Here is a 54,575-nt window from a genome sequence, read left to right on the forward strand (position 1 = left end):
GCGCGCGGATTGGGACAAGTCAAAAGTGGCGATCATCTCCGGCGGCGGCGCCGGCCATGAGCCCTCCCATGCCGGCTTTGTCGGCAAGGGCATGCTGACGGCAGCCGTATCCGGCGAAATCTTCGCCTCGCCGAGCGTCGATGCGGTGCTGACAGCGATCCGCGCCGTTGCCGGCCCGAAGGGCGCCCTGCTGATCGTCAAGAACTACACCGGCGACCGGCTGAATTTCGGCCTTGCCGCCGAAAAAGCGCGCGCCGAGGGCTTCGACGTCGAGATGGTCATCGTCGCCGACGATATCGCCATCCCCGGCATCAACCAGCCGCGCGGCGTCGCCGGCACGCTGTTCGTTCACAAGATCGCTGGTTATCACGCCGAGAGGGGCGAGGATCTGAAGACGGTCGCAGCCCATGCCGCGGCAGCAGCCGGCGACATCGTCTCGCTCGGCATGTCGCTCTCCACCTGCAGCGTGCCCGGCCAGGCGCATGAGAGCCGCCTCGGCGAGAACGAGGGCGAACTCGGCCTCGGCATTCATGGCGAGCCGGGCGTCGAGCGCATCGCTTTGCAGCCGGTCGCCGATATCGTCGCCACCATGGTGGCGCGCCTCACTCCGACGCTGCGCGAAGGCAGAAACCACGCGCTCCTCATCAACAATCTCGGCGCCGTGCCGCCGCTCGAAATGACCGTCATCGCCAATGCCGTATTGTCCTCGCCGCTTGCCGATCGCATCCGGCTGATCATCGGCCCGGCGCCGATGATGACGGCGCTCAACATGAATGGCTTCTCGCTGTCGCTGATCCGACTGGATGCCGTTCGCGAGGCGGCACTGACGGCGATGGTCGAGTCGCATGCCTGGATGCCGGCCGTCGAACGCCACGAGATCCAGATCATCGCCGCACCGAGAACATCAGCCGGACTGAATGGCGCGAACGGCAAGGCCGGGGAAAATGACCGCAACCGGCGCCTGATCACGGCGCTCTGCGAGCATCTGATTTCGCAGGAAAGCGAACTCAACCGGCTGGACGGCCGCGTCGGCGACGGCGATACCGGCTCGACGGTGGCGTCTGGCGCCCGCAGTGTGCTTGCCCGCCTCGACACGCTGCCGCTCGACCGGCCGGCGGCAACGCTTGCCTCGCTCGGCGATATCCTCGGCACCAGCATGGGCGGATCGAGCGGCGTACTGCTGTCGATCTTCTTCACCGCAGCGGCAAAGGCGATGGCTGACAAAGCCGATATCGCCGCAGCCCTTCTTGCCGGGCTCGACAGGATGACGTTCTATGGCGGAGCCGGAGTCGGCGACCGGACGATGGTCGATGCGTTGTCGCCTGCCCTGCAGGCGCTTGCATCCGGCGATGTCGCCGCCGCGGCAAGGGCTGCGGCAGTGGGTGCGGAGTCGACGAAGATGATGATGAAGGCGAGAGCCGGACGCGCCTCCTATGTCGGCGAAAGGGATCTGGCGGGTGTCGCCGATCCCGGCGCCGTGGCGGTTGCCGGCGCGTTCGGCGTGGCGGCAAGCCTCGCCTGACGAAAGAGACGTTTGATAGCCCGCGGGAGGCGCGGCGACAGGGAGGATGGCAGTGCAGGCGGAACCGGTGCTTGTGGCAGGATTGATCGAGGTGTGCCGCGCGACCATCGCGGCAAACAGCGATCATCTCTGCGCGCTCGATCGCGCCATCGGCGATGGCGATCACGGAACCAATATGCGGCGCGGCTGCGAGGCAGTGAGCGCCGAAGGCGAGAGCCTCTCCAGCCTGCCCTTCCCCGACGCCGTGGAAAAAATCGGCCTGACCCTGGTGATGAATGTCGGCGGTGCGGCCGGGCCGCTCTACGGCACGCTGCTGATGGAGATCGGCCGCGAGCTTCGCAAAAGTGATGAAAAGGCCGATTTTTCGCAGGTGCTGAAACAGGCGATCGATGCCGTGGCCAGACGCGGTCGCGCGCATGCCGGCGACAAAACCCTGCTCGACGTACTCTATCCCGTGCATGCGGCACTCGCTAGCCGCTCGCCGCTCGGCGCCATCGCCCGCAGGGCCGAGCGCTCCGCCAACCGCACTGCTGAGATGAAGGCAATGCGTGGGCGCGCGGCCTATCTCGGCGACCGCTCCATCGGTCATGTCGATCCCGGCGCGTCGAGCTGCGCGCTGCTGACCACGGCGATCTGCCGCTATCTCGGGGAGCACCGTCCGCAATGAGTGGAAAGACCGCAAATGTGGGTATCGTGATCGTCTCTCACTCGCCGTTGGTGGCAAAGGGGATCGCCGACATGGTGCGGCAGATGGTCGGCGACTGCGTGCCGCTCGCTTGGTCGGGCGGTAACATCCATGGCGAGCTCGGTACCGATGCCGACGGCATTCTGAGGGCGATCGAGGCTGCCTGGTCCGATGCCGGCGTCGCCGTCTTCGTCGATCTCGGCGGCGCCGAAACCAACAGCGAGATGGCGATCGAAATGCTGGGCCTTCCCCGCGCGGCCCTCGTCTCCATCTGCAACGCGCCTTTGGTTGAAGGCGCCGTCATCGCCGCCGCCGAGGCGTCGGGGGGCGCGTCGCTGGCCAAGGTCGTCGCCACAGCCGAGGAACTGTCCCCCTGATGACGAGCGGATTGCGTAGCGAAAAACAGGAGCCCGATCCATTGCACGTGAATTGCCAGACGGAGGTGGAAGTCAAGCACGGTGTCGGGCTGCATGCCCGCCCCTCCGTCACCTTCACGCGGCTTGCCAAGTCCTTCCCCTGTTCGATCGAGATCGCTGTCAACGGCAGCGACGTCTGGCTGAACGGCAAGAGCATCATCAAGATCATGGGCGCGAGAATCCGAAAAGGGTCGATCCTCAGGATCCGCGCCGACGGCATTCTCGCCGAAGAGGCGATCCGCGCCCTGAAGGAACTCATCGAGCGCAACTTCGATGAGGAAAAGAAACATGGCCGAACCGCTTAGGCTGAAAGCAAAGAGCGCATCCCCGGGCATCGCATCCGGCCCGGCCTTTCTGGCCGAGCGGCCGGACGCCGCCCCCGCGCCTCGAACGGTCGGTGGATTCGGCGCGCTGGAGAAGGCGATCGACATCTCGATCGGCGAACTCGAGCACCTTGCCGAGGGCGCCGACGCCGAAAGCCGCGATATCATCGATTTCCAGATCGAGGTGCTGCGCGATCCGACGATTGCGGAAGCAACAGGCGCGCGCATGGAAGAGGACCACAACGTCGTCTTTGCCTGGGTCGCCACCCTCGACGCCTATATCGGTGAACTCGAAGCGGCCGACGAGGAGCAGATGCGAGCGCGCGCCGTCGATATTCTCGACATCAAGAACCGCGTGCTCGGAGCGCTCGCCGGCACCCCGATCGCCGATTTCCCGCCCGGCTCGGTCTTCGTTGGCAAGGATATGGAGCCGAGCCGCTTTCTTGCCCATGACTGGTCGAAAGGCGGCGGCATCGCGCTGTTTGCAGGCAGCACCGCCGGCCACGTCGCCCTGCTTGCCCGGGCGAAATCTGTGCCGATGGTGGTCGGCACGGGCCGCTTTTCGGCAGCAGATGGAGATCCCGTTCGCGTGGATGGCGACGCCGGTGCGGTCGTCCTGAAGGCGGGCGGCATGCTGATTCCGGCACCGGCACAAGGACCTGCCGGCGACACGCAGACTGCCGGCGGCGAACTGCGCACGGCGGATGGCGTGCCGATCCAGCTTTCCATCAACATCAACGATCCCGCCGAGATCGACGCGCTCGATCCGGCAACGGCCGGCGTCGGCCTGATGCGCTCGGAATTTTCAGTCACCTCGATCGCCGATGCCGCCAACGAGGAACGGCAGCTGGCGATCTATCGCCGCGTGCTGGAACAGGCGGGCGAGAAGCCGGTGATCATAAGAATGCTCGATATTGGCGGCGACAAGCCGGTCGCCGGCCTGGATGACCTGCCGGCTCTCGCTGCCTCGGGCCTGCGCGGCATTCGGCTGCTGCTTGCCCGGCCGGAGATCGCCCGCGTCCAGGCCCGCGCCCTGCTGCGCGCCGCCGTCTTCGGCAGGCTTTCGGTGATGCTGCCGATGGTGACCTTTCCCGACGAGATCGACAGGATGCGCGAGTTGTTCCGCGAAGAAGCCGAAAAACTCGGCCGCCGTTCTCTGCTCCACCGAATGCCGCCGATCGGCATGATGGTGGAGGTACCCTCAGCCGCATTGATGCTCGACACCTTTGGATCTGCGGCTTTCTTCTCGTTCGGAACCAACGACCTCACCCAATATCTTGCCGCCTCCGCCCGCGACGATATCGACGCCGATGCCGGCAAGGCCGCACCCGCCGTGCTCCGGCTGATTGCCCAGGCGGTGAAGCTGACCGCCGGCAAGCCCACCAGCATCTGCGGCGACATGGCCGGCAATCCCAGCTATCTGCCGGGGCTGCTCGCCGCCGGCCTGCGGCATTTTTCCGTGGCGCCGGCCCGGCGTCCCGCGATAAGATCGGCGATCATCGGCCTCAACGCCGATGGCACAAGGGCAGCCGGAGAATAGGATGGCGCGCGAAGACACCGAAGACGCCATTATCGCCTACAAGTCCATTCTGGCGCAGATCATCGACAACAGGCCATCGGGCACGCGCCAGCGCCTGGCGACGGCGCTTGGAAAACATCGCAGCTTCGTCACCCAGATCACCAGTCCGACCTATGCAACGCCGCTGCCTGCGCGCCATCTGGCCACCATCGTCCGCGTCTGCCATTTCAGTGCCGCCGAACAGGAGCGCTTTCTCGAAGCCTATCAGGCCGCCCATCCCGGCAAGCTGCCGGACCTCGGCCATTCCGAGAAATTGCGGCACTTGTCGCTGATGGTGCCCGACTTCGGCGACGACAGGAAAAACCGCCTGCTGGAAGAGGCGATCTCAGATCTGGTGCAGAAAATCGTCGCGATATCGGGTGCGGAATGACGCGTGCGCTGATTGACGTAACATAATGCTTTTGGCCTTGGGAGGGGCTTGATGAAGAAGTTCATGAACACTGCGGAAACCATGGTCGCCGAAAGCGTCGAAGGCTTCGTGCGCGCCCATGAGACCTTCGTGGTGTTCGGAGCCGAGCGCAAATGCATCCGCCGCCGCCATCTCACGCCTGAAAAGGTGGCGCTCATCTCCGGCGGCGGCGCCGGCCATGAACCGATGCATATCGGCTTCGTCGGCCACGGCATGCTGGATGCCGCCTGCGTCGGCCATATCTTCACTTCGCCGACGCCGAGCCAGATCATTGCCGCCATCGAGGAGGCCGATACCGGCGCCGGCTGCCTGCTCGTGGTCAAGAATTACGACGGCGACCTGATGAATTTCGAAATGGCGATCGAGATGGCCGGCGACCGCCACAGCCTCGACATGGTCGTCGTCAGCGACGATATCGAAACGTCGAGAACAGGCGAAGACCGTGGCCGGCGTGGCGTCGCCGGAACGCTCATCGTCGAAAAGCTCCTGGGTGCTGCTGCCGAACGCGGCATGTCGCTTGCCGAGTTGAAACAGCTCGGCGAAGGATTGAACACACGCATCCGCTCGATGGGTGTGGCGCTGAACGGCGTGACGGTGCCGCAGACCGAGCGCACGACATTTGCGCTCGAACCCGGCGAAATGGAAATGGGCGTCGGCATCCATGGCGAGCCCGGCCATGCCAGGCAGCCTTTCGCCGCCTCCGACGCCATTATCGGCCATCTCTGCGAGACCATCGCCGGCGACATCGCGGCAACGCCTGATACCAAGGCGTTGCTCTTCGTCAACGGCCTCGGCGGCACGCCGCCCGCCGAACTTTACCTCGCCTATAATGGCGCCCGCCGCTTCATCGAGGAAAGAGGCATCGCGATCGAGCGCTCACTGGTCGGAACCTACGTCACCTCGCTCGACATGCAGGGACTGTCGGTCACCCTCGCCCTGCTGACCGACGAGGAGATCGCACTCTGGGACGCGCCGGTGGCGACGGCCGCGCTGCATTGGCCGTGACAACTCCCAAGGGCGTCAGATGTAAAGTGGTGCCATCTTCCGCCAGGCGCCGGCGCGGTGGGCGCGTCCATCCCAGACATGCAACTGATGACCGACATTCTTGTCGGCGAGCAGCCGGCTGAGATAGCGGTTGTTGTCGAGGAAAGGGTCGGCGTCGCCGATGGTGAGAACGATCTCTAGCTGACGCAGCCTGTCGAGCCGCCAGTCGTCACCAAGCCCCGGCAGGAAATGCGCCGGCGTATGGAAATAGACGCTGTCGTCGTAATAGCCGTCGAACAGGTCGCCGAAGGATTCCACCCTCATCGTCAGGTCGTAGCGGCCGGAAAAGGCGACGAGCTTGCGGAAGAGATGCGGATGGCGGAAGACGAGGCTCGCCGCCTGGAAGGCGCCGAGGCTGCATCCGTGCACGATGGTGCAGTCGTGCGAGTTCTTCGCCGCCATCAGCGGCAGCACCTCGTTGAGGATATACTCTTCCAGAGCGGCATGCCGGCGGATGCGTTCGGCCGGATGGCGATGGAAGCCATAGAGGCTCTCGGCCGCCAGGCCCTCGATGCAATAGAGTTGAAGTTGCCCGGCCTGCAGCTTGTCGGCAAGGCTTCCGACCAGGCCGAGCTGCTCATATTCGAAGAAGCGCCCTTCCCGCGTCGGGAAAACCAGAACCTTGGCGCCGGCATGGCCGAACACCAGCATCTCCATGTCTCGATGCAGCCGCTGACTGTACCAGCGCAGATATTCGCGGTTCATGGCACCCTGAAAAACTGTCCCACCTTGTCGCGGAGAACCGCCTCTTGCTCAGCGCTGCCAGGATAGTCGAAGTGCCCCGCATCCAGGATGAAGATTTCATTAAATTTGGGTATCGCATTTGCGACGGCGAACTGACAGGGCGGCGCCACCGAAGGATCGAACAGCGCAACGGCAACCAGCATCGGCACCTTGATCCGCGAAGCGGCTGTTGCAGCATCGTATAGGCGAAGCGTCCCCAACACATCCGCGTGTTTCTTATAATACTCCTGCACCGACTGCGCACTGCCGACGCTCGGTAACATCAGCCGCAGCGGCTGATGCCCGAAACTCGGCAGCGCCAGATGGCCGCGATCGATGCGCTCGTCGTAGGCGATCGCCATCGCCCCGACGCCGCCGCCGAAGCTGATGCCGCTATAGCCGATGTGCCCTGAAAGCCAGGGATAGAGTGACGTAAGCGTCGAGACGGCAAGCCAGATATCCTCGACGCAGCCGCCGATGATATAGGATTTCGGCTTGTCGATATCGTGCAGCACATGCCAGGACGGGTTCTCGGAGATCGGCGGATGCGCGCTGAGCGACAGCCCCCGGCAGCAGGGAAAGATGAGTGCCGTTTCCCTGACCGGCAGATCGAAATCAGGATGATCCCGCCCGCCGTAACCGTGCCCGACAACGAGGCCGCGCCGCACCTGCCCTTCCCGCGGCAGGAGCAGCCAGCCGCCGATCCGAAACTCGCCGGTCGAGAGATAGACGAGGTCGAGCACATGCCAGTCAGCATGGGTGATCCGACTGCGGGAAAGCACCGGCTGCGGATCGACCGTCAGCGCCGCGAGATAACGCGCCTTCCAGAATGCATCGAAGCAATCAGGCGCCTCGGGCGGCTCGACCGCAAGAAGCTCTTCGAGCTGCACGCCGTAGGTCGGATCGAAGTCGAAGGGATGTGTCGTCGGAATACTCATCCAAGGCTTGTCTCGTGAAAAGGCCGGCGGCGCAAGACTCTGCCTTAGCCAGCCGATAAACCTTACCGGTACTCGGACACCTTTACGCGGCGTCAGTCGCCTCGTGTCGCCCGGATGTGACGAAGAGCCTGCGGCCAACGGCGCGCGCAGTCTCCAGATGGGCGGCCGCATGGTCCAGTCCAGCTTCGAGCAACAGCTCCGATGTCACGACGCGGGCGCCGCAATAGTCGAAGATCCCGTGATCGATCTGCGTCTTCATGGCGCCGAGATAGCCGTGCCGCATATAGGTCCCGGCATCGGCGCCGCCGAGGCCGACCAGATGCACCGGCAGGCGGCTAAGCAGCTTCACCAGCCCGGTATCCGGGCGATCGTCGTAAGCCCAGCCATTGGTGAACACCCGGTCGATCCATCCCTTGATAAGCCCCGGCATCGACCACCAGTAGACGGGATAGACGAGCACCAGCGCATCGGCACGGTCGATCCTTGCCTGCTCGGCGGCAACGTCGGCGGGCAGCACCCCTTTCCTCAGATGCAGAGCGATATCGGCGGCGGTGAACCGGGGATCGAAGCCCTCGGCCGCGAGATCGGCAAACTCGACGGAATGGCCTGCATCGGAAAGTGTGACACCTTCGGCAAGATGGGCGGCCACGCCGTGGGTGAGCGACTGGGGATCGGGATTCGCGACGACGATGAGCGCGTGCATGCAGAAAACTCCTGTTGAGTGATTGCGGACGGAAGTCGCGGGCTGTATACCTTTGGTAAGCTACTTTCAGTAAGTTACCTTTGGTATATAGTGATGTCAAGCGCCGAAACAACAGGTCAGCCGACCGATCCGCAACCGCGCCGCCGACTGTCGCGGCAGGATCGGCATCGCCAGTTGCTCGACGTCGCTTGGCAGATCGCCCGTGACGAGGGAACGGAAGCGCTGACCCTCGGCCGGCTTTCCGAGCGGGCGGGCGTAACGAAACCCGTGGTCTATGATCATTTCGAAACCCGCCCCGGCCTGCTCGCAGCGCTCTACCGCGAATTCGACGCCCGCCAGACGGCTGTGATGGACGCAGCCCTTGCGGCAAGCCAGCCGTCGCTCGCCGACCGGGCCACAGTCATCGCCACCTCCTATGTCGACTGCGTGCTTCTTCAGGGCCGCGAAATCCCCGGTGTGATCGCAGCACTTGCCGGCTCGCCGGAACTCGAAAGGATCAAGCGCGAATATGAAGCCGCCTTCATCGAGAAATGCCGCATCGCGCTTTCGCCCTTTACCGGTGCCGGCACGATCGCCGCAGCCGGCCTCTGGGCCATGCTCGGCGCCGCCGAAGCCCTCTCTTATGCCGCCGCGTCGGGCGACATCACCGCCGTCGAGGCAAAGAACGAACTCTTCGAAACCATCGTCGGGATGGTGGCGAGAAGTATGGGCGGCGGCACGCATCCCGATCACCTGCGCAATACGGCTGGCCTCGCATCGAGATGATCCGGCGGGAATACCTGTATCGAATCCACCGCCCGCTTCGCCATGGAACTCGGTTATTTCGCGACCCTGGTGAGCGACGCGACGGCCGCCTTCTCGCACCTAATGAGGCATGCTGCGCACAAGCTGAACGGCCCGACCTACGCCCATGCTATTCTGACGACGGCCGAACTCATCGAAGTCTTGCCCAAGGCGTCTGCTTCAAAGGACAATGCCATGACCATGCTCTTCAAAATGCTCACAAGTGCCGGCTCGGAATCCCTGAACCGCGACCGGCGCAGGTTCCTGACCACCGCGGCGATCGGGATCGCCGCCGCGGGCGCGACCAGCCTGTTTCCGTCCTATCCGGCATCGGCTGCCACGGGAGATGCGATCCGCCCGTTTCGCGTCGACACTCCCGAGGCGGACCTCCTCGACCTTCGCCGGCGCGTGCTGGCAACACGCTGGCCCGAACGCGAGACGGTCGACGACCAGTCGCAGGGCATACAGCTCGAAAAGATCAAGCCGCTCGTCGATTATTGGGGCACCGGCTACGACTGGCGAAAGGCGGAAGCGAAGCTGAACGCGCTGCCGCAATTCATCACCGAGATCGACGGCCTAGACATCCACTTCATTCACGTCCACTCGAAACATCCGAATGCCCTGCCCGTCATCATCACCCATGGCTGGCCGGCATCGGTATTCGAGAGCCTCAAGATCATCGGCCCGCTCACCGATCCGACCGCTCATGGCGGACGCGCCGAAGATGCGTTCGACGTGGTCATTCCGTCGATGCCGGGCTACGGCTTCTCCGGCAAGCCGACCGGCACCGGCTGGGGACCGGACCGCATCGCGCGCGCCTGGGCGGAACTGATGAAGCGCCTCGCTTACAGCAGCTACGTCGCCCAGGGCGGCGACTGGGGCTCGCCGGTCTCCGGCGCGATGGCACGGCTCGCGCCACAAGGTCTGCTCGGCATCCACATTAACCTGCCGGCTGTCGTGCCGCCCGAAGTTGCCGCAGTGCTCGCCGCGGGCGGGCCGGCGCCGCAGCGACTCTCCACCGAGGAACGCGCGGCGTTCGATGCCCTCAGCGCCGCAGCCAAGATGGGAAACAGGTCCTATGCCACGATGATGGGCACGAGGCCGCAGACGATCGGCTACGCCATATCGGATTCGCCGGCCGGCCTTGCGGCATGGACGCTCGGTCATCCAGGCTTCACGCACTGGACCTACGACAGCAGCGATCCCGAAAAGTCTCCCGATGAGGTGCTCGACGACATCACGCTTTACTGGTTGACCAACAGCGCCGCTTCCTCGGCCCGGATCTACTGGGAATATGGCGGCGGGCGCAGTCCCGTCCTTGCGGCCGGCGAGAAGACCTCCAAGATCGCGCTTCCGGTCGCCATCACCGTCTTTCCTGGGGAGAGCTATCAGGCCCCGGAGACATGGGCCCGTCGCGCCTATCGCAACCTTATCTATTTCCACAAGGTCGACAAGGGCGGCCACTTCGCCGCCTGGGAGCAGCCGGAGCTCTTCTCCGCCGAGCTTCGAGCAGCGTTCAGGCCGCTGCGCCGACCGATATGAGAGGAGCGGCGGCCCCTCGCCACTCAGGGATGCTGCCGCCTGGTATGAATGTCCATGATCGGCACCGGGGTCGCCTCCCTTGGCGCCAAGCTCACGGATTCCAGCCGCCGCTGCCATAGGGGCGCGTGATGATTTCAACCAGATGGCCGTTCGGATCTTCGAAATAGACCCCGCGCCCGCTGTCGTGGTCATTGGTCTCGCTCGGCTTCCGCTGGCCGGGGTCAGCCCAGTAGCGCAGGTTCCGCTCGCGAATTCGATTGAATATCGCCTCGAATTCACCGTCTCCGACCAGGAAGGCATAGTGTTGGCGGACGATCTCGCCTTCCGTATCCATATAATCGAGATTGGCGTCATTGTCGGTCGTGACCATGTAGAACGGCCCCCAGCGCCGCGGCGCCGGCAGCCCCAACATGTCGGCCAGAAAATCTGCTGAGGCCTTGCTGTCGCGAGCCAAGAGGATTGTATGATTGAAGTGGATGGCCATAGCGGTCTCTCGCAAACGAGGTGAACTGCAACCTCGATGGAGGCTTAGCTCGGTTAAACACCCTCGGCCGCCTCTTGTTCCGAACCTCGGCCAAACTTGACGCGACCGTCGCGGCATCATGGCCCATCACCAAAGCAAGCCGGTGACCAGCGGGCGAACGGCCTGCCGCTTCCCGGCCTCGGCATCAGTCCGTATTCTGCCCCGCCGCCTTGAGGATCAGCTTTGTGATCTCGTCCGGGTGGGAGATCAACGACAGATGGCTGGCCTGGATTTCAATGGTCTTTGCTCCCATGCGTTTGGCCATGAAGCGTTCGAGATCGGGATTGATCGTCCGGTCCTCGGTCGAGACGGCATACCAGCTCGGCTTCGAACGCCAGGCGGCCTGTGTCGTCTTGCCGGTCAGCAGCGCCTTTTGGAACGGTTGCTGCACAGCATAGAGAACTTTCGCTTTCGCCTCCGGCAGGTCGCCGGCGAAATCACGCAGGAAGGCTTCCTCGCTGAGGCGTCCCTCGTCGCCGTCGAAGACGATGCCGGCCGAAGCCGGTGGAGTCGGGAAGGTCTTGGCGAGAGCAGTATAATCCTCGCCTGCATCCGGCGCCCGCGCCGCGACATAGACGAGCGCCGAAACATCCGGGTGCACGCCGGCCTCCGTGACCATCATGCCGGAAAACGAATGCCCAACCAGAACCGTCGGACCGTCCTGCCGGTCGAGCACCCGCTTCACGGCAGCGACGGCCTCGGGCAACGTCGTCAGCGGGTTCTGCACCGCCGTGGCATTGAGCCCGCCCGCCTGCAGGCGGGCGATCACCTCGGTCCAGCACGAGCCGTCGGCAAACAGCCCGTGCGCCAGCACGACGTTGCGCGCCTTCACAGGAACAGATGTCGCGGCCATGCCGCGGGTGGCAAGCAGAGAAGCGGCGGCGCCGGCAACAAGGGCGGCCGAGAAAGTCCGTCTGTTCATCATCATGATCTGGTTCCTTGTGCGTCCAGGAATTGAAGGATCGAAAGCATGTCGGCTCGGGACCGAGGAACGGAAGCCAAGTCAAAATCGGTTGGTCTGATGCCATGTCGGAACGGTTCGCTTTGCCCGGCTCCAGGCGCTGGCCTTCGTAGCGTTGCGAGTTCCCGTCGTATTCAAATTCGGTATTTGAAGCGGTTTTGCGTATGCAAAAGCCCGCTTACTGGAGATTTATGTATTCCCATCTGACATAAAGTCAATTATTGAATACGTAACACCTTCGTGATGCCGCACATGTATACGCCGAACGGTCAAGCAATCGCATTTGCATACACGGGCGCTTGGGGACGATGCCTGAAACAGATTGGAGACAACGGAATGGCAAATGGTTTCGAAACCGGGGATGACGGCGATGATCGCGGATTGCTCTCCGACCGCATTCGCAACGCCCTGACCGATGAGATCGCCGCCGGCACGCTGGCGGCGGGCGCAGCGTTGGACGAACAGCAGCTTGCCGATCGTTTCGGCGCCTCCCGCACACCGGTTCGCGAAGCGCTGCGTCAGCTGGCTGCGGGCGGCCTCGTCGAGCTTCGCGCCCGGCGCGGCGGCGTCGTCGCCCGTATGACGCCGGAACGCATCATGGAGATGTTCGAGACGGTGGCCGAGATCGAGGCGGTATGTGTCAGGCTCGCCACCTACCGCATGACGCCGCTGGAGCGGAGCCACCTGATCGAACTGCACGACCTCTCAGAGCCGATTGTCGAAGCCGGAAATTTCGACGCCTATGACAGCTTCAATCGCCAATTCCATGAAGCCATCTATCACGCCACCCACAATGGCTTCCTTGCCGAACAGGCGATCGCCGTGCGCAACCGCCTGAACGCCTTCCGGCGCACGCAATTGCGCCAGGGCGAACGGCTGCGCCGATCCCGGGACGAACACGAGGCGATCATGCAGGCGATCGCCGAAGGCGATGGCGAAATGGCATCGCGACGCATGCGCGCCCACATGCTGAATGCCGCCACGTCGCTGCGCCGTTTCATCGAAGCCAACAAGCCGGCGTAAGTTCGACGCCCTACGGCGCGGGGCAGCGGTATTTGTAGGCGATCAACGTCGTCATCAGCTCGTCGCCCGTGGCCTCGCGTATGCCGGGATTCTCTTCCAGGAATGTACACAACGTATTGCTGATTGCTTCCGCCGTCGTTCCCACCGGCACACAGACGTTTACCCCAACGGAGTTGGCAAAATACGCCGAGTTCACCATTGCTTTCGGCGCGGGAACGACTTCGGTGAAAATTCGGCGGGCCAGATACTCGTCCCGGTTCCACTTGTCCAACCAACCCGCGACATATCCAACGACAAACTGCCGTGAGCCGCCGCAATCAGAATAAAGGAGGTCACCGCTGGAAAATCCGGCGGGAATCTTTGCAGAAACCGTTGCCAAAAGGGTGGCGATAAGAATGCCCGACATCACATCTCCAAAGCTCGCAATAACGCAGAGCTTTGATCGGAACCGTGTCGGACATTAGCTTAAAACGTGTCTTCTTTTTTGCTGCAACTAAAAACAAAATGGCCGCTAATCTCACCTCAGCCTCAATCGAACCGACTGACCTCAAGCCCGCTGCCGACTGGCAGCAGCACGCTTGATATCCCGGGCCTGGCACGGACTGCCTCACCGTAGCGTTTGAGATCGTCGCCTCCCGGGCGCAGCATATTGTCGGCGACGATGATCGCGCCCGGATTGAGCCTGGGATAGAAAGCCTCGAGGCAGGGAACGTAGAGATCCTTCCACAGATCCACCAGCACGAAGTCGATGCCGGAGGAAAGCGCGCCGATCATCTGGACGGCATCCCCAACCTTGAATTCCACATACTCTGCGAGCCCTGCCTTGACCGCCATGTCGCGTGCGTAGGCCGATTTGTAACCGTGCATTTCCATGGTGATAAGCCGCCCGCCGGAAGCGCGCGCGGCTTCCGCCAGCCATATCCCGGAATAACCGAAGGAGGTGCCGAGTTCGAGAATGGTCGGGCTCTTGAGGCTCTTGGCGAGGATATTAATGAACTGCCCGGTCGCAGGCCCGACCGCGCGCAGCCGCTGATCCTCCCCTCCATCGCGGCCGCCCGGAGGCAGTTCGCGCGGGCTGTTATGCTCCGTCTCGATCATCGCGTGATAGATGTCGAGCACGTCCTGGATTCTGCTGTCCATTGTCTTCTCCATGACCGCCTGCGCGTTGAGCAGCTGATCATTGCCCGACCGAAATACCGCCGGAAAGTTAAACTTTGGCAATCATCGCCATTGCTAGGGCCCTTGCGGTTGCACATGCCGCCGTCGTCGGCTACATCATGCCGTCAATGGTCGGGTCACCCGGCCACGTAAGCGTTAACGTCACTCAACGCGTATGATCGAACGGCTTTGCGGCTTCGATCTGCGCGACTGTGTCCTGCGGATCGAGCTCAAAAGCTCCTGAGGACACATGGATAACAATCAACTCGAAGATCAGATTTCACCGGCCCCCGGCATCGAACGGGTCCGCCACGACACGCGACGGCGCACCCTGGCGGTCGAAAGCATTGTCGACATCACCCCCGGCATGCGCCGCATCACATTAACCGGCGATGATCTTGCCGATTTCATCAGCCTTGCGCCCGACGACCACATCAAGATTTTCGTACCGGCCGCAGATGGCGGCGAAGAACGCCGTGACTACACGCCGCGCCGCTACGATAACACCGAACGAAAACTGACCATCGACTTCGCCTTGCATGAGGCAGGTCCAGTGACCCAATGGGCGATCGACGCGCGCGCCGGTGACAGGCTCGAGATCGGCGGACCAAGGGGCTCTGCCGTGGTTTCCAACACGGTAAAGCGGTGGCTGCTGATCGGCGACGAAACGGCACTGCCGGCGATCGGCCGCCGGATCGAGGAGAGCAGCGCCGGAACCGTCATTACCACAATTGCAGCCGTCACCGGCCCGTTCGAAGAACAAGTCTTCGAGACATCAGCCGAACTGCACGTCCGCTGGGCGCATCGGCCTCTTTCTCGGGCAACCGATGCCGCTGCACTGCTGAAACTGTTGAGCACGGTCGATATCCAGCCGGAAACCTTCATCTGGGTTGCGGCGGAAGCCTCGGTGACACGCGATATCCGCGCCTACCTGCTGGAACGAGGTTGCCCGCTCGGCTGGATCAAGGCATCCGGCTACTGGGTGTTCGGCAAGGCCGATACGACCGAGAAATTCGGCTAGGACCAACCCGCATTCCGGATTCCCTTTGGTCATGAGTCCTGAGTCACTTCGTTCCGGATTTTATGATCCGGAACGATCAGATGGATGTAAAGAGGTATGAATTGAGCGAAGTCTCGGCGGTCTCTGCCGGAACGCTGCGGCAGGTGGAAGAGCGTCAGCAACTGTAAGCACCAGGCGCCAGCCACCGACTTATCGAACGAGATCGACCACGCGGCGGGCAGAGCCTAATGCAAGCGTCCATCCCAACATGCCGTGACCGGCATTGATGTAGAGACCTTTGATGCGTCGGGAGGCGGCGATAATAGGCTTGGAGGTCGGAGTCATAGGCCTCTCGCCCGACCATCTCATCAGTTCGTCCGATCGCTCGAAAAGGTCGGGCAGCACAGCAGACGCGGCCAGCTTGAGCGTGTCGAAACGTCTGGCATCAAAACCGGCCCCGGGACGCTCGATGTCTGCCAGTCCGGCGACACGAAAACGGTCGCCGATGGCTGCAAAGGCAAGCTTTCGCTTGGCGTCTGTCAGGCTGATGCTTGGTGCAAGGCCAGTTCTTGGAATGGTGAGCGAGTAGCCTCTGACGGGGCGTATGTCCCGGACTTCAGGCAAATCGGATATGAGGGAACAGATCTGCGGTCCTGCCGCAACGATGGCCGCATCGACGCGAAGCTCGTCGCGGTCCTCGAACCTCAATCCTGTCAGCACGCCTCCCGTTTGGACGAAGCTCGAGATCCTCCTGCCGAAAAGCACCGACACCTGCCGGCGCTTGATCATCCAGGCGGTGAGCTGGCGGCAAAATCCGGCCGCATCGCCGAGGGCATCACCTGGAGTGTAAACGGCCCCGGCAATCTCTCCCTGATACGCGACGAGTGCAGGTTCGATGTTTTCCGCCTCCATTCGCGTCAGCAGGCGCTGTTCGAAGCCAAGGGCGTTCTTGCGCGCGACACTGGAATCCGCGGCAGCAAAACTTTGCCGATCGGCGTAGAGATGCAGTTTTCCGGCGACACGATAGTCGAATTCAATATCTGTTTCCTTAAGCAGGATTGCGAGCTCGTGACGGGATTGTTCGGCAAGGCGCAGGATGTCCTGCGTATTGTTCCACCAACATCTGAACGGGGTATTGGCAATAAATTTCAGGCCCCAGCAGAGAAAGTCCCGGTCGAGTTGCCACTGGATCCGGAAGGCCGGATCGCGGCCCATCGCAATGGCTGGCAGATGTTTCAGCAGGGCTGGTGATGCCATTGCGTCACCATAGGCCCAGGACAGCTGCGCGGCGTTGCCGGCACTCGCCCCCATGCCCGGCTCGCTTGCCGCATCGATAAGTGTCACATCATGCCCCGCCCGGGCCAGAAGATAGGCCGACGATACGCCGATGACGCCGGCGCCGATCACCGCAACGCGCGCCATCTCAAGCCTCGTCGCCGACGACGGCCGCCAACTCGACCTCAACGGGAACCCCGCGCGGCAGGGACGTTACGCCGATCGCGATACGGGCATGCGCCCATCGATCCGGGAAAAGCTCTCGGAGTAGTTCCGAAGCGCCATCGACGACGGCGCCGTGGCGCTCGAAAGCAGCATCCGCCGCGACATAGCCCGCCAACCGGACGAAGCCCAGAATGTTGTCAAAGCCGCCCGCAGCCCTCTCCAGCTGCGCAAGCGCATTGAGAAGCGCCCAGCGCGCGCTTTCCCGTCCCTCTTCGATGGAGACGTCCACTCCGAGATGTCCCGTATGCAGTACTACGCCGTCCTTCAGCGGCACCTGACCGGAAACGGTGATGACATTGCCGGTTCGCACGGCCCCGGAAAAAGCACTTGGCGGCAAGGATGCTTCCGGCAGAGCAAGCTCGAGCTGTGCCAGCCGTTGGCGTACGCGATCGCTTCCAGCCGATGAAGCATCGCGTGCCTTGCGGGCCGCCGCTTCTGCGCTGCGGTCGACGAAGGCCCTCATGATATTCCTGTCGAGTTCGGTCAGCCGGTATTCAGGGTGCCACTGGATGCCGAGGCAAAAGCCGTCCGTTTCCCCTTCGAATGCTTCGATGATGCCGTCCGGCGCCCTTGCAGCGATACGGAAGCGCCCGTGGCCGGCCAAGGCATGCCGGTGCAGGCTATTGACGCGTGCCGGCCCCTTCCCCACCCAATCGATCAGCACGCTGCCCGGCTCGATCGTGATCTCGTGCGCCAACACGTCGGGAATACCTTGCGGGATGTGGGATACGACGGCGGCCGGCAGCACGGTTTGAAATTTACCTCCAAGGCATTCACCGATCAGTTGCATGCCATGGCATATGCCGAGAAGCGGCTTGCCCGTTTTCAAGGCCTGCTCGACCAGCTGAATTTCGAACTGTCTGCGCGCGCCTGTCACCTCCGTCCCCGGCCGCGCACCGGTGAGGACGATCCCATCGGCGAGTGCCAACGCCGATGCCAGGTCCCGGGTGTTGTAAGGCAGGATCAACGGAATTCCCCCGGCCTCGGCTATCGCGTCCGCATAGTTGGCGCGCACCACATACTCCGTCTCGGTCGGCGCATCAGGCGCCTCGCTGACATCGGGCGTCATGAGGATCACCGGCCAACGAGGTTCATGCGATTGCGTTGCATGCCGACGTGCGTTGCCCGTGGCAACGGTCGTTTCAATGGTCATGGTCTTGGCCTTGTGATGACGAGTTAGCGGGCGGCTGGAAGGGCTAGCCGGCGCGAGAGGACCGAGAAAGGCCAGGCTATTGCGAAATAGCAGAGGCCGACGGCAATGTAGATTTGCAAGGGCAGGAAATACTCGGTCGCCATGGACCGCCCGGTGAGGACCAGTTCGTTGACGGTAATCAGCGAAGCGAGAGAAGAATCCTTGAGCAGCGAGACGAAGGTGATGATCATCGGCGCCAGAATGACACGCGCGACCTGCGGCAGGATGATCAGGACGAAGCTCTGGGCCGGGGTGAAGCCGGCAGCCAACGCTGCCTCGCTCTGCCCGGCCGGTATAGCCTTCAGGCCGGCGCGGAAAAGCTCTGCGACCTGGGCCGCGAAACACAACGCCAGGCCCGCAATCGCCGCGCCGAAAGCATCAAAGACGATCCCGATACCCGGCAAGCCGAAATAAAGCAGAAACAAAACCGCCAGCAGCGGCACGCCACGCACGATCGTCACATAAAGGGCCGCAAAATACCTTAGCGCCGCGAAACTGGATTTCTGGCAGAGCGACAGCAGCAAGCCAAAAACGAATGCCAGGGCAAAGGCACAAACGGAAAGCAGGGCCGTATTCACCATCGCCCGCATCAGGAGAGGCAGCCATTCGGCACCATTATCGCCATAGGGCGCTAGAAAAGCACTCATCCTCTCAATCTCCCGTAACGTCTTTCGAGGAACCGCGTGACCTGCATCAATGGCAAGCTCAGCAACAGGTAGAGTGCCGCCGCCGTCGCGTAGATCATTGTTGTCTGGAAGGACGACGTCACCATTGAACGGGCAAAGAACATGATTTCCGGCGCCGCAATGGCCGAGACGACGGAGGTATCCTTGAGAAGCTGCACCGCGTAATTCCCGAGCCCCGGAAGCGCTATCCGCATGGCCTGTGGCGTCAGGATCTCAAAGATCGTCTGGAGTGGGGTCAGCCCTGCGGCAAGCGCCGCCTCCGCCTGCCCGCCAGGCAGCGCGGCGAAACCGGCGCGAAAGATTGCGCAGGTGATCGCCGCTCCGATGAGCCCGAGGCCGAGGACGGCCGCCGTGATCGACGTCAATTTCACGCCGAGGCTGGCAAGCCCGAAATAGAGGATGAACAGATGCGTCAAGGCCGGCACATTGCAGAGAATCTCGCAGCAGGCATCGATCGCGAGATCGATGAACTTGATCCCGGCAAATTGCCTGAGCAGGGCGAGAAGGAACCCGAAGACGGCTGCGAGCGCCAGTGAGGCGATCGTGACGAAAACGGTTACGCCGAGCCCGGCGACGAGCCCCTCGACGACCGAGAAGAATATGGAAAATCCGGTCATGACGCGCCTAGTGCCGGATCTTGTTGAGAAACGCTTGGGTGCGCGCTTCGCGGGGAGCGGTTATGACCTGGCGTGCCGACCCGGCTTCGACGATGGTGCCGCCGTCAAGAAACAGGACGCGATCGGCAATGTCGCGCGCAAACGCGATCTCGTGCGTGACGATCAGCATCGTGCGCCCTTCGGCTGCCAGCTCCTCCATCACTTTCAGAACCTCCTGGACCAGTTCGGGATCGAGTGCGGATGTCGGCTCGTCGAACAGCATGAGCTTTGGCTTCTGGGCAAGCGCTCGCGCAATCGCGACACGCTGCTGCTGGCCGCCGGACAGTTCGAGCGGTGAGGCGTCGGCGCGGTGTGTCATATGGACTTTGGCCAACATTTCCAAAGCCAGTTCGCGTGCTTCGGCAGCAGGCAGGCCGCGCACCTTGCGCGCCGCGATCGCCACGTTTTCCGTCACCGATAGATGCGGCCAGAGATTGAAGAGCTGGAAGACCATGCCCATCTCGGCGCGCTGCGGTGCAAGTTGTCGATCGCTCATGGCATGGCCGTTGCGCACACCGATCCGCTCGCCGTCGAGGCGGATCTCGCCGGTACTGGGCTTTTCCAGAAAATTCATGCAGCGCAGACAGGTGGATTTCCCGGAGCCGGACGGACCGATCAGGGCAATCTTCTCACCCGGCGCGACATCGAAATCGATGCCTTTGAGAACTTCGATAGGACCATAGCTCTTGCGCAGGCCTGCAACACTCAGAAGCGCATTCATCGCCGTTTCCTTATGCGATCATATCTACAGCGCCGCGCGTCTTTTCAGACGCGCCAAGGACGCTGTAGCACTTTGAATTGCTGCATAATTTTCTCCTGAAATCGATTCCGATTTAAGGAATTATGCAGTAGGCGAAGAGGGTGGACGAAAGCCGCCGATTGCAGCTTCCGTCCGCACGGCCGTTCAGCCGCCAGCTGCGCAGGACGGCAGCTTGTAATCTGCGGGGCGATCGACGCCGGCGCGGAAATTTTGACCCACAGGCTTGAACCAGACATCCGACGACAATCCGTAACGGGCGCCGATTTCCTTCATCTCGCAAGTCTTCCACATGTCGGCGATGATCGCGTCCATCTTCTGGCGCAGATCGTCGTTCTTCTGATTGAGGCCATAGACGACCTGCCCGAGACCGGTCAGCAGCGGGAAATCCGGACTGTTATCGGTGAAGGCGAGGAAGTGCATATTCCAATCGGGGTTCTGCTTGATGGCGTAGGAGATCACCGGCGGATCGCCGATGACAGCGTCGATGCGCCCGGCGATAAGATCGCGCACGGCCGCATCGGAAGTGTCGTAGAGCGAGAGTTGGAGATCTTTGATGCTCTTCAATTCCGGAATGAACGAAAAGCCGGTGATCGTGCCGATCTTCTTGCCTTCCAGATCGGAAAGCTTGTCCCAGTTCGTCTTCGTCGATTGCATGATGCCGTTCTTGAAGTAGTGGATCGGCTCGGACAGTGTCATGATCTTCGTACGTTTTTCGGTCCAGCCCATGGTGCCGAGCATGACGTCGACGCGGCCTGACTGAACGGAGGCGATGGTACCCGACCATTCCATGAGCGCAGGCTGAATCTTGAGGCCGAGCTTGTCGGCAATGCGCTGCATGATTTCACCGTCATAGCCTATCAGTTTCCCGTCCTGCCAGCCGGAGCCGGGCATGTCGCCGGTGAAGGCAACCGTCAGCTTGCCATGCTCGGCAAGTTCGAAAGCATTGGCGATAGATGAAAGGGACATGAAGCTGCCTGCCAGCAGAGCGCACATCACCATCCTTCTCGAAAGAGAAAGTGCCATTGTTCTGATCCTTGTTTTGTTGGTTCCCCGGTCCGGTGGTTTCTGTCCCCGGATGTCGCGTTCGACGAGAGCAAACTTGACACTGAAGACTGCCGTTGAATTTTATAAATCGGACATTTTCTTTGAAAAATGGACATGGCTGTTCTATCATTGCCTTGCGCCATGATCACATCCGAGGAACCCTCCGAAATATCTGCCAATAAGCCGGACTATGTGCGCTGGCTCGACGATCTTTGGGCCGAGCGACTTCTGGTCGCACGCGACCGAAAGGCCGATCTCTCTGTCGGCATTCTCCTCTGGCCGACCTTCCCGATGATGTCGCTGACGGGTATCGTCGAGCCTCTCAGGCATGCGGCGGACTTTGCCGACAATTCCCGTCCATTACATTGTCGCTGGTCGATCATGGGGGCTCCGGGCCATGCAGCGGTCGCCAGCTGCGGCATTCGGGTTCACGCCGATGCGCCCTACATTAACCCGACCGACTTCGACTACGTCGTGGTTATCGGTGGCCTCCTGCCACATCTGCGCGCCGCACCTAGCAAGCATCGCGACTATCTCAGGGTGGCGGCATCGGCGGGTGTGCCGGTAATTGGCGTCTGCACCGGCGCCTTCATATTGGCGCAGGAAGGACTGCTCGCCGGACGCAAGGCGTGCGTTCATCCCTTTCACGCGGAGGATTTCCGGATTGCCTTCCCGCGTCTTGCCTTCTCCACGCGCGATGACTTCCTGATCGAAAACGGCCGCATTACCGTGCCCGGCGGCGTATCGATCCTGTCGCTGATGACTGAACTCATCCGCACGCATTGCGGACCGGATCGGGCGGCCAAGGCCGTGCACCAGCTTTCGCTCTCGGAACAGAAGCACATGAGCGCCTTCGATCACGGCCGCGCCACAACATTTCGCCGCACAGAAGATTCGCGCATACAGCGAGCCGTTGTTCTCATCGAGAGTCGGAAAGGCCGCGACGTCTCACCGGAACAGGTGGCCTCTCTGGTCGGCCTGTCACCACGCCAGTTCGCGCGTCTGTTCCAGGACAATATCGGCATGACCCCGAAGCGTTTTATCGTCGAGACGAGATTGCGCTATGGCCGGTTTCTAGTCGAAAATAGCACACTGCCCATGACGGCGATCGCCTTTGAAATCGGATTCTCCGACTCCGCCCATTTCGCGACCGCTTTTCGCAAGAAGTATGGGAAGCCTCCCAGGAGTTTCCGCTGATCTTTGTCGAGTCACCACAAACGGCAGGATCGAAAACCGACTTCGACACTATTGCGATTTAATCGGATGCGATTTATATAGATCTCATCGTCAGAAAGCTTGGACAGGATGGACCGATGCCGACATCTAAAGCAGCTAAGGGGCCGGATATGCCCGCGCCCGCCTCCCCGCCAGCGGGCAAGGACGGTAGGAAACTTTCCAATTTCCTGTGCTTCGCGGTCTATTCGGCAAATCTCGCCTTCGGCCGCGCCTATAAGCCGATCCTGGACGAGCTTGGCCTGACCTATACCCAATATATCGCCATGGTGGCCCTCTCCGAAGAGGACGACCAGACCGTCGGCGTGTTGGGGGAAAAGATGTTCCTCGAATCCAACACGCTGACGCCCATCCTCAAGAAGCTGGAGTCGAATGGTTTTATCACCCGTCACCGCGATCCCGCCGACGAGCGGCAGGTGCGGGTCAGCCTGACGCCGGCAGGACGCCAACTGGTTGAAACCGATCCCGGCAACGCGCTGCTTGGCGCCATCGGCCTCGGCGACGACTTTCCCGTCGTGCAGAAATCGGTGACGACGCTGCGCGACAACCTGCTGCGGTCAACCCAGGGCGAACCGGAGAAATCGTGATCGCGGCATCAGTCGCCTGATCCGGGGCGGGTCTACTGCCGCAACGGCCGGAACGCCGTCCTGAGCTCGGCAGTGAAAGCCATCGGCTGTTCCCAGGCGGCGAAGTGACCGCCCTTCGGCAGCCTGGCGTAGTGGATGAGCTTCGGATAGGCCTTCTCAGCCCAGCTCTGCGGCGCCTGGTAGATCTCATCGGGAAAAGCACTGACCGCCACCGGGATCTTGATGCCCCTGGGGTCGAAGAACCCGCCCGACGGATGGTGCGCGTTGTCCCAATAGAGGCGTGCCGAGGAGATTGCTGTGTTCGTCAGCCAGTAGAGCGTGACGTTGTCGAGAATATCGTCCTTCGTCAGCCCCTCGGGCTCTCCGTCGAAAACGCGGGCGATCATCCGGTAACTGCGGATGTCGTGATCGAGCATCCACGACGCAAGCCCGACCGGCGAGTCGACAATCCCGTAGAGCGTCTGCGGCCGGTTGTTCATCTCGATCGCATAGCCCAGTCCATTCTTGTAGAAATCGTCGAGCTGATCGAAGGCGCGCCTTTCGTCCGGCGACAGGTCGGCTGGCGGCATGCCGCCGGCGGCAAGAGCCTTGGCGATGTCAGCAGGAACCGTGGCCGCCATGTTCGTGTGGATGCCGAGCAATCCCGGCGGCTCCTGCACCGCCATCAATTCGGTCACCGCGTTGCCCCAGTCGCCACCCTGCGCCACGAACTTCGTGTAGCCGAGACGTTGCATCAGCGTCACCCAGGCGTGCGCGATGCGCGGCGGGTTCCAGTTCCCCGACCCCGTCGGTTTCCCGGAAAAGCCGTAGCCTGGCAAAGACGGGATCACCACGTCAAATGCGTCCGCTTCACTCCCGCCATGCGCCGTGGGATCGGTGAGCGGTTCGATGATCTTCAACTGCTCGATGATCGAGCCGGGCCATCCATGTGTGACGATCAACGGCAGCGCATTTTTATGCTGGGAGCGGACGTGAATGAAGTGGATATCCAGCCCGTCGATCTCGGTGATGAACTGCGGCAGCGCATTGAGCCGCGCCTCCATCTTGCGCCAGTCGTAATCCGTCGCCCAATGCTTCGCGAGTTTCTGGATCGTTGCGAGCTGCACGCCCTGGGTATCGTCCGCGACGGTCTCCTTGTCAGGCCAACGGGTGGCCGCGACGCGCCGGCGCAAATCGTCAAGCTGATGCTCGGGGAAATTGACGCTGAACGGGATAAGCCCGTCGCCGTTTGCCTCAGCGCTGCGCGTCCCGCCAAGCATGCCGATGGCCCCGGCTGCGGCTGTGGCCGCAAGCAGCTCGCGCCGCGTGGGCATTGATAGGGATGTGGGTGGCATGACGCTCTCCTCTCCGTTTGATCTGTTCGGAAACGGACGAAGATCGACTGACCGACCTCGTTCGCAGCAGCAGGTCATTCGCGTCTGTCCGGGGACTATGCGCCCGGGCAATGAGGGGGTCAACTTACCCTGTCAGGCTATACCTCGACTGTCTCAATGGACGACTGGTCATTGCAAAGAGCCGTGGCTGCGGGCAGCATCGGCGCGAGATCGATGAGGAGAGGAGAATGCATGCCTGACATCGCGATGGGCGTCTTGAGCCGGAACGGAACCGTTCTTCTCGCCAGGCGCAGTTCCGAGCGCAAGGTGCACCCGGATCGCTGGAGCCTCCCGGGCGGCCATATCGAAGAGGGCGAAGACGCCGAGACGGCAATGTGCCGGGAATTGATGGAAGAAATAGGCGTCACGCCGGAGCTCTGGCAGTTTGCAGGACGGTTCGGATCGGAAGGCCCGCCCGAAGCATCCGTCACCTTCCATGTTTATCACGTCGACAAATGGCACGGCCGGCCGCGACTTATCGGTGATGAACACACCGAGCTCAGATGGTTCACCGCCGCCGCGATAGAAAAGGAAGCCGAATTGGCGTTGCCTCAGCTCACTGAGATGCTGGCAAACCTGGCCATGCGGGAAACAGGCACGCCCGCTTAGGTCTCTTGGCGGTCACGACATCTCGCCGGCTGAACGGGTCTTCAGCGAGCATGATGCTGGACGTCGCCATGCGCACCGGCCTCCATCATCTCGGCCGCACTGGCATAACCGCCGCCCATTCCGTCAAGGAAATGCAGGTGCGAATCCGGCCTGTCCGATGGTACGAGACAAGTCATCAGCGCATGCGACTGGCGGTGCAGTCCGAAGTTGATCTCGCCGCGCGCCCTTGCCGAAACGAGGATCGCTTCGACCTTGTCGATCTGTTCCGGCGTGCAGTCCAGCGTCAGGCGCAAACCGTCGTCGAACTTGCGGAAATCCGAGCTGGCGGCGACCTCCGACCAGCCTTTCGCATCGACCTGCTTGCCGCTGTCTCCTGACAAGGGAACACCGGCGGGAAGCGGATGAGATTGGCGCGGCGCGGCATCGAAAACCGCAAGCACGCGTTTCGCCAGCGCCGCAAAGAGCTCGGGACTGATATGGTCACTTGGCTCGACCAGCAGCGACAGGATCTCGCCTCGCTGGCTTGGGAACGGGGTCCAGTCACAGCTCAGTCCAGTCAGATCAGGCTTCGTCGCGTAGCGGCCCGGCTGACCAGATACCGGCCGCTCTTGATCTGCTGCTCCGCCCATTTGAGCCCGCCCCCTGTAAACATCGCATAGGTCGCGTTCTCGGAGGCGGCATAGCGGGCAATTCTGACGTCGCGCCCATTGGTGCGAATTTCGCGTACGGTGAGCAGCCCGATACGAAGGGTAAGATCGAGATCGGCTCTTGCAAAGCTCGCCACCTGCCGCAATGCCGATGTCGCCGCCATGATGCCCTGTGGCGGCAAGGCGAATGCTGCCCCGTCTCCGCGAAACACGAAGGGGAAATCGAACGATCCCCAGGCATTGCCGAGGGCGGCGATAACAGATGCGCCCGCATAGTTGACGTCTTCATAGCGCCCGGACCGGATCGCCGTGGTCGAGTTGACGACGTCGGTGATGCCGACCAGCCAATCATCGGGCAATGGCTGATAGACATCAGGGTCAAGCACAAGTGAAAATTCGTCATAGGCCTGGTGCGACTGGACGTGGCTATTGATCATGGCATGTTCTCCAGATCGGCAAGGTTTTCGGTGCCTGCTACCTCAGGAAGGGGTCTGCCAGCCGATCGGCAGGCCCTCCGCATCAAATCCTCTGACGGTGTGGTCTAACCTTCCCCGCTCAGACAAGCTTGGTCTCGACGTCGATATTGCCGTGTGTCGCCTTGGAATAAGGGCAGATGCCATGGGCTGCCTCGATCAGCTCCTGCGCGACGTCGCGATCGATGCCGGCCAGGCTGACATTGAGGCGCGCCCTCAGGAAGAAGGAGCCCTTGTCGGCGTTGAGAGTAATCTCCGCGTCGACCTCGGGACCGGCCGGCAGCGTGATCTTTCTCTGGGCAGCGGCAAGCTCGATGGCGCCGATGTAGCAGGCCGACCAGGCGATGCCAAACAGGTTTTCGGCGGCCGGATGCGGTTGCGGCAGCTTGATGTCGATCGTGCCGTCGCTGCTGCGTGCGGAGCCGTCGCGGCCGCCGGAGATGTGGGTTTTGCCGGTAAAGATAAGCTTCTCGGTCATGGTGATATCCTTTCGGTTTAAGTTTTATTCGCATCCGATTAAATCGGATGCGCTCTAATACGCTCCGCCAAAACCGATGTCAACACCATTCCGATTTAATCGGATGCGATTTAGCTCTATAGGCGGAAACGCGCCATATCCGGGCAACCCTCAGCGGCAGCTATGCGAGCAAGCTGGCCCGCTGCGCAAGGTCACGTCTTGTCCGGGAATGGGGCCATCTATAGGCTCTGCCGGCGAACTAGAGGCAGGGCGCGCATCCTGTGAAGAAACCCAGAGAGATGACATGTCCTCCATAACAGCAGACAATGCGGGGCAGTATGGCGACAGCCGGAAGCTCGCTGCGCGGGCTCGACTGCATAGCCAATACACCATCGCCGAGACAGCCTGGTTTCCATGGGTTGCCACGCAATTGTCCCTGAATCCGGGCGATCGTGTCCTCGATGTCGGCTGCGGGCCGGCCTGGTTCTGGGCGGCAACGGCAGGTCTGCTGCCGGCGGATATTGACCTGACGCTCGCCGACCTTTCGCAAGGCATGGTCGAAGAGGCTGTGGCGCGTTGCAGCACACTACCGTTCGGCTCCGTCCGGGGCTGCCAGGCCGACGCCGCCGCGCTCCCCTTCGAAGATGGCGCCTTCGATGCGGTGGTCGCGATGCATATGCTCTATCACCTGCCCGACCCGGCTGCCGGCATCGCGGACATGTCGAGAGTGCTGAGGCCGGGCGGCTTACTCGCGGTCACAACCAACGGTGCCGGCAATGCGCGAGATCTATGCGCTGACGACCGTATTCGGCAGTGCCCCTTCCGATCCCGCTGCCGAAGCCTTCGGATATGACGCTGCCGAGCGATCGATGCGGTCGCAGTTTGGAAACGTGACCATGTCGCAGCATCCGGCAAGCCTGCGGATCACCGAGCCCGAGGATGTATTCCTGGCGCTCACCTCCTATCCGCCCGGCGATGGCGCCGGCGAACCTCAACTCGTCAGGTTCCGTCAAGCCATTGCCGATGCGTTCAGCCAACGCAGCGGCGTGCTTGAGGTCCGCAGAGAGACTGCGCTGTTCCTCAGCAGAAAGACGATCTGATCGGTGTCGTGGGGCGTTCAGACCTTCTCTTTCTTCCTGATTTTTTCCTTCGGTTCCACCGGCGCATCGGGCGTCGGCGCCAGAAGCTTGCGCAGCGACGAGATCTTGTCCTTCACCAGCGGCCGGAAGCGCGTCGCGCGATAAGGCATGTCGGCAGCACCATAACCTTCCGGCCCGTCGTCATTGCCGCGATTGATTTCCGCGAGCTTCACCCCGATGAAGGTGCCGTCGATATAATGGGTATATTCGCCCACCCAGCGGATTGTATAGATCTCGCCTTTGCGGATGAGCTGGTCGATGCTGACATGCTTGAAGGTATCGTTGATGCAGACGACCTTCTGGCCGACGTGGAAATCATAGCTCATGGATCAAACTCTCGAAACGGCAATCCGCCTGGCCGATCTATAGCGCGCCCTGCGGCGGGGATGAACCGTTTTCTGCCAGCCCGGCCCAATTGCGGCCGCAACATCAGCATCCGCCGCATGGTTTAGGAGGACATGCATCAGTCGCAATAGGCCTTGCCGCTTTTGCGGGAGCGAAGATCGAAGTGGAAGTGGTTCCAATGCTCCGGGTTGCTGCCCGGCCCGAGTACGGTGTTGAAATAGCGGCAGCTGTCGCTGCGCACCGCCTTCAGCAGCCGCCCCTCGCGCAGCGAGAACAGACCCTTCTTGCGCACGTCGATCTCGTGGCCGTTCTTCAGCACGAACTTGCCGACGTCGATGGCGTTGCCGCGGGCGTGTTCCGACATCGGATTGTATTTCTGTCGGCTGTTGTTCATGCGCCGGCAGGAATAGCCGCCAAGCGGCTGGATCGTCTTGATCCCGGACCAGTAGCGGTAGCGGGCGGACGGTGCCAGTTCGTTCTTCACCCATTTGGCGAAGGCGAGCGTCACCTGGCAGTTCAGCGTTACGGCCGGGCGGACGCCGATATTGCCGGAAAGCCCCTTCAGCGACACCGGATAAGGCACCTGGCAGGCCGGGCCGTTCGAAATCGGCGGCTTGTCGTCGAAGAGCACGCCCATGCGCTTCAGCTCGCGCCGGCAGGCAAGCTCGGAGGATGGCATGACGCTGGGATCGACGGGTGCCGCCGGCTCGCTCATCATCGGATTGTTCGGCCGCAGCATCGCGACCTCTTCGCTCTCGTCCTCTTCGGGAACACGGGTCGGCGCCACCACCGGGCTGCCGTCGTTCCAGGCGGGCGCCCGGCTCATCTGCGTCTGCGCAGCCGGTTGCGGCATTGGTTGCTGCGCGGGCTGCCGCATGGGCTGGTTGAGCTGCGTCGGATTGTCGGTGCCGATGCCGTCGACAACCGGTTCGGTGGCATTACCCTCGGCGATCTGTTGCTGTTGTTCCTGCGCCAGCCCGACGACCGGCTCGGCCCCCAGCTCATCATCCATGTTGACGCCGCCGGATGGGATCGCAAGATCCTGCGTGCCGCCCCAGTTCTGGTTCTGCTGCGCCAGCGCCTCGTCGCTGTCGATCATCGGCAGCTTGCGCCCCTGTGCGGTTTGCGGCGGAGCGGCTCGTGCAGCGTGGCCAGTACCGGCAAGGTTCGGCGTATCGAGGTAATCGACGGAGCCCTGGCTATTGCCGACGGGCGCACTGGAAACCGGATAGGAGGCCTGACTTTCCACAGGTGCCATTCGGACCGAGGGCGCCATGCGCGCCGCTGGCGCCCGCGCGGGCGAGATCGAGCTAACCCTGGTGCCGTTGTCGACATTGGCGGGCGGCACCAGTCCGTCGCTGATCGAACAGGTCGTCAGCGCCGCCGAGAGGATAACGGGCAAAAGGGTTCGCCGAGGAAAGGAAACAAACGCCATACTCTTATCGCTTCCGCAGGCTGGCTGGGCAGTGACCGAAAAAACTCACTTCAAATTTAATAAAAAACGGTGAACGAAAGCTTACCCGCGCAATCTGAAGGCGATGAACGCGAAAAAGGCCGCTCTCGCGGCCTTTTCCAGGTTGAGTCACCGGGCCCAGCGCAGTTTCGCGCCGCGCGAGATCGGCTACCCGTTCGTGAAGTTGATCAGATCGGCCATGGTGAAATGACCGGCTTCGGCGCTCGGCAATGTCGGCCGCCACTTCGGCCATTGCGCCAGGAATGAATGGCGATCCTCTCGGATGAGGCCGGCGATGACCTCGGCAATGATCGTGCCGCCGACCGGCCCGAGATGCTGGCTGTTTCCTGCTATCTCCGCCTCGCGCAGGATGTAGAACCACAGCGGCGCGTTGCCGTTGAAGATGCCGGCGTGATGGGTCAGCAATTTGCCACGCGCCTCCTTCCTGTCGGCATCCTCGCTGTCGAACAGCTGCTCGTCCGACAGCGCCTCCATTTCCATGTGGCGGGCGACCGCCTGGCCAGAAGGCAGTCCCATCCGCCAGCCGCGCAGGAGGTTCAAGGCGGCAAGCGCCCTGCGGATCTTGATCGGCTCCCGCTGGTGGTCCGGCAGGCTGGTCAGCGGATCGACCAGCAGCGTGTCGAGCTTATAGGAAGGCTGCGGCAGAACGGCGCCGACCGGCGGCACTCCATCCGGGGCGACACCATCGAAAAAGAAGGCCCAGTCGATCGACCAGAAGTCGGGAAGTTCGCGAAAGCCATTCAAATTCGCCAGCGGCTCCAGCGCCGTGTCGGTTAGGGAGAAGACCGGAATGCGGTTGAACGTCGCCGTCTTCCCGTTGAACTCCTGCTCGGAGGGCCTGGCCTTCGTCACGATCCTGTTCAGGGAATAGCTCGGCCTCACCATCGTGTGCCCATATCGGTAAGCCGCGACCGAGAATTCGACCGGGATAAAGGCGTAGCGGCCCTGCGGATTATAGAAGCGAATATTCGGCTTTTCGCCTCTTCCGACAATGACGCGTTCATAGGTCTCCTTGCCGATGATCCGCGGCAGGAAATCATGCAGAACGATCCATTGGTAGTGCCAACGCACCGTCTGCTGACAGAGCTCGAAATCGCTGCTGGCCAGCGTATCCACCACCTTGTTGTGAAATCTGAGGAAGGTGGTGTGAAGCTGCGAGACGATCAGGTTTTCGTCATTGCGTTTGTCGCCGAGCAGCGCGCGCCGGATCGGGGCGCTGTTCCTCGGCAGATCGGGGCGCTTGTTTCGCGCCTTGTCGAAATCCTTGTCCGTCCCGAGCAGCAGATGAAGCTCGTCATCATCATAGAGGAAAGGCTGGTCGGCCGGCCCCGAGCCGTAAACCGAATCCAGATCGAGGCGCGGTGTGCGGAAATCCTGCAGGGCATTGGGATCGTTGAAGCGATCGAGCGACGACGCCGGATCGAAGGTGATGTCGTGATCGAGAAACTGCCCGAAATAGGTGAAGCCGGCAGGAATTGCCGGGTTTTCGTCTTCAGGCTCCCTCTCGTTGAGAGCGACATCCACGGGCACGCCTTCTTCGATCTTCTCCTTGAACTCCCCCTGAAACATCGTTTTCGCGAGATCGATAAGCGCCGGCTCCGTAAATGCGGCAGCCGGCAGGTTGCGGAACATCCTCCCGAACCTCTGATCGCGAACACTCGAATGCGCGACGTTGTCCATACCTCTCACAGGCGAACCATGCTTGCTGCTAGCCATTTCGGGCCTCCTCGGTTGCAGAGCTGGAATGTGTTTGCGGAAACCCTTGAGGTTCCCGCACCAGTGTGATTGAGGGCAGCGGCATTCGATGCGGACGACTGCAGGCGGCAAAAGGACGGATTCATCGATCCCCAAATGCAGTGGAACAGGCAGCGGCCATGCCAAAGCCGCCGGGACTGTGGTCTCGGATACTTAAAGAAATTGGAGAATTGTGTCGGCTTCCGTTACGGTAGCTATCGCTATCTTCGAAACGCCCTGCCCCTCAAGTACAACCTGAATGAAGCATATTAGCAGAATAATTGCAATGAAATTCGCTTACTGATTGAATCTGCTGCCTTTTACCAAGAACTGCCGTAACGTATAGTTCTCTGAAAATCTTGGAATCCCGGCTAAGGTCGATCGTCTATAGTCGAGGAGAGCATAGAAGCGATCCAACGTCAGCATCTGGTCGCGCCTATTCCGCCAGGAACAAAAAGGAGCCGTGACAACGGCTCTTCAGTTTGTTGACAGGCCTTGATCTTTACTCGGCGTCACCCTCGACCTTGTCCCGAGCATGACGAAAGAGGTGTTGGCCGGCTTTGCCAGTAAGCAGAAAAGCCGTCACGACGACTCTTTTCTATACGTTTTCACATTAAAGCGCGGGCCGTCCGACTTTGGTGAGAGGCCGTTACATCGGACGGTTCTTCTTGGGTTCCTCACGCAGCTCGCGTGTACCGTCCGGCCTGTTGCCCGCCGCCGCGCAGGCGGAAATTCGCAAGCAGCGTTTTCAGCTGGGTGCTTTCGTCGGCAAGCGTGCGGCTTGCCGCAGTCGTCTCCTCGACCATTGCGGCATTCTGCTGGGTCATCTGGTCCATGTGGTTGACGGAACCGTTGATCTCGTTCAGCCCGGTCGACTGCTCGCGTGCCGCCGTGGCGATCGAGGCGACGTGGTCGTTGACCTGATTGACCAGCGCCTCGATTTCCAGCAGCGCTTCGCCCGTCGAGCGCACCAGCGCCACCCCGCCCTCGACTTCCGTCGCCGATCGGCTGATCAGTTCCTTGATCTCCTTGGCCGCATTGGCGGAACGCTGGGCGAGTTCGCGCACCTCTTGCGCAACGACCGCAAAGCCGCGGCCCGCTTCGCCGGCACGTGCGGCCTCGACGCCCGCATTCAGCGCCAGAAGGTTCGTCTGGAAGGCGATCTCGTCGATGACCGAGATGATCTGACCGATGCGGTTGGAGGAATCCTCGATCCGGCCCATCGCCGTCACCGCATTGCGGACAATCTCGCCGGATTTTCCGGCGCTTGCCTTGGTCTCGGCCACCATCTCGCGCGCCTCGTTCGCCCGCTCGGATGCTGTCTTGACCGTCGCGGTGATCTCGTCGAGCGCTGCCGCGGTCTCTTCGAGTGCGGCCGCCTGCTGTTCCGTGCGCTTCGACAGGTTGCCGGTCGCCTCGCTGATGTCGGAAGCGCTTTCGTTGACGACATGGCTCGATTCGGCGATCGCATGGATGACGCCGTTCAGCGCATCGACGGCGGCGTTGAAATCGCCCCTCAGCTTGGCGTAGTCCTCGCCGATATCGCCGATGGCAACGGTCAGGTCGCCGCCCGCCAACTTCTCCAGGCCGACGCCGAGCGCCTGCATGGCGCGGTTCTGCCGTTCGGACGCCGAGCGCAGACTTGCCTCGTTGCCGCGGCGCTCTTCCTCGATCTGCTGCTGCCTTTCGTCTTCCCGTCCGCGCAGCGCGCTACGCTCGTCGACGGAGTCGCGCAGCACCAGCAGCGCCTTGGCCATCTGGCCAATCTCGTCGCGACGGTCGCTGCCTGATATCTCCACCGATGCTTCTTCGGCGGCGATCGCGTTCATCGCCGCCTTCAGCCGGGCGATCGGCACTGTCACGCTGCGCACGATGGCATAGGCGATGGCAATCGTTGCGGCGGCGCCAAGCAGGCAGAGCAGCGCGGCCCACATCGCGTTCTGGCGATAGAGCGCGGCAAGGTCATCCGCATAGACGCCGGTGCCGACGATCCAGCCCCAGGGCTCGAAACCGGCGACATAGGAATATTTCAGCACTGGCTCATCGGCGCCCGGCTTCGGCCAAAGATAATCGACGAACCCCTTGCCGTCCTTCTTCACCTTGTTGACGAACTCGACGAACAGGAACTTGCCGGTCGGATCCTTCATCTGCGAGATATCGGTGCCGTTCAGCGCTGGCTTGATCGGATGCATCACCATGGTGGGATGCATATCGTTGATCCAGAAATAACCGTCGGCGCCGTAGCGCATCGCGCCGATCACATCCTTGGCAGCCGCCTGCGCCTGTTCGCGGGTCATCGTGCCCGCCTGTTCCATCTTGTAATATTTGTCGAAGATGCCGAGCGCCGTCGCCTCCATCTTCTCCAGTCCCGCCTTCCGCTCCGCTTGCAGCTCGGAATAGGAATAGTTCAGAAAAAAGACCATCGTTGCCGCAAGCACGGCAAGCGTGAAGCCGACAAGGCAGTAAAGGCGGGTGGAAATCTTGACGTTGCGCATGAGGTTCCCGGCGATTCTTATATTTGAGATCGACCGCATTCTGAATTGCCGGAATTACTGGAGCGTAAAGCTTAATTAGAAGATGATTAAATAACGTAAGGTCAGGGGAAAGCTGTAAAATTCAACCATTTGAAATCGAATGGAATTTCAATCAGTAAAGGCAGCAATATTTTTCCCGTCGGCCGTCCATAGCGCTTGGCCTTGCAGTCTTTTACAGCCCACAGCCTTTACACTAGGGTGCTTCCCAGTGAATCGCCGGCCCGTGGCCCGCACCAGATGGAGAAGACTTGATGACCGATGCCGCCAAGCCGAGAGGCGAACTGACGCTCAGGACGCTTGCCATGCCGGGCGATGCCAATCCGGCTGGCGATATCTTCGGCGGCTGGGTCATGGCGCAGATGGACCTTGCCTCAGGCATCCGCGCCGCCGAGCGCGCCAAGGGCCGCGTCGTCACCGCCGCGGTCAAGGAGATGGCCTTCGAGCTGCCGGTCAAGATCGGTGATACGCTTTCCGTCTATACCGATATCGACCGCGTCGGCCGCACCTCGATCACGTTGTGCGTCGAAGCCTGGGCGCACCGCGCGCGTTACGCCAAGATGGAAAAGGTCACGGCTGGCACCTTCATCATGGTGGCTCTCGACGAAGAGGGCAAACCGAAGCAAGTCCCCGAGGAGTGACAGACCGAGGATTGAAGGCATGGAAACAGTCAGCTCGCCGGAGGTCTTCCTTCACATCAAGGTGGTGATGGGCATGGTCATCAGCCTTTCGCTCGCCAGGGTGCTCACCGGCCTTGCCGGCATCGTCCAGCATCCTGGTAAGGCCAAGGTCTATCCCATCCATCTCGGCTGGGCACTGTCGATGTTCCTGTTCATCATCCATATCTGGTGGTGGGAATATCGCCTGCAGGCCGTGCCGGCCATCGGCTTCGGCATTTATCTCTTCCTCGTCTGCTTCTGCAGCCTGTTCTTCCTGCTCTGCGCCCTGCTCTTTCCTGCTTCGCTCGACGAATATGGCGGCTACGAGGAATATTTCATTTCCCGGCGCAAATGGTTCTTCGGCATCCTCGGCCTCACCTACGCCGTCGATATTCTCGACACGGCGATCAAGGGCCATGAGCGCATCCTCTCGCTCGGCTGGGAATATCCCGCGCGCAACATCATCTACATCATCCTCTGCGCCATCGCCGCCTGGACCCCCAACCGCCGCTTCCACGCCACCTTCGTCATCGCCAACCTGATCTACCAGATAAGCTTCATCTTCCGCCTTTATGATGTGTTGGGGTGAGAAGCGATCCCGCAAAGCGGGAGCAATCGATCCAGTGAATCGATTGCAGCTTCGAACGCCCTGAGCCCAAGCGAAGGGCCGGGCAGCCGCAAACTCCATCCCTCACAAAACCGTCGCAAACATCGCTCGCCGGCTATTAGGCAGCAACCATCTGAAGATCGTAATTGTAAATTCCGTTTGGATCCTGTCGAGAAAGATAAGATTTAGCGGCAGACATAGCCTCTTCTGGCGTCTTGGCGTTGATGAAATTGAGGTGCCAAGGCGTTGAAAGATGGTGGTGATTGGCAACTCTAAAGCTTACCCGTACGACCATGTCGGCCTCCAAGATATCGGCAACCGAAAAGACGTGGGGTCGTAGTGGCGTCTGATCAAGTCCTCAGATACTCGCAATGCCTGCATACGGGGTACCAAGCTATCGACATTTTGGCGGCACTCGGTAATCTCGTCGTAAAGTGGGGGGATGGCCTAATGCGGGTATCGACGGTTGTCTGTTGTTGTGCATCTCTTGTGGCCTGCACGCCTGCGACCAACGGAGAATGGCACCGCGCCTCACCAACCGAGCAATCGCAGCTTGAGCGCGCCAAGGCAATTTGCAATGGCCGAGCTTCTCAGACGCAGGTTTCGGCTGGCCGTTTGTGGATCGCAGGGGCGGTTGCGTCGGATAACGTTTTCAAGGCGTGTATGGCCGAGTTGGGATATGTGCAGTAGCCGTCGCCCAAAAGCCATGGATGGCCCCGTGGTTCGAGACGGCCCTTCAGGCCTCCTCACAATGAGGGCTGGTCGGTGTGCCGCGCCTCCCCGCCCTCCGTACAGTGCTGTCACAAAAGGCGGAGCGCCGCACGCCCCCAACGAAGCCATCCTGCCGCATAATGCGCAGCGCACGCACACGTCCCCAGGATCGCGATGTGATGCAGGAAGAACCCGATCGTGGACTCCTGGAAGTCCCAGAAATCGATCGATGGCCGGGCAATGAGCCTGTCTCCGATTCCCATGACGAACAGGCTGTGGATGCCCCACGCCGCTATTGCGCCCGCGGCAGCGCGAAGGGATGCAGTCCTGATCGCGTTTGGAGCACCGATCCGTAAAAGCCTGCCTATGACGGCCATGATCATCGACCAGTGAAGGCCGAGATGGACGGCTGCGAGGATGAACGTCCAATAGGCCGCAAGGATGTGAATTTCGCGCGCCGTCGGTCCGCCGCTCACGGGAAGGAAAGCAAACACCGTGCGGGAAATCAGCACGCTGGTCACCAGCAATGCGGCCATGGCCAAGGCGATCGAGATATTCGAAGCGATTGTCAGAAAGCTCGGCTTGCCTCGCGCCACCTTCGGAAGCTTCGCCCACCATCGTCTGTTGAAGACGTTGTGCGATAGGAGAAGGATGAACATACCCATGCCGATCAGTTCATGCGAGGTATTGTCGAGCCACCAGTAGGCGAGCGCGACAAAAAGCAGTCCGGCGGCGGTGAAGTCGAGCACGAGGCGGATCACGAAAAAAGGACTCACGATGCGACGTCCTCGCCGGAGATTCGATCCGGCCTAGTCAATGACGGCTCCGTCAAATTCCTTGAGAGCGTCGAGAGTGTAGAGGAAGTCTTCGTCGGCCCTGGACGAATGACACGACTGGCACCGCGCCGTGTTCTCGGCCATGTTGACGCTGCCGTCCGGCTTGAACCATTGGAACTGCCAGTCGCCAGTGCGACGGTCTTCATCATAATCGCCGCCCCAGCCGGAACCCTTTTCCATGACGAAGGTGCGATAGACTTCCCCATCACGGTAATCGACCAGCACGAAGTGCGTACCGTCTGGAACGAGCTGCCCGTTCTTCACCGCCTGGATCGCTTCGTTCGTCGTCATGATGTGCTCGGTCACGTTGCCGCGCCTGACGGTCGTGTAATGAACGAGGCCCGCCAATTCAGGCAGCGTCGTCCGGTTTGGTTCGGCATCGACGTTCCAGCCGATCAGAACCACGGCGCCGGCCATGGCAAAGAGAATGGAAATGCGCTTGGTGAGATGACGCATGGATGTCTTTTCCTGGTTTTGTGCGGAAGGTTCGGGCGACCGGCTTCGGCAAAAGCGGAGGGCCAATCGTTTCATTCGCGTCCGAAGACGTCTTTCGCGACGGCAACGGCCGAGACCGCGTTCGGCCAGCCGGCATAGAAGGCAAGATGGGTGATCGTCTCGATCAGCTCGTCCTCGGTCACACCGTTCTGGCGGGCCATGGCAAGATGGGATCTGAGCTGGTCGGGCCGGTTCATGGCGATCAGCGCGGCAACAGTGACCAGGCTGCGATCCCGCTTCGACAGCTGCGGGCGCTCCCACATGTCGCCATAGAGGACGTCGTCTGTCAGTTCAGCCAGCTTCGGCGCGGTCGCGCCCATCAGTTGCTGGGCGCGCGAGCGCCGGGACTTGTCGTCGCCTTCGGTCGGTGCCTGAGCACTGACGACGCCCGGCAGAACAGCCAGCATCACGCTGGCGGACAGCATCAAGTTTCCCAACAGTTGTTTCATGGTCTTCACCTCATGATTTCCGGGATCAGTCGAGCTTCTTCTCGCTAAGGAAAGCCGAGACCAGGTCAGCGATCTCTACGTTGTTCAGGTCGGAGAACGCGAAGTGGGTGTTGCCGCGGATGCCGATCTCGGGAAGGTGCACGACGGTGACATCGCCGCCATGCTTGTTCACCGTGTCCCGCCACAGGCGGGCCATTGCCAGGCGCACGCGCCAGCTGTCCTGTGCCGGCATCGTCGTCGGCTGGTCGGGGATGTTGTCGCCGTAATAGATGACGATCGGGATCTTCGTCAGCTTGAGAAAGTCGTCCATCGGCACCGGCACGCCCTTCAACGTGTCGAAGGCGCTCGGCATATCGGCGGGCACCTCGCCTGCCGGGAACACGAAGCTGCTGCCGGGTTCGAAGGCGACGATGGCTTTAACCTTGTCGCTCTTGATGGCCGTTAGCCAGCCCGGTCCGCCACCCTGCGAGTGAGTGAAAAGAATGCCGGGACCGATTTTCTCGAACAGCTTTGCCACCGCATTCGACACAACGTCCATATCGAACGGCCCAGTGTTCGGCGTCATCGCGCGGAAGTACTGGTTCAGCGCTTCCGGATCACGGGAGAATTGCACGCCGTCGAAATAGTTCGGCCAGATGCCGACGCGAAACTGGTTGAACCAGAGCTGCTCGTCCGCTGTCGGCTTCACCGCTGTCTCGGCCATGCTCCGCCCGGCCCCGCCCCGGCGCGGCTGGTCGAGGAGATAGGTGGAGAAGCCTCGACGCAGGAAGATGTTCTGGAAGCCTTCGCGGCCGTCGGGCGTCGTCTCCCAGGTCTTGGAGAATTGTCCGGCACCGTGCCACATCACGATCGGATACTGACGCGGGTTTGCCGGCACCTGATAGAAGGCAAAGGCATGATCGCCGTGATAGGTCTGCCCCGCGGGATCGAGAGGTTTCAGCGGATCGAAGGTTCCGGGCGCCGTCGTGCTGGTTCCCCCGACGGCAAAGCTGCCCTGCTCCTGGATGACCAATGGCTCGGGCTTTACCGCATCGGCAGCCGTCGCCAATGGCGCGGCAAGCTGCGCTGAGGCAAGCAGCAATGCGGCCAGGGTGTTGGACAATCCATATCGCATGTCGGCTTCTCGCTTCGTTTCAGATGGCGAGAAGGTAACGGCATCGGACCGAAAGGATTAGACGCCTCGGACAGCTAGGGTCTATTAGGCCGACTAATTAATCACAAGCTGTTGATAAGCCGTGATGGAATAAAATCGGCACTACTTTCCTCTATAGCGGAGCGCATCGACGAACAGGGTGAACGCCGGAGATGCATGCCGCCTGTTCGGATAGTAGAGATGGTATCCTGGGAAAGGCTGGCACCAGTCCTTGAGAACCCGGATCAGGCGCCCGTCTTCAATGTAGGACTGAACCTGGTCCTCAGGCATGTAGGCCAGCCCCAGCCCGTCCAGCACGGCGCCGATCCGCATGGCGATGTTGTTGAACACCGTCTGACCCTCGACACGGACGCGCAGTTCACGTCCATCCTTCTCGAATTCCCAGGGATATATCGTTCCGTGTGTCGGCAGCCGCATATTGATGCAGTTGTGAGCCGTCAGATCCTGCGGGATATCAGGGCGCGGATGGTGCTCGAAATAGGAGGGCGCTCCAACAACTGCCATGCATATTTCGGGACCGATCCGGACCGCGATCATGTCCTTTGCCAAATGCTCGCCGAGTCGGATGCCGGCGTCGTAGCGCTCGGCGACGATGTCGGTCAGGCCGTAGTCGACGATCACCTCGACATTGATATCCGGATGATCAGGAAGAAACCGCGCCAATGCTGGGGCGAGGACGGAAATCGCAGGATGCTCGCCTGCCGTGATGCGAATCGTGCCAGCCGGCCGCTCACGCATTTCGCTCAAGGCGGCGATCTCGAACTGGATCTCCTCGAATCTGGGTCCGACCCGCTCCAACAGACGTTCTCCTGCCTGTGTCGGCGACACGCTTCTGGTCGTGCGGGTCAAAAGGCGCAGCCCGAGCTTCTCTTCGAGACCGCGTACCGTCTGGCTCAACGCCGACTGCGACACGCCGAGCTTCGCGGCCGCCCGGGTAAAACTCCGTTCCCGGGCGACGGTCAGAAAGGCCACGAGTTCGTTGAAATTGTTGTCCAGGGGCATTCATTAGTCCGTCTTATAGGTCCATGCGCATTACAGCATCTAATCGAAAGCTGACACGAGGACTAAGTTCGCGTCAACCCGACGGCAAGCCCGGCTGCTCCCGCACCGCGGAACGGACTGCCCGAGCCCATGCAAAACCAGGAACGGATACGACCATGAAAACACGCACTATCGGCGATCTCGAAGTCTCGGCACTTGGTCTCGGCTGCATGAGCATGAGCGCCGCTTACGGCCCGCCTGCCGATGAAGGTGACATGATCAGATTGATGCGCACCGCCCATCAGCAGGGCGTGACCTTGTTCGACACGGCCGAAGCCTATGGCCCTTTCGTCAATGAAGAGCTTGTCGGCAAAGCGCTCGCACCGATCCGCGACCAGGTGGTCATCGCCACCAAATTCGGCTTCGATATCGATCAGCAAACCGGTGAACGCCGCGGCGGCACGAACAGCCGCCCCGAACATGTCAGGGCGGTTGCCGATGCTTGTCTGCGCCGCCTGAAGACTGATCGTATCGACCTGTTCTACCAGCATCGCGTCGATCCCGACGTGCCGATCGAAGATGTGGCCGGCGCCGTCAAGGACCTGATCGCGGCCGGCAAGGTCAAACATTTCGGTCTTTCCGAAGCCGGCGTTCAGACAATTCGCCGCGCCCATGCCATCCAGAAGGTGTCAGCCGTCCAGAGCGAATATTCGCTCTTCTGGCGCGGCCCCGAGGCGGAACTGCTGCCCACCCTTGAGGAACTCGGCATCGGCTTCGTGCCCTTCAGCCCACTCGGCGCGGGCTTCCTGACCGGTAAGATCGACGAGAACACCAAGTTCGATCCAAGCGATTTCCGCAACAGCGTGCCGCGCTTTTCACCCGAGGCGCGCAAGGCCAACTTTGCACTCGTCGACCTGATCAGGCGGATCGGCGACCGCAAGGGCACAACACCCGCGCAGATCGCCCTCTCTTGGCTACTGTCCCAAAAGCCATGGATCGTCCCGATCCCGGGAACAACGAAGCAGCATCGGCTGGAAGAGAATCTCGGAGCGGTAGACGTCGACCTGCTCGCTGAGGACCTCGCCGAAATCGATGCGGCCCTCTCCGGCATCGAGGTCCAAGGCGAGCGGCTTCCCGAGGCAGCGCTGAAGATGACCGGCCGCTAAAGGCCTACCGCCCCGGCCCTTCGCATGGGCTCAGGGCGTTCGGCCCTGCGATCGATCCACTGGATCGATCGCTCCCGCTTTGCGGGACCGGGCCTCACCCCCGCAAAAACTGCGACCCCTTATCAAACCCCAGCCCCGGAAAGATCTTCCCCGTCAGATCATCCGCACTCACATCGAACTGCCGGTAGAGCATTGCCGCGGCGAGTTCGCGCAAGTCGGCGGTCGGCATGAGGTCGCGGTCGTCGAGCAGCTGGCCGTCGCCGATGCCCGGCCAACGGCCGAGGATGCGGCCGCCATTGACGCCGCCACCTGATAGCAGCGCGCAGCCGCCGGTGCCGTGGTCGGTGCCGGCTGAGCCGTTCTGACGCACGGTGCGGCCGAACTCGGTCATGGCAAGCACCACTGTCTTTGCCCAGATCTCAGGCCCGAGCGTGGTCTTCAACGTATTGATCGCCTGCGAAAGGTCCTGCACCGGCCGTTTGAACTGGCCGGCTTGGCCGATATGCGTGTCCCAGCCTGATATCGAGAAGCTGGCGATGCGGTAATCGCCCTTCAGCATGTTGCCGGCGAGCGCCGCCACATCGGCGATCTTGGCGCCGCGCTGGCCCTCCGGCTCGACCATCATCGAGGCGGTGTCAGCCCGTGTCGCCTCGGCAAGCGCCTCGGCGAACGGCGGATCGCCGGCATAGAGCCGCGCCAGGAACTGCATCTCGTCGCGCGCCGGCGTCAGATTGGAATCCGACGCCCAGACATCGACATTGTTGGGTCCGGAGAGGATCAGCTCCGTTGAAGTGTTGATGTCGATCGCCTTGCGCGCATCCGAGCGCGGAATGACGGCGAGCGCCCGGTTCAGCCAGCCGGTCTTTTCCTCGGCGACATGCTCGCCGCCGGATTCCAGCATGTCCTGCCCGTCGAAATGGCTGCGCTGGTCGCGGTAGGGCGTCGACACCGCATGCACGAAGGCAAGCTCCCGGCTCTTCCAGAGCGGCATCAGCTCTGCGGCCGCAGGATTGAGGCCAAAATGGCCATCGAGATCGAGAAGCCCGGTATCGGGCGTCAGCGCCAGTGTCGGCCTGAGCGCCGCAAAGCCGGCATCGCCATAGGGCTGCACCAGGTCCAGCCCGTCCATCGCGCCGCGCAGCACGATGGTGACGAAACGGTTATCACCCGGCATCGCCGCGAAGGTGACGGGCGTGAAGATGGGAGCAGCGGCAAGACAGCAGGCCGACGTCAGAAAGCCGCGGCGGGAGAGCGAAATCCGGTTCATGACAGAGGCTCCTATCGGCGGTTGAATTCGGGCGACGCCAGCACCAGCGTCAGTCCGCTGATCTTGTTCGGCGCCTGCGAGACGACGCGGATCGTCTCGTCGCGCGCGGCATCGGCGAGCGTCGATTTCAAGAATTCGCGCGGATCCTCGTCCCGGCCGAACTGTGCTGCGGCCCGCCGTGCCCAGGCCAGCCGCTCGGCGAGCTGGCTGCCGGTGATCCAGGCGGAGAAGCCTTCCTCGAAACCGGCCGGGCTCGGCGGCAGCCAGGTCGGCTGGCCCATGCGCCTGAGTGCCCCCTGCCCCAGCGCCCGCGCCGTCTGGAAGGCTTTGAGGCGCTTCTCCCTTGCCTCGCCGGCGGGATCGGTCGTTACCGGCGATCCAGCCATGCCAGGCGTATTCGCCGCCATGTCGCCCTCGTCCGTGCCCTGCTGGTTCGCCGCCAGGAAGCTGCCGACGACGCCGTTGACCGGCCCCGCATTCAGCGCCCTCAGGCCGGTGACGATATAGTCGAAGGGCTGGCGCGCCTTGGCGCCCTCATCGCGCCAGGCGGCGGGATGGTCGAGCATGGCGGTGTAGACGGCAGTCAGGTCGCCATCCGTTTTCTTCCAGGCTTCGGCCATGTCGGACACCATCCCCTCATCGGGCTGGTCCGAGATGAAATGCACCGCGAGCTTGTGGCTGATATGCGCCGCCGTCTTCGGATGGAGCGCGAGATCGTCGAGCATGTCGAGATAATCGTCGCGCGAGCGCCTGCGCCCGCCATAACTGACGCCGAGCACCTCATGTGTCCCGGGCTCCGAAATATTCGGCCGGAACGCGATGTCCATCTCCTTGCGATCGATGGTGAGCCCCGTCAGCACCATGGCCGCCGCGGTCACATCCGCCTGGCTATAGCCGCTGCCGGCGCCGAGCGTGTGCAGCTCCAGCAGTTCGCGGCCGAGATTTTCGTTCAGCCCCTTGTTGCGCTTCATGCCGCCGGCCGAATCCGGCCCGAGCGAATCCGCCTGGTCGAGATAGATCAGCATGGCCGGATGGGCGGTCGCATTACGCAGCAGATCGCCGAACCTGCCTGATATGAACGGCCGGATCGCCTCGGCCTCGTAGAGCGGCACGATGAGGCGCATCGGCAGGCTCTTGTTGGCGCTGGTGGAGAAATGATCGGTCCAGAAGGTCGCCAGCCGCTCGTAGAAGCCGTACGGCGACAACACCGCCTGCATCAGCCGCAGGTTCGCATCGTGCTGGAATTGCTGCTGCGCCTGACGCTGCACCCCTTTGCGCATCTCGCGCTGCGTCGTATCGTCGGTCACCGTCTTGGCGTCTTGCCGGATCTGCTGCAACTGCTCCTGCAGGCTGAGGATCGCCCGGTGGCGCATGTCGGGACCGCCAAGGGGAAAGTCCGGCATCGCCGCCTCCCCCTTGCGCAGCTGGCCGATGAGCTCGTCCTTGCTGCTCGGCGGCGCCTCGCCCGGCCGGAAACCATAGCCAAACCGGATCGCCGCCATCGTCGGGAAAGACAGGCTCATGGCCGTTCACCTCGTGATCACCGCTAAAGCAATTCCAACAAAAGTGCGTCGCGGTTTTGCGTCCGGAATTGCGTCAAACAAAAGTCAGAGCATTTCCGTGGCCCGGAAATGCTTGAGGTGACAAGCTGCCAGCCGATTGCGACGCCAATCTGTAGGAAATGTGGCGATACCTAGACATGGACGATTTGTAATCTATTGAAAAGGCTAAAGTTTATGCACGGAAGATGAAGGATGCTCCGATTGCGATCAGGGCGAAGCCGATCGCATGGTTCCAGGTCAGGTTCTCGCCGAGCCAGAAGATCGAGAAGCCGGCAAAGACGATCAGCGTGATCACCTCCTGCATCGTCTTCAACTGCGCCGTCGTATAGACCGCCGAACCGATACGGTTGGCCGGCACCGCCAGGCAATATTCAAAGAAGGCAATGCCCCAGCTGACGATGATGGCAAGGAAGATCGCGCTGCTCTTGTGCTTGAGATGCCCATACCAGGCAAAGGTCATGAAGATGTTGGAGGCAAACAGCATGACGACGGGCCAGAGGGCGGCGGGAGAAAATGGCATGGGAAAACTCGGGAGTTGTGAAGGGAAAAACCGATCCGGCAGGGAGATACCGGCAGCCCTTACCTAGCACGCCGTCGCTCGGCGGCAAGCCCCGGGAACGGCTGCGACCTTACGCCACCGAGTCGATGCGGATGCCAGGCAGGTCGCGCGGCGGTTCGCCTTCCCAGCGCAGAAATTGCACCGGAACTGGACTCGCGGGAGCGCGACGTTCCGTGAAAAATACCGTGCATTTTTCCACTTAATGTTGAAACGAATCAACCTGCCGGACTAGGTTGCGCAGATACATAGGGGGCGACATGGACACGACACCGCAGATGCCGCAATACGCTACTTTGCCTTCCCGCCACTTCTGGCGACGCGCCGTGGCCTATCTCATCGACATCATCATCTTTCAGGCCGCCATTCTCATAGCCGTCTACTGTATTTCAACAGTTCTTCCCCTAGACTTCCGCTTTCCCGGCTGGAGTTACACACAGTGCGGCGTAGAGTTGCCGGATCAGCTTGCAAAGCGGATTGACGCCGGATGGCCGCTGAGAAGTGGGGAAGTTCGTATCAATCAGATCTGCGAAGTCAGCCAAATCGGCTCGGAAAAACAAAGATACCTGCAGACGGGCGTCTCCCGTCAAACAGACAACGGGACATCAGGCCAATGGCTGACCATCCCTGTCGACGCGGACGACAATCCAGTGATCGGACCCGTGTTCGTATATTCCAGCGTGATCTCCGGCATCGTCAACATTGCCTTTCTCGCGTTGGCTTTTGCCTATTTTTCCGCAAATGGCCGCCGCACGATCGGAAAGAAGCTGCTCGGCCTGAGAGTCCAATCCGTCGATGGTAAAAGCCCCGGCCTTGGCACCGAGTTTAGACGGGAGATCCTGAAATTCAGCCCGTATCTGTTTTTCATCGCCGCCGCTTTTGCGTTTTCGCTGTTTCCAGTCTTTCCCACGGAAGACTTCGACGCCTTGCTCCGCATGTCTCGCGACGGATACGCACTTTTGAACAACGGCGCCGCAACGTTCAACATCATCCTGGGTATAGCCGCCCTTATTTGGTGGTTCTTGCCCTTCATCTTTTGGCGAGGACAGAGCTTTTACGATCGCATCTGCGCCTGCAAGGTGGTGAAGAGCTGAAAGGCTCTGTCGCCTTGGCGGCAGTACGCAAGAAAAGGCCGGCAGCTGTCGCCGCCGGCCTCCTAAACCGCAGGCAGCGCTAGATTCGCATCGCGCCATGCGGTTCCTCGGCCTCCTCCGTGCCGAAGCGCACGTCCTTCTTCTCGTAGCCGAAGCCGGCAAGGGCCGCGACGATCAACGCCACCACCGCCGCGACGATCAGCAGTGCATAGGCGTAGTCGCCGTCCCAGCGGGCGGCCAGCCCCGCCTGCAGCGTTGCATTGCCCGAGGCGAGCAGGTTGCCGAGCTGGTAGGCAAAGCCTGGAAAGGTGCCGCGCACTTCGTCCGGAGACAGCTCGTTCAGATGCACCGGCACGATGCCCCAGGCGCCTTGGACGAAGAACTGCATCAGGAAAGCGCCGATGGCAAGCAGCACCGGCCCCGGCGCATAGGCCCAGAGCGGCGCGACGGGTACCGCGATCAGTGCGGCGATGACGATGGCCTTCTTCCGGCCGATCCGCTGCGACAGCGCCCCGAAGAACAGCCCGCCACAGATCGCCCCGATATTGTAGACGATGGCGATCGCACCAACCGTATAGCTCGAATAGTTGCGCTGGGTTTCGAGGAAGGTAGGATAGATATCCTGCGTGCCGTGGCTGAAGAAGTTGAACGCCGTCATCAGGAACACCGCCCAGATGAACAGCGGAATGTTTTCGCGCAAGACCGTCAGGAACGGCCGGCGCCCCTCGGCCTGCCGCTTCAGGAAGGCCGGGCTCTCTTCGACATTGCGGCGGATGTAGAGCACCAGCAGCGCCGGCACCGCGCCGACAAAGAACATGCCGCGCCAACCGATGACGGGAAAGAGCAGGAAGAACACGATCGAGGCGATCAGATAGCCGGAGGGATAGCCGGCCTGCAGGATGCCCGAGACGATGCCGCGGCTCTGCTCCGGCACCGTCTCCATAACAAGCGAGGCGCCGACGCCCCATTCGCCACCCATGGCGATACCGTAGAGCGCCCTGAGCACAAGGAACATGGTGAGCCCGGTGGAGAAGCCGGTCAGGAATTCGAACAGCGAATAGAGCAGCACGTCGGCCATCAGCGTGATGCGCCGCCCGTAACGGTCGGCCGCAAGCCCGAAGACCAGTGCGCCGAGCGCCCGCATGGCAAGTGTCAGGAAGATCGCCACCGAGACGGCGGGAACGTCGGTGTGGAATTCCTCGGCGATATATTTGAGAACGAAGACGAGAATGAAGAAATCGAAAGCGTCGAGTGTCCAGCCGAGATAGCTGGCGATGACGGTGTTGCGCTGCTGCGGCGTCAGCCGGCGCAGGCTTTCCAAAGCGGACATCTGATATTCCTCCGTCCGAAAGCGGCGGCGAGGCGGGCAATTCCGGATGCCGTCGGAAGGGGTGCCCGAAACGGGCGGGTGATGCTGTCGGCGATGGCGTTCGTGGGGAGAGCGTTCGCAATCGGTGACAGCGGGCAATAACGTCAGCAATGCTGCCCGTGTTCCATCACGATTGGCGTGAACGGGTGGCGTCCCACGCGGCTCCTTGTCGCAGGCATACGATCGTCCAGCGCCCTGCCCTTGGGCGCGGCACCCTCCAACATCCCTTATCCTGAGGCGCGGAGCCCGCAGGGCGAAGCCTCGAAGGACACGCTGCAACGCTGCTCCTTGCGTCCATTTGACGTCGAAACACCCGCCTCGTCCTTCGAGGCCCCTGCGGGGCACCTCAGGATGATGCTCTCTTGGATGTTGCCGCCATACGCACCACAGGCAGCTACAGCGAAAACGCTATGCCTAGCTCCGGCCTGGCACCCTGCCCCGGCACGCCCACGCCACCGATGCGAACGACCGCGGCCCATCCGGCTCGCCAGCCTCGTAAGCAGCCCTGACCGAGGCATCGACCGCCTTTCGCTTCGCCGGGTCGAGCCCCGCGACATATTTGCCGAGTGGTCCCTCGCCGGCGGCGATCGGGGCCCAGTAGTCCGCGAAGGAAAGATATTCCATCCGGATCAGCAGCGAGGTCTCCTCGACGTCGGCAAGGCCTTGCGCGATGAAGCTCTCCTTCATTTCCCCCGGCCGCATCATCGGCTGGAAACAATATTTGCGGCGCAGGGGCAGAGCGTTTTCGTCGAGCATCGCCACCGTATCCCACATCATCCGCATGCCGGACATGCCGCCATAATGATCCCAGACGGCAGCCGCAACCACGCCGCCTGGGCGCACCACACGGCGCATCTCGGATACCGCCTTCCCCGCCTCGGGCACGAAATGCAGCACGAGCAGCGACATCGCCCTGTCGAAGCGGCCGTCCTCGAACGGCAGCGCGCAGGCATCGGCCTGCTGGATGGATATGCGCGGGTCGGTATTGCGCCGCCTGGCCGCTTCGACGAAGACGGGCGAATAGTCGATAGCGACGATCTCCTCCAGGCCGGGCGTTTCCGCCAAAGTGAACGCCAGGCTGCCGGTGCCGCAGCCGACATCGAGCACGCGATCGCCATCCGCGAGACCGGCGAAATCGACCAGCATCGGCGCCAGCCTCCTGCTCCAGCGCCCCATCAGCCGCTCATAACCATCCGCACTTTCGACATTGAAACTCGACGGCATTGAAGTCTCCCCCTTCAAGGACGATGGTCCGCCGCCGGACAATAGGATTCCCCAGCAACCCTAGCAAGCGGAACAGCAGTTCTCACCCGATCTTCGCGTCCGACCAGTAGCGCTTCGGTGCGCGCCCGAAGACACGCTTGAACGCGTTTCCGAAGGCGCTTTCGGAGGAATATCCGAGTGCCGCGGCAAGGCCGGCGACCGAGACATCCTCTCGGCGCAGGGCTTCGCGGGCGCGATGCATGCGCCAGCGCGTGACATAGTCGAGCGGCGCAACGCCGACCAGTTCCTTGAAGCGTTGCGCAAAGGCGGAGCGCGACATGCCGATCCGGGTCGCCAGCGCCTCGACCGTCCAGCGATGGCCGGGGCTGTTGTGGATCAGGCTGATCGCCGCGCCGATCTGCGGATTTGTCAGCGCGCCGATCCATCCCGTTTCGGCAGCACCCTTCCGGCCGACATAGGCCCGCAGCGCCTGCACGAGCAGGATGTCGCCCATGCGCCGCGTCATCAGCGTCGAGCCCATCTGCCCGGCCTCGAGTTCGTCGTCGAGGGTTGCGAGCGTGGCGCTGAGCAGCGCGGCGGCGCGGTCGCTGGCCGGGATATGAATGAACGGCGGCAGCGCGTCGAGCAGCAGCCGGGCGTTGCCGCCTCCGATGACGAAGGTGCCGCCGATCAGCGCGGTCTCGTCACCGCCGTGCCGGGCGATGTCGGAATGCTCCCAGTCGAAGAAGGCGATCCCGTCCTCCGGCTCCCTATCGAGATCGTTGGCGATCACATAGACGGGCGCATTGGCAAGCAGGAAGGTGTCGCCCGCGACAAGCGAAAATGGCGGCTCACCCGGCAGAACGATCGAACACGCGCCGCGGAGGACAGCAACGAATTTGAGCGCGGGCTTGGCTGGAAAACGAAACGCCCATTGCCCGCCGACCTCGAAACGTGTGCAGCGCGCACTCTCTATGTCGAGCAGCGAAAAGACATCGGACAAGGGATCGATCATGGGTTCTGGACGATCTAGACGAAATCATGGAGCAACTAGCATAGATTCTCCAGGCAGCACCTGCAATCCTCAAAGGCACAAAGGAGAACGAAGATGTCTGATATCAAGGACAAGGTTATTGCAATCACGGGCGCCAGCAGCGGCATCGGCGAAGCCACGGCGCTGCTGCTGGCCGAGCGCGGCGCAAAGCTCGTGCTTGGAGCCCGCCGCACCGACCGGCTGCAGGCCCTGGCACGACGCATCGCCGAAAAAGGCGGCGAGGCCATCTGCCTCGCCATGGACGTGAAAAAGCGCGAGGACCTCACAGCTCTCGTGGCGCTTGCCTGCAACAGCTATGGCAGGATCGACGTCATGATCAACAATGCCGGCATCGGGCCGATCTCCCTTCTTGATGAACTGCGGGTCGAGGATTGGGAGGAGATGATCGACGTCAACATCAAGGGCCCGCTCTATGGCATCGCCGCAGCCTTGCCGGTGTTCCGCCGGCAGGGTTCCGGCCACTTCGTCAACACGCTCTCGACCGCCGGCCTCATCATCAAGCCGACCATGGCCGTCTATGCCGGCACGAAGAACGCCATGCGCACCATCGCCGAGGGCCTGCGGCTGGAGGCCGGCCCGCATCTGCGCGTCACCAACATCTCGCCGGGGTTTATAAGAACCGATTTCGCCGGCTCCATGACCAGCCCAGAGATCAAGGCCGAGATGGCAAAGCGCATGGACGAGATGGCGATTTCACCCGATGCCATCGCCCGCGCCATCGCCTTCGCCATCGAGCAACCCGCCGATGTCGATATCAGCGACATCGTTGTTAGGCCCACCGCTCAGGCGTGAGGTATCGTTGGCAGCGGCGGCTCCTGTCTATCTTGAACAGCAGGACAATCGCCATGCGGCGTGGAAGCGATCGATCTGCCGGTCCAGCGCTCTTCAATTCTGCGATGTAGAGTTCGGACATGCCCCCTGCTCTCCGTCATGCCCGGGCTTGACCCGAGCATCCACGCGGCACCCGTAAGCGGCCGTGGCATGGATCCTCGGCTCAAATGTAGAGCCCGAGGATGACGGAGAGTGTGGCGAAGGCCATCAAGGCATCACCTGTCGGTGACACCGGTCAGATCACCGGTGTCACAGCGAATTCACCCAGCCGCCACACTCCAATCGAACCCCTTCGCCCAGTCGGCGTAGCTGTGCCAGCCGACCTCAGGAAAATCGCGGCGCAGGGCGGCAAGATCGACGTCGTAACCGGTACGGTCGAACCATTCGAACATCAGCGCCGTATCCTCGCTCTGCTGCCGTATCGCCGCGATCGGCAATTCCCGGTAAGTGATTGGGCGGCCGAGCACCTCGGACAAGATCTTCGCCTGCTGCTCGCCCGACAATTCGTCGCCCGCGATGTCGAAACGTTTGCCGAACACTTGCTCGCGCCTCTCGGCCAACGTCGCGACGAAAGCGCCGATGTCATCGATGGTGACCTGTTGCAGCACACGGGCGGGCGGCAGCGCTGCGGCATAGACGCCCTGGCGCAGCCCGTCGATCGCCCAGGGCGCCACGGTGTTCTCCATGAAGGCGACGGGTGCGCTGATCGTGTAAGGGATGCCGAGGCCTGCAATGTGCTTCTCGACGAGATACTTGCTGTCGAAATGCGGAATGCCGGTCGTCTTGTCGGCATCGGCGACGGAGGAATAGATCAGGTGGCCGATGCCGGCGGCCTTTGCCGCATCGGCGGCGGCAATGCCCTGACGGGTTTCCGCCTCCGTTCCGGCCTCGTAGCTGTTGCCCATCAGGAACATCGCGTCGACGCCCTCTGCTGCTGCCGCCACGGATGCCGCGTCGTCAAGATCGCCGGCGACGACCTGGACTCCTGCCGCGGTCAGCCGCTTCGCGCCGTCGCTCTCGGGCCGGCGGGTGATCGCCTTGACGCGGTGTCCCCGCGTCATCAACGCGCGTACAACCGCGCCGCCTTGCTGGCCGGTGGCGCCTGTGACCAGTACGCTTCGTGTGTTGCTCATCTGCCTGCTCCTTGTTGTGACTGATGCAACAAAGTTAGGGCCTGTCGCATTGAACCATAATGGCATATAATTGGAAAACATCGTGCCATTCCAGGATACAATGCTCGATCTCAACGATATCATGATCTTCGCCCGCGTCGTCGAAGCGGGCAGCTTCACCGCCGCCGCGCGCTTGCTCGGCATGCCGAAGACGACGGTCAGCCGCCGCATCGCCGCGCTGGAACGCGAACTCGGCGTGCGGCTGCTGCAGCGCACGACCCGCAGCCTCAACCTGACGGCTTCGGGGCGTCTCTACTACGAAGAAAGCAGCCAGGCGCTGCGCACGATCGAGGGAGCCAACCAGCGGCTTGCGGAAGCGCGTGCGGAGCCTGCCGGCACGATCCGCATATCGGCACCAGTCGGCTTCGGCGGCCACTTCCTCCAGGATGCGATCTTCGAATTTCTTTCGACCTACCCGAAGGCGAGGGTCGAACTGCGCCTGACCGACGACAGGCTGAACCTCGTCGAAAGCGGTATAGACCTCGCCTTCCGCACCGGCATCCTCGAAGATTCTACCTTGGTCGCCCGCAAACTCGGCTCGTTGCACCGCCTTCTCTGCGCAAGCCCGGATTATCTCGCCCGCCGCGGCCCGCCCGCTGCACCTGAAGATCTGGTCCGCCACGACTGCGTCATCGCCGGCCAGGCTGCCCATGCGCAATGGTTGTTGGAAGGTCCGCACGGTCAGGAAACGGTCGCGGTTTCGGGCCGCTTCGCCGCCAACGAGATGCAGGCGGTGATGGCCGCCGCGATCGCCGGCCATGGCATCGCCCAATTGCCGCACCGATTCGCCGAAGCCTGCATCAAGGACGGGCGGCTGCGCCGCGTTCTCGACGGCTATACGACCCCGGCCGGCGGCTTGCATGTCGTCTATCCCAGCAGCCGACACCTGCCGCCTTTGGTCAAGGCATTCATTGAACTGGCCGTCAGACGGCTGAACGCCACAGGAACCGGCGGGGGCGATGATTTCGCAATCGTCTCGCGCTAGAACAGGAAGATTTTAGGCCGGGTCGGCCCAAAAATTTGAATCCTGTTCTACATTATATAGTCAGAACATGATGTCGTCCGAAAACCGCTCACAATTTTCGGCATCATGCTCGAGGAAATCCGCCCTCGCTCGCGCCGTCACACCTCTTTCAGCACCACCTTGCTGTCGAGGCTCCCGATCAAGGTCGCGCTCGCCTGGTTGAGGCCGACGACTTCCACCGCAATGCCGTGCGCCCCGAACCGTTGGACGACCTTGTCGAGTGCGGCAACGGCGGTGATGTCCCAGAAATGCGCTTCGGACACGTCGATCAGCACGGACCTGCCGATCGCGTCCTGAACGTCGAAGGCTTCGACGAAGACGTCGGCGGAGGCAAAGAACACCTGGCCGGACACGCGGTAGGTCAGTCGCCCGGTCGTTGTGTCGGGCGCGACGTCCACCCGCAGCAGGCTGGCAACCTTGAAGGTGAAGAACACGCCGCTGAGCAGCACGCCGACCGTCACCCCGAGCGCCAGGTTGGCGGTGAAGACGGTGACGATGACGGTCGCCACCATCACGGCGCTCGACATCCGGGGATGAACCACAACGGATCTAAGCGACGACCAGTCGAACGTGTCGATCGATACCATGACCATGATCGCCACCAGCGCGGCGACGGGAACCTCGGACACCCACGGCTTCAGGAGCACCATCAGGATCAGCAGGAACGCGCCGGCAAACAGCGTGGAAAGCCGGCCGCGCCCGCCATATTTCACGTTGCTGACTGTCTGGCCGATCATGCCGCAGCCGGCAATGCCGCCGAACAGGCTCGCGGCCGCGTTGGCGAGACCGAGACCGGTGCATTCGCGGTTCTTCGAACTCGGCGTATCCGTGAGATCGTCGACGACACTCGCCGTCATCATCGATTCCAGCAGCCCGACCATGGCGATGGCAAATGCGGGTCCGGCGATGATCCGAAGCGTTTCCAGCGTCAGCGGCACCGCCGGCCAGCCGAAAACAGGCAGCGAATCCGGCAGCTTGCCGAGGTCGGCAACGGTGAGGACGGGAAGCCCGAGCGCCAGCGAAGCGACGGTCAGGATCAGGATGCAGATCAGCGGCGACGGGATCGCCGTGGTGATCCGCGGCGTCAGGTAAATGATGACGAGCCCGGCAACCAGCACGGCATATTCCATCCAGCCGGCGCCGACAATATGCGGCATCTGCGCGGCAAAGATCAGAATGGCCAGCGCATTGACGAAGCCGGTGCGGACCGATTTCGACACGAAGCGCATCAGCACGCCTAGCCGCAGCAGGCCGAAGACGATCTGGATTAACCCCGCCAGCAGCCCGGCCGCAAAAAGATAGGGCAAGCCGTGAGCATGCACCAGCGGTGCCGCGACCAGCGCCACCGATCCGGCGGCTGCCGAAATCATCGCCGGGCGTCCGCCGGCAAAGGCGATGACGATGCCGATCACGAAAGAGGCGAACAGACCGACCTCGGGATCGACGCCGGCCACGAACGAGAAAGCGATCACCTCGGGGATCAGGGCGAAGGTCGCCACCGCTCCGGCGAGCATTTCGCGCATGGGATTGGCGGACCAATCACGGCGGATGGAGGAAAGCAGCATAGGATGGATTCTCGCAAAGCATGGCCAGCCCTAATCTGTCGAGCGGTCGCGTGATGGCATGCAGGTTTTGCGTTGTCTGGCGGATCGGCGGCCAGAAGAGCCACCCGGGGTCTCACCGGGTCCGTGGTGAATGCCTGCTGTATAAACGAGATTTTTGCCGCAGCGCAACATTCGATTGCGCTGAAATGAAAAACGCAGAAGTCGACGAGCAGCCTCAAACAACCGAAGCGCGCGCTCCTTGCCCCCTCTGGATTGCGGAACCCTCACTGCCAGAGGAAATCCGGCCCGGTGCTCTGCGACGTCAGCTTGAGCGTTCTATCCGGCTGGACGACATAGGTCTCGAATACACGGTAGCCGAAATCGCCAAGAAAGGTATTCTTGACCACCGTTCCCGGACGATAGGGCGAATGGGGGACCTTTCCGCCATAGGTGAGGCTGCCCGGAAGCGGCTGCGGATCCCCTGCGCTGGCGCAGGCCGAGAGGGCGAAAAGAACGGCAATGAGCGCGTGTTTCATCCGGACTATCTCCCCGGGCAGGCAGTAGCGGCCTGACGACGTCGATCTCCTTCTTATCACAACGCAGCTTGCTGCTGTTCACGGCGCAGTCCTGCTGCGGTCGAAGTTTTTACGTCGCTCCTCCGCCCGCGAGAGCGCGCTGGCGATCCTCTCATCGGTGAAGGGCTTGGAGATCACATCAAGCGCGCCTTCGATACCGTGACCGACATTCTCGGGACTGCCGGTCACGAAGATGACGTCAACCCGATGGCGGTCGATCAGCCGGCGCGCGAGCTGGGCGCCGCTCAGCCCATCGGAGAGACTGAGATCGACGAGCGCGACATCGCTTCTTTGAGCGTGGGCGAGAGCCTGCTCCACCGTCGAAACCGGCCCGATGGTCTGGTGTCCGGCCTCCTGCGCGATGCGTTCGAGCTCCAGAGCAATAAAATTCTCGTCTTCAACGATCATGACCTTCATGAATAAGCCTCCCCATAGACGGCCTGTCAGGCGCACTGCCGGTAGCGGTTACAACGCAACCGTCCCCGGAAAGTTTCC

55 protein-coding genes, 2 pseudogenes and 1 other annotated feature (1 of these 58 only partly in view) are annotated in these 54,575 nt (G+C 61.9%); of the genes and pseudogenes, 21 read left to right on the plus strand and 36 right to left on the minus strand.

Going from position 1 to position 54,575, the window contains the following annotated elements:
- The 7 genes in view from CUJ84_RS12740 to CUJ84_RS12770 are tightly spaced (at most 51 nt apart) and all read left to right on the plus strand, a layout consistent with a single transcriptional unit that may run on beyond the window.
- On the plus strand, positions 1 to 1,522 hold the 3' portion of the coding sequence (locus tag CUJ84_RS12740; RefSeq protein WP_105006468.1) for a dihydroxyacetone kinase subunit DhaK. It extends 122 nt beyond the left edge of the window; 1,522 of the gene's 1,644 nt are visible here — the last part of the coding sequence; its start codon lies beyond the left edge, outside the window; it ends in the stop codon at positions 1,520 to 1,522.
- Positions 1,523 to 1,568: 46 nt separating this feature from the next.
- Positions 1,569 to 2,189, plus strand: a complete 621-nt coding sequence (gene dhaL / locus CUJ84_RS12745) for a dihydroxyacetone kinase subunit DhaL (RefSeq protein WP_105006469.1) — start codon at positions 1,569 to 1,571, stop codon at positions 2,187 to 2,189.
- Positions 2,186 to 2,584 carry a dihydroxyacetone kinase phosphoryl donor subunit DhaM gene (dhaM, locus tag CUJ84_RS12750; protein ID WP_105006470.1) on the plus strand — a complete coding sequence of 133 codons (399 nt, stop codon included), beginning with the start codon at positions 2,186 to 2,188 and terminating at the stop codon, positions 2,582 to 2,584. The genes dhaL and dhaM overlap by 4 nt, the downstream gene beginning before the upstream one ends.
- Positions 2,584 to 2,928, plus strand: a complete 345-nt coding sequence (locus tag CUJ84_RS12755) for an HPr family phosphocarrier protein (RefSeq protein WP_026230806.1) — start codon at positions 2,584 to 2,586, stop codon at positions 2,926 to 2,928. The genes dhaM and CUJ84_RS12755 overlap by 1 nt, the downstream gene beginning before the upstream one ends.
- Positions 2,912 to 4,486, plus strand: coding sequence for a putative PEP-binding protein (locus CUJ84_RS12760; protein WP_105006471.1), 1,575 nt, complete (start codon positions 2,912 to 2,914; stop codon positions 4,484 to 4,486). Before CUJ84_RS12755 ends, CUJ84_RS12760 begins: the two co-directional genes overlap by 17 nt.
- Before the next feature lies 1 nt (position 4,487).
- Positions 4,488 to 4,895, plus strand: a complete 408-nt coding sequence (locus CUJ84_RS12765; RefSeq protein WP_003540656.1) for a hypothetical protein — start codon at positions 4,488 to 4,490, stop codon at positions 4,893 to 4,895.
- Between the two features lie 51 nt (positions 4,896 to 4,946).
- Positions 4,947 to 5,939 carry a dihydroxyacetone kinase subunit DhaK gene (locus CUJ84_RS12770; protein WP_105006472.1) on the plus strand — a complete coding sequence of 331 codons (993 nt, stop codon included), beginning with the start codon at positions 4,947 to 4,949 and terminating at the stop codon, positions 5,937 to 5,939.
- 15 nt (positions 5,940 to 5,954) lie between these two features.
- Here the strand turns inward: CUJ84_RS12770 and CUJ84_RS12775 are convergent, their stop codons facing one another.
- From CUJ84_RS12775 to CUJ84_RS12785, 3 genes are all read right to left on the minus strand, one after another.
- Positions 5,955 to 6,683, minus strand: coding sequence for an esterase family protein (locus CUJ84_RS12775; RefSeq protein ID WP_105006473.1), 729 nt, complete (start codon positions 6,681 to 6,683; stop codon positions 5,955 to 5,957).
- Positions 6,680 to 7,639 carry an acetylxylan esterase gene (locus CUJ84_RS12780; protein WP_105006474.1) on the minus strand — a complete coding sequence of 320 codons (960 nt, stop codon included), beginning with the start codon at positions 7,637 to 7,639 and terminating at the stop codon, positions 6,680 to 6,682. Before CUJ84_RS12780 ends, CUJ84_RS12775 begins: the two co-directional genes overlap by 4 nt.
- An 82-nt stretch (positions 7,640 to 7,721) precedes the next feature.
- Complete coding sequence (locus CUJ84_RS12785) at positions 7,722 to 8,342, minus strand: NAD(P)H-dependent oxidoreductase (RefSeq protein ID WP_105006475.1); 621 nt, start codon at positions 8,340 to 8,342, stop codon at positions 7,722 to 7,724.
- A 93-nt stretch (positions 8,343 to 8,435) separates the two neighbouring features.
- Between CUJ84_RS12785 and CUJ84_RS12790 the strand changes: the two genes are divergently transcribed.
- A complete protein-coding gene (locus CUJ84_RS12790) occupies positions 8,436 to 9,107 on the plus strand; it encodes a TetR/AcrR family transcriptional regulator (RefSeq protein WP_105006476.1) in 672 nt (223 codons plus the stop codon).
- A gap of 42 nt (positions 9,108 to 9,149) precedes the next feature.
- A complete protein-coding gene (locus tag CUJ84_RS12795) occupies positions 9,150 to 10,667 on the plus strand; it encodes an epoxide hydrolase family protein (protein WP_105008178.1) in 1,518 nt (505 codons plus the stop codon).
- Between the two features lie 91 nt (positions 10,668 to 10,758).
- On the opposite strand, the gene CUJ84_RS12800 is transcribed toward CUJ84_RS12795, so the two are convergent.
- Positions 10,759 to 11,151: a VOC family protein gene (locus CUJ84_RS12800; protein ID WP_105006477.1), complete on the minus strand. Its 393-nt coding sequence runs from the start codon at positions 11,149 to 11,151 to the stop codon at positions 10,759 to 10,761.
- 184 nt (positions 11,152 to 11,335) lie between these two features.
- Positions 11,336 to 12,118 (minus strand): alpha/beta fold hydrolase, encoded by a 783-nt coding sequence (locus CUJ84_RS12805; RefSeq protein WP_105006478.1) that lies wholly within the window; start codon positions 12,116 to 12,118, stop codon positions 11,336 to 11,338.
- Positions 12,119 to 12,487: 369 nt separating this feature from the next.
- On the opposite strand from CUJ84_RS12805, the gene CUJ84_RS12810 reads away from it, so the two are divergent.
- Positions 12,488 to 13,174, plus strand: coding sequence for a GntR family transcriptional regulator (locus CUJ84_RS12810; protein WP_105006479.1), 687 nt, complete (start codon positions 12,488 to 12,490; stop codon positions 13,172 to 13,174).
- A gap of 10 nt (positions 13,175 to 13,184) precedes the next feature.
- Here the strand turns inward: CUJ84_RS12810 and CUJ84_RS12815 are convergent, their stop codons facing one another.
- Entirely contained in the window at positions 13,185 to 13,580 is a 396-nt protein-coding gene (locus CUJ84_RS12815) for a Rap1a/Tai family immunity protein (RefSeq protein WP_105006480.1), read from the minus strand.
- 122 nt (positions 13,581 to 13,702) lie between these two features.
- Positions 13,703 to 14,314: an O-methyltransferase gene (locus CUJ84_RS12820; protein ID WP_105006481.1), complete on the minus strand. Its 612-nt coding sequence runs from the start codon at positions 14,312 to 14,314 to the stop codon at positions 13,703 to 13,705.
- Between the two features lie 268 nt (positions 14,315 to 14,582).
- Here CUJ84_RS12820 and CUJ84_RS12825 point away from each other — a divergent pair, with 268 nt between their 5' ends.
- On the plus strand, positions 14,583 to 15,353 hold the full coding sequence (locus tag CUJ84_RS12825; protein ID WP_105006482.1) for a siderophore-interacting protein: 771 nt from the start codon (positions 14,583 to 14,585) through the stop codon (positions 15,351 to 15,353).
- Between the two features lie 189 nt (positions 15,354 to 15,542).
- Here CUJ84_RS12825 and CUJ84_RS12830 read toward each other — a convergent pair whose 3' ends face one another.
- The 6 genes from CUJ84_RS12830 to CUJ84_RS12860 all read right to left on the minus strand — a co-directional run bounded on the left by CUJ84_RS12830 (position 15,543) and on the right by CUJ84_RS12860 (position 21,149).
- Positions 15,543 to 16,754: an FAD-dependent oxidoreductase gene (locus CUJ84_RS12830; RefSeq protein WP_105006483.1), complete on the minus strand. Its 1,212-nt coding sequence runs from the start codon at positions 16,752 to 16,754 to the stop codon at positions 15,543 to 15,545.
- Position 16,755: 1 nt separating this feature from the next.
- A complete protein-coding gene (locus tag CUJ84_RS12835) occupies positions 16,756 to 17,985 on the minus strand; it encodes an Atu1372/SO_1960 family protein (RefSeq protein WP_105006484.1) in 1,230 nt (409 codons plus the stop codon).
- 23 nt (positions 17,986 to 18,008) lie between these two features.
- Positions 18,009 to 18,671, minus strand: a complete 663-nt coding sequence (locus CUJ84_RS12840; RefSeq protein WP_105006485.1) for an amino acid ABC transporter permease — start codon at positions 18,669 to 18,671, stop codon at positions 18,009 to 18,011.
- Positions 18,668 to 19,327, minus strand: coding sequence for an amino acid ABC transporter permease (locus tag CUJ84_RS12845; protein ID WP_105006486.1), 660 nt, complete (start codon positions 19,325 to 19,327; stop codon positions 18,668 to 18,670). The genes CUJ84_RS12840 and CUJ84_RS12845 overlap by 4 nt, the downstream gene beginning before the upstream one ends.
- A gap of 7 nt (positions 19,328 to 19,334) precedes the next feature.
- Positions 19,335 to 20,087, minus strand: coding sequence for an amino acid ABC transporter ATP-binding protein (locus CUJ84_RS12850; protein WP_105006487.1), 753 nt, complete (start codon positions 20,085 to 20,087; stop codon positions 19,335 to 19,337).
- 183 nt (positions 20,088 to 20,270) lie between these two features.
- Positions 20,271 to 21,149: an ABC transporter substrate-binding protein gene (locus tag CUJ84_RS12860; protein ID WP_105006489.1), complete on the minus strand. Its 879-nt coding sequence runs from the start codon at positions 21,147 to 21,149 to the stop codon at positions 20,271 to 20,273.
- Positions 21,150 to 21,311: 162 nt separating this feature from the next.
- Here CUJ84_RS12860 and CUJ84_RS12865 point away from each other — a divergent pair, with 162 nt between their 5' ends.
- Entirely contained in the window at positions 21,312 to 22,367 is a 1,056-nt protein-coding gene (locus CUJ84_RS12865) for a GlxA family transcriptional regulator (protein ID WP_105006490.1), read from the plus strand.
- A 149-nt stretch (positions 22,368 to 22,516) separates the two neighbouring features.
- Positions 22,517 to 22,990 carry a MarR family winged helix-turn-helix transcriptional regulator gene (locus CUJ84_RS12870; RefSeq protein ID WP_080686034.1) on the plus strand — a complete coding sequence of 158 codons (474 nt, stop codon included), beginning with the start codon at positions 22,517 to 22,519 and terminating at the stop codon, positions 22,988 to 22,990.
- A 32-nt stretch (positions 22,991 to 23,022) separates the two neighbouring features.
- Here CUJ84_RS12870 and CUJ84_RS12875 read toward each other — a convergent pair whose 3' ends face one another.
- Positions 23,023 to 24,324, minus strand: a complete 1,302-nt coding sequence (locus CUJ84_RS12875; protein ID WP_105006491.1) for an epoxide hydrolase family protein — start codon at positions 24,322 to 24,324, stop codon at positions 23,023 to 23,025.
- Positions 24,325 to 24,555: 231 nt separating this feature from the next.
- Between CUJ84_RS12875 and CUJ84_RS12880 the strand changes: the two genes are divergently transcribed.
- Positions 24,556 to 24,972 carry an NUDIX hydrolase gene (locus CUJ84_RS12880; protein ID WP_105006492.1) on the plus strand — a complete coding sequence of 139 codons (417 nt, stop codon included), beginning with the start codon at positions 24,556 to 24,558 and terminating at the stop codon, positions 24,970 to 24,972.
- Positions 24,973 to 25,013: 41 nt separating this feature from the next.
- Here the strand turns inward: CUJ84_RS12880 and CUJ84_RS12885 are convergent.
- Positions 25,014 to 26,056: pseudogene (locus CUJ84_RS12885) on the minus strand (DUF3095 domain-containing protein).
- A 118-nt stretch (positions 26,057 to 26,174) separates the two neighbouring features.
- The gene (locus CUJ84_RS12890; protein ID WP_105006493.1) at positions 26,175 to 26,570 is read right to left on the minus strand and encodes an Ohr family peroxiredoxin; all 396 of its coding nucleotides are present in this window, start codon (positions 26,568 to 26,570) and stop codon (positions 26,175 to 26,177) included.
- Between the two features lie 283 nt (positions 26,571 to 26,853).
- Between CUJ84_RS12890 and CUJ84_RS12895 the strand changes: the two are divergent.
- Positions 26,854 to 27,649 (plus strand): annotated as a pseudogene (locus CUJ84_RS12895) (class I SAM-dependent methyltransferase).
- A 17-nt stretch (positions 27,650 to 27,666) separates the two neighbouring features.
- Here the strand turns inward: CUJ84_RS12895 and CUJ84_RS12900 are convergent.
- From CUJ84_RS12900 to CUJ84_RS12915, 4 genes are all read right to left on the minus strand, one after another.
- Complete coding sequence (locus CUJ84_RS12900) at positions 27,667 to 28,014, minus strand: hypothetical protein (RefSeq protein WP_012757920.1); 348 nt, start codon at positions 28,012 to 28,014, stop codon at positions 27,667 to 27,669.
- 137 nt (positions 28,015 to 28,151) lie between these two features.
- Positions 28,152 to 29,468, minus strand: coding sequence for an extensin-like domain-containing protein (locus CUJ84_RS12905; RefSeq protein WP_105006494.1), 1,317 nt, complete (start codon positions 29,466 to 29,468; stop codon positions 28,152 to 28,154).
- Between the two features lie 186 nt (positions 29,469 to 29,654).
- Positions 29,655 to 31,223, minus strand: coding sequence for a peroxidase family protein (locus tag CUJ84_RS12910; RefSeq protein ID WP_245457471.1), 1,569 nt, complete (start codon positions 31,221 to 31,223; stop codon positions 29,655 to 29,657).
- A 695-nt stretch (positions 31,224 to 31,918) separates the two neighbouring features.
- Positions 31,919 to 33,736: a methyl-accepting chemotaxis protein gene (locus tag CUJ84_RS12915; protein WP_105008180.1), complete on the minus strand. Its 1,818-nt coding sequence runs from the start codon at positions 33,734 to 33,736 to the stop codon at positions 31,919 to 31,921.
- Positions 33,737 to 34,026: 290 nt separating this feature from the next.
- Here CUJ84_RS12915 and CUJ84_RS12920 point away from each other — a divergent pair, with 290 nt between their 5' ends.
- Both CUJ84_RS12920 and CUJ84_RS12925 read left to right on the plus strand, forming a co-directional pair.
- A complete protein-coding gene (locus CUJ84_RS12920; protein WP_003540707.1) occupies positions 34,027 to 34,413 on the plus strand; it encodes an acyl-CoA thioesterase in 387 nt (128 codons plus the stop codon).
- Between the two features lie 19 nt (positions 34,414 to 34,432).
- Entirely contained in the window at positions 34,433 to 35,020 is a 588-nt protein-coding gene (locus CUJ84_RS12925; protein WP_105006495.1) for a hypothetical protein, read from the plus strand.
- A gap of 136 nt (positions 35,021 to 35,156) precedes the next feature.
- Here CUJ84_RS12925 and CUJ84_RS37945 read toward each other — a convergent pair whose 3' ends face one another.
- From CUJ84_RS37945 to CUJ84_RS12955, 6 genes are all read right to left on the minus strand, one after another.
- Positions 35,157 to 35,333: a hypothetical protein gene (locus CUJ84_RS37945; protein ID WP_158686932.1), complete on the minus strand. Its 177-nt coding sequence runs from the start codon at positions 35,331 to 35,333 to the stop codon at positions 35,157 to 35,159.
- Between the two features lie 505 nt (positions 35,334 to 35,838).
- A complete protein-coding gene (locus CUJ84_RS12935) occupies positions 35,839 to 36,525 on the minus strand; it encodes a DUF4405 domain-containing protein (RefSeq protein ID WP_105006496.1) in 687 nt (228 codons plus the stop codon).
- 33 nt (positions 36,526 to 36,558) lie between these two features.
- Positions 36,559 to 37,041 carry a cytochrome P460 family protein gene (locus CUJ84_RS12940; RefSeq protein WP_105006497.1) on the minus strand — a complete coding sequence of 161 codons (483 nt, stop codon included), beginning with the start codon at positions 37,039 to 37,041 and terminating at the stop codon, positions 36,559 to 36,561.
- A 71-nt stretch (positions 37,042 to 37,112) separates the two neighbouring features.
- Entirely contained in the window at positions 37,113 to 37,529 is a 417-nt protein-coding gene (locus tag CUJ84_RS12945; RefSeq protein ID WP_199788705.1) for a carboxymuconolactone decarboxylase family protein, read from the minus strand.
- A gap of 25 nt (positions 37,530 to 37,554) precedes the next feature.
- Complete coding sequence (locus CUJ84_RS12950; protein ID WP_105006499.1) at positions 37,555 to 38,643, minus strand: alpha/beta hydrolase; 1,089 nt, start codon at positions 38,641 to 38,643, stop codon at positions 37,555 to 37,557.
- A 141-nt stretch (positions 38,644 to 38,784) separates the two neighbouring features.
- Complete coding sequence (locus tag CUJ84_RS12955) at positions 38,785 to 39,684, minus strand: LysR family transcriptional regulator (RefSeq protein WP_105006500.1); 900 nt, start codon at positions 39,682 to 39,684, stop codon at positions 38,785 to 38,787.
- A gap of 155 nt (positions 39,685 to 39,839) precedes the next feature.
- On the opposite strand from CUJ84_RS12955, the gene CUJ84_RS12960 reads away from it, so the two are divergent.
- Positions 39,840 to 40,829 (plus strand): aldo/keto reductase, encoded by a 990-nt coding sequence (locus CUJ84_RS12960; RefSeq protein ID WP_105006501.1) that lies wholly within the window; start codon positions 39,840 to 39,842, stop codon positions 40,827 to 40,829.
- Between the two features lie 94 nt (positions 40,830 to 40,923).
- Here the strand turns inward: CUJ84_RS12960 and CUJ84_RS12965 are convergent, their stop codons facing one another.
- The 3 genes from CUJ84_RS12965 to CUJ84_RS12975 all read right to left on the minus strand — a co-directional run bounded on the left by CUJ84_RS12965 (position 40,924) and on the right by CUJ84_RS12975 (position 44,178).
- Positions 40,924 to 42,096 (minus strand): DUF1501 domain-containing protein, encoded by a 1,173-nt coding sequence (locus CUJ84_RS12965; protein WP_105006502.1) that lies wholly within the window; start codon positions 42,094 to 42,096, stop codon positions 40,924 to 40,926.
- A gap of 11 nt (positions 42,097 to 42,107) precedes the next feature.
- Positions 42,108 to 43,619, minus strand: a complete 1,512-nt coding sequence (locus CUJ84_RS12970; RefSeq protein WP_105006503.1) for a DUF1800 domain-containing protein — start codon at positions 43,617 to 43,619, stop codon at positions 42,108 to 42,110.
- Between the two features lie 211 nt (positions 43,620 to 43,830).
- The gene (locus CUJ84_RS12975) at positions 43,831 to 44,178 is read right to left on the minus strand and encodes a DMT family protein (protein WP_011652456.1); all 348 of its coding nucleotides are present in this window, start codon (positions 44,176 to 44,178) and stop codon (positions 43,831 to 43,833) included.
- Between the two features lie 296 nt (positions 44,179 to 44,474).
- On the opposite strand from CUJ84_RS12975, the gene CUJ84_RS12980 reads away from it, so the two are divergent.
- Positions 44,475 to 45,308, plus strand: a complete 834-nt coding sequence (locus CUJ84_RS12980) for an RDD family protein (protein WP_105008181.1) — start codon at positions 44,475 to 44,477, stop codon at positions 45,306 to 45,308.
- Positions 45,309 to 45,387: 79 nt separating this feature from the next.
- Here the strand turns inward: CUJ84_RS12980 and CUJ84_RS12985 are convergent, their stop codons facing one another.
- The 3 genes from CUJ84_RS12985 to CUJ84_RS13000 all read right to left on the minus strand — a co-directional run bounded on the left by CUJ84_RS12985 (position 45,388) and on the right by CUJ84_RS13000 (position 48,895).
- Positions 45,388 to 46,638: an MFS transporter gene (locus CUJ84_RS12985; RefSeq protein WP_105006504.1), complete on the minus strand. Its 1,251-nt coding sequence runs from the start codon at positions 46,636 to 46,638 to the stop codon at positions 45,388 to 45,390.
- Positions 46,639 to 47,091: 453 nt separating this feature from the next.
- Positions 47,092 to 47,901: a class I SAM-dependent methyltransferase gene (locus CUJ84_RS12995; RefSeq protein WP_105006506.1), complete on the minus strand. Its 810-nt coding sequence runs from the start codon at positions 47,899 to 47,901 to the stop codon at positions 47,092 to 47,094.
- Between the two features lie 82 nt (positions 47,902 to 47,983).
- Positions 47,984 to 48,895: an AraC family transcriptional regulator gene (locus tag CUJ84_RS13000; protein ID WP_105006507.1), complete on the minus strand. Its 912-nt coding sequence runs from the start codon at positions 48,893 to 48,895 to the stop codon at positions 47,984 to 47,986.
- A 93-nt stretch (positions 48,896 to 48,988) separates the two neighbouring features.
- Between CUJ84_RS13000 and CUJ84_RS13005 the strand changes: the two genes are divergently transcribed.
- Complete coding sequence (locus CUJ84_RS13005; RefSeq protein ID WP_105006508.1) at positions 48,989 to 49,726, plus strand: SDR family oxidoreductase; 738 nt, start codon at positions 48,989 to 48,991, stop codon at positions 49,724 to 49,726.
- Between the two features lie 299 nt (positions 49,727 to 50,025).
- Here CUJ84_RS13005 and CUJ84_RS13010 read toward each other — a convergent pair whose 3' ends face one another.
- Positions 50,026 to 50,898 (minus strand): NmrA/HSCARG family protein, encoded by an 873-nt coding sequence (locus CUJ84_RS13010; protein ID WP_105006509.1) that lies wholly within the window; start codon positions 50,896 to 50,898, stop codon positions 50,026 to 50,028.
- 100 nt (positions 50,899 to 50,998) lie between these two features.
- Here CUJ84_RS13010 and CUJ84_RS13015 point away from each other — a divergent pair, with 100 nt between their 5' ends.
- Positions 50,999 to 51,922: a LysR family transcriptional regulator gene (locus tag CUJ84_RS13015; protein ID WP_105006510.1), complete on the plus strand. Its 924-nt coding sequence runs from the start codon at positions 50,999 to 51,001 to the stop codon at positions 51,920 to 51,922.
- 137 nt (positions 51,923 to 52,059) lie between these two features.
- Here CUJ84_RS13015 and CUJ84_RS13020 read toward each other — a convergent pair whose 3' ends face one another.
- The 3 genes from CUJ84_RS13020 to CUJ84_RS13030 form a co-directional block, all read right to left on the minus strand.
- Positions 52,060 to 53,526, minus strand: a complete 1,467-nt coding sequence (locus CUJ84_RS13020; protein ID WP_105006511.1) for a SulP family inorganic anion transporter — start codon at positions 53,524 to 53,526, stop codon at positions 52,060 to 52,062.
- 70 nt (positions 53,527 to 53,596) lie between these two features.
- Positions 53,597 to 53,652: a sequence feature (sul1 is cis-regulatory element that is thought to sense ions involved in sulfur or methionine metabolism; They are found in Alphaproteobacteria), on the minus strand.
- Between the two features lie 137 nt (positions 53,653 to 53,789).
- Positions 53,790 to 54,041: a hypothetical protein gene (locus tag CUJ84_RS13025; protein WP_105006512.1), complete on the minus strand. Its 252-nt coding sequence runs from the start codon at positions 54,039 to 54,041 to the stop codon at positions 53,790 to 53,792.
- A 78-nt stretch (positions 54,042 to 54,119) separates the two neighbouring features.
- Positions 54,120 to 54,497 (minus strand): response regulator, encoded by a 378-nt coding sequence (locus tag CUJ84_RS13030; RefSeq protein ID WP_105006513.1) that lies wholly within the window; start codon positions 54,495 to 54,497, stop codon positions 54,120 to 54,122.
- Between the last annotated feature and the right edge of the window lie 78 nt (positions 54,498 to 54,575).

The organism is Rhizobium leguminosarum, assembly GCF_002953715.1.
In the GTDB taxonomy this organism is placed as follows: Bacteria; Pseudomonadota; Alphaproteobacteria; order Rhizobiales; family Rhizobiaceae; genus Rhizobium; species Rhizobium leguminosarum_V.

What these genes read in the sequence shown, in the direction of transcription:
- dhaL (WP_105006469.1), top strand. Translation starts at nt 1,569, where the DNA reads ATGGCAGTGCAGGCGGAACCGGTGCTTGTGGCAGGATTGATCGAGGTG.
- dhaM (WP_105006470.1), top strand. Translation starts at nt 2,186, where the DNA reads ATGAGTGGAAAGACCGCAAATGTGGGTATCGTGATCGTCTCTCACTCG.
- CUJ84_RS12755 (WP_026230806.1), top strand. Translation starts at nt 2,584, where the DNA reads ATGACGAGCGGATTGCGTAGCGAAAAACAGGAGCCCGATCCATTGCAC.
- CUJ84_RS12760 (WP_105006471.1), top strand. Translation starts at nt 2,912, where the DNA reads ATGGCCGAACCGCTTAGGCTGAAAGCAAAGAGCGCATCCCCGGGCATC.
- CUJ84_RS12765 (WP_003540656.1), top strand. Translation starts at nt 4,488, where the DNA reads ATGGCGCGCGAAGACACCGAAGACGCCATTATCGCCTACAAGTCCATT.
- CUJ84_RS12770 (WP_105006472.1), top strand. Translation starts at nt 4,947, where the DNA reads ATGAAGAAGTTCATGAACACTGCGGAAACCATGGTCGCCGAAAGCGTC.
- CUJ84_RS12775 (WP_105006473.1), bottom strand. Translation starts at nt 6,683, where the DNA reads ATGAACCGCGAATATCTGCGCTGGTACAGTCAGCGGCTGCATCGAGAC.
- CUJ84_RS12780 (WP_105006474.1), bottom strand. Translation starts at nt 7,639, where the DNA reads ATGAGTATTCCGACGACACATCCCTTCGACTTCGATCCGACCTACGGC.
- CUJ84_RS12785 (WP_105006475.1), bottom strand. Translation starts at nt 8,342, where the DNA reads ATGCACGCGCTCATCGTCGTCGCGAATCCCGATCCCCAGTCGCTCACC.
- CUJ84_RS12790 (WP_105006476.1), top strand. Translation starts at nt 8,436, where the DNA reads ATGTCAAGCGCCGAAACAACAGGTCAGCCGACCGATCCGCAACCGCGC.
- CUJ84_RS12795 (WP_105008178.1), top strand. Translation starts at nt 9,150, where the DNA reads ATGGAACTCGGTTATTTCGCGACCCTGGTGAGCGACGCGACGGCCGCC.
- CUJ84_RS12800 (WP_105006477.1), bottom strand. Translation starts at nt 11,151, where the DNA reads ATGGCCATCCACTTCAATCATACAATCCTCTTGGCTCGCGACAGCAAG.
- CUJ84_RS12805 (WP_105006478.1), bottom strand. Translation starts at nt 12,118, where the DNA reads ATGATGATGAACAGACGGACTTTCTCGGCCGCCCTTGTTGCCGGCGCC.
- CUJ84_RS12810 (WP_105006479.1), top strand. Translation starts at nt 12,488, where the DNA reads ATGGCAAATGGTTTCGAAACCGGGGATGACGGCGATGATCGCGGATTG.
- CUJ84_RS12815 (WP_105006480.1), bottom strand. Translation starts at nt 13,580, where the DNA reads ATGTCGGGCATTCTTATCGCCACCCTTTTGGCAACGGTTTCTGCAAAG.
- CUJ84_RS12820 (WP_105006481.1), bottom strand. Translation starts at nt 14,314, where the DNA reads ATGGACAGCAGAATCCAGGACGTGCTCGACATCTATCACGCGATGATC.
- CUJ84_RS12825 (WP_105006482.1), top strand. Translation starts at nt 14,583, where the DNA reads ATGGATAACAATCAACTCGAAGATCAGATTTCACCGGCCCCCGGCATC.
- CUJ84_RS12830 (WP_105006483.1), bottom strand. Translation starts at nt 16,754, where the DNA reads ATGGCGCGCGTTGCGGTGATCGGCGCCGGCGTCATCGGCGTATCGTCG.
- CUJ84_RS12835 (WP_105006484.1), bottom strand. Translation starts at nt 17,985, where the DNA reads ATGACCATTGAAACGACCGTTGCCACGGGCAACGCACGTCGGCATGCA.
- CUJ84_RS12840 (WP_105006485.1), bottom strand. Translation starts at nt 18,671, where the DNA reads ATGAGTGCTTTTCTAGCGCCCTATGGCGATAATGGTGCCGAATGGCTG.
- CUJ84_RS12845 (WP_105006486.1), bottom strand. Translation starts at nt 19,327, where the DNA reads ATGACCGGATTTTCCATATTCTTCTCGGTCGTCGAGGGGCTCGTCGCC.
- CUJ84_RS12850 (WP_105006487.1), bottom strand. Translation starts at nt 20,087, where the DNA reads ATGAATGCGCTTCTGAGTGTTGCAGGCCTGCGCAAGAGCTATGGTCCT.
- CUJ84_RS12860 (WP_105006489.1), bottom strand. Translation starts at nt 21,149, where the DNA reads ATGGCACTTTCTCTTTCGAGAAGGATGGTGATGTGCGCTCTGCTGGCA.
- CUJ84_RS12865 (WP_105006490.1), top strand. Translation starts at nt 21,312, where the DNA reads ATGATCACATCCGAGGAACCCTCCGAAATATCTGCCAATAAGCCGGAC.
- CUJ84_RS12870 (WP_080686034.1), top strand. Translation starts at nt 22,517, where the DNA reads ATGCCCGCGCCCGCCTCCCCGCCAGCGGGCAAGGACGGTAGGAAACTT.
- CUJ84_RS12875 (WP_105006491.1), bottom strand. Translation starts at nt 24,324, where the DNA reads ATGCCACCCACATCCCTATCAATGCCCACGCGGCGCGAGCTGCTTGCG.
- CUJ84_RS12880 (WP_105006492.1), top strand. Translation starts at nt 24,556, where the DNA reads ATGCCTGACATCGCGATGGGCGTCTTGAGCCGGAACGGAACCGTTCTT.
- CUJ84_RS12890 (WP_105006493.1), bottom strand. Translation starts at nt 26,570, where the DNA reads ATGACCGAGAAGCTTATCTTTACCGGCAAAACCCACATCTCCGGCGGC.
- CUJ84_RS12900 (WP_012757920.1), bottom strand. Translation starts at nt 28,014, where the DNA reads ATGAGCTATGATTTCCACGTCGGCCAGAAGGTCGTCTGCATCAACGAT.
- CUJ84_RS12905 (WP_105006494.1), bottom strand. Translation starts at nt 29,468, where the DNA reads ATGGCGTTTGTTTCCTTTCCTCGGCGAACCCTTTTGCCCGTTATCCTC.
- CUJ84_RS12910 (WP_245457471.1), bottom strand. Translation starts at nt 31,223, where the DNA reads ATGGCTAGCAGCAAGCATGGTTCGCCTGTGAGAGGTATGGACAACGTC.
- CUJ84_RS12915 (WP_105008180.1), bottom strand. Translation starts at nt 33,736, where the DNA reads ATGCGCAACGTCAAGATTTCCACCCGCCTTTACTGCCTTGTCGGCTTC.
- CUJ84_RS12920 (WP_003540707.1), top strand. Translation starts at nt 34,027, where the DNA reads ATGACCGATGCCGCCAAGCCGAGAGGCGAACTGACGCTCAGGACGCTT.
- CUJ84_RS12925 (WP_105006495.1), top strand. Translation starts at nt 34,433, where the DNA reads ATGGAAACAGTCAGCTCGCCGGAGGTCTTCCTTCACATCAAGGTGGTG.
- CUJ84_RS37945 (WP_158686932.1), bottom strand. Translation starts at nt 35,333, where the DNA reads ATGGTCGTACGGGTAAGCTTTAGAGTTGCCAATCACCACCATCTTTCA.
- CUJ84_RS12940 (WP_105006497.1), bottom strand. Translation starts at nt 37,041, where the DNA reads ATGCGTCATCTCACCAAGCGCATTTCCATTCTCTTTGCCATGGCCGGC.
- CUJ84_RS12945 (WP_199788705.1), bottom strand. Translation starts at nt 37,529, where the DNA reads ATGAAACAACTGTTGGGAAACTTGATGCTGTCCGCCAGCGTGATGCTG.
- CUJ84_RS12950 (WP_105006499.1), bottom strand. Translation starts at nt 38,643, where the DNA reads ATGCGATATGGATTGTCCAACACCCTGGCCGCATTGCTGCTTGCCTCA.
- CUJ84_RS12955 (WP_105006500.1), bottom strand. Translation starts at nt 39,684, where the DNA reads ATGCCCCTGGACAACAATTTCAACGAACTCGTGGCCTTTCTGACCGTC.
- CUJ84_RS12960 (WP_105006501.1), top strand. Translation starts at nt 39,840, where the DNA reads ATGAAAACACGCACTATCGGCGATCTCGAAGTCTCGGCACTTGGTCTC.
- CUJ84_RS12965 (WP_105006502.1), bottom strand. Translation starts at nt 42,096, where the DNA reads ATGAACCGGATTTCGCTCTCCCGCCGCGGCTTTCTGACGTCGGCCTGC.
- CUJ84_RS12970 (WP_105006503.1), bottom strand. Translation starts at nt 43,619, where the DNA reads ATGAGCCTGTCTTTCCCGACGATGGCGGCGATCCGGTTTGGCTATGGT.
- CUJ84_RS12975 (WP_011652456.1), bottom strand. Translation starts at nt 44,178, where the DNA reads ATGCCATTTTCTCCCGCCGCCCTCTGGCCCGTCGTCATGCTGTTTGCC.
- CUJ84_RS12980 (WP_105008181.1), top strand. Translation starts at nt 44,475, where the DNA reads ATGGACACGACACCGCAGATGCCGCAATACGCTACTTTGCCTTCCCGC.
- CUJ84_RS12985 (WP_105006504.1), bottom strand. Translation starts at nt 46,638, where the DNA reads ATGTCCGCTTTGGAAAGCCTGCGCCGGCTGACGCCGCAGCAGCGCAAC.
- CUJ84_RS12995 (WP_105006506.1), bottom strand. Translation starts at nt 47,901, where the DNA reads ATGCCGTCGAGTTTCAATGTCGAAAGTGCGGATGGTTATGAGCGGCTG.
- CUJ84_RS13000 (WP_105006507.1), bottom strand. Translation starts at nt 48,895, where the DNA reads ATGATCGATCCCTTGTCCGATGTCTTTTCGCTGCTCGACATAGAGAGT.
- CUJ84_RS13005 (WP_105006508.1), top strand. Translation starts at nt 48,989, where the DNA reads ATGTCTGATATCAAGGACAAGGTTATTGCAATCACGGGCGCCAGCAGC.
- CUJ84_RS13010 (WP_105006509.1), bottom strand. Translation starts at nt 50,898, where the DNA reads ATGAGCAACACACGAAGCGTACTGGTCACAGGCGCCACCGGCCAGCAA.
- CUJ84_RS13015 (WP_105006510.1), top strand. Translation starts at nt 50,999, where the DNA reads ATGCTCGATCTCAACGATATCATGATCTTCGCCCGCGTCGTCGAAGCG.
- CUJ84_RS13020 (WP_105006511.1), bottom strand. Translation starts at nt 53,526, where the DNA reads ATGCTGCTTTCCTCCATCCGCCGTGATTGGTCCGCCAATCCCATGCGC.
- CUJ84_RS13025 (WP_105006512.1), bottom strand. Translation starts at nt 54,041, where the DNA reads ATGAAACACGCGCTCATTGCCGTTCTTTTCGCCCTCTCGGCCTGCGCC.
- CUJ84_RS13030 (WP_105006513.1), bottom strand. Translation starts at nt 54,497, where the DNA reads ATGAAGGTCATGATCGTTGAAGACGAGAATTTTATTGCTCTGGAGCTC.